The sequence below is a fragment of the Comamonas sp. GW821-FHT11H03 genome (assembly GCF_058807955.1).
In genome coordinates this window covers 397,108-454,778 of record NZ_JBXARF010000003.1, presented here as the reverse complement: position 1 = coordinate 454,778, position 57,671 = coordinate 397,108, and the positions used below count along the sequence as shown (strand labels likewise).

The following is a 57,671-nucleotide window of genomic DNA, read 5'->3' as shown; positions in this document are numbered from 1 at the left end:
CGAATGCTGCTACCAAACCAATCCCACATGCTGGAAGCATTCAAGGCCCGGGCGTTGTGGTTCCAGCGGCTTTGAGGGTAGTCAGTCCGCACCCGCCCGGTTTCTAGGTGATGGCAGACAGGTTAACAGAGCAATCAGGCTGAGCACGAAAACCGAGCAGCTAAGCACGCCAAGGCCAGTGCCGAAGGCCGCGCTGACACCCATTGCTACCAGCGCGGCGCTGCCGATCTGAAAGAACCCCACAAGCCCTGAGGCGGTCGCCGCATACCCGTGCTCGCTGGCAACGGCCCCTGACACGGCTAGCGACAGCGACGAACCATTTGCGAGACTAACCAAACACATGGGCAGAACCACGGAGGCCGTGTTATGTAGCCTCAATGCCATCACTGCAAGGAATGCCACACCGCCAAGCACGAAGCACTTGATGCCGGCCGCAAGGATGCGGTCATAGGGCCAGCGATCAAGCAAGCGCTTGGCCTGCAGGTTGGCACCGATGATACCGACCGTCAGCGGCAGGTACAGCCAGCCGCTTTGCTCCTTACTCAAGCCTAGACGTGCGAACAGAAACGGTGACTGGGTCAAGTAGACAAACCAGGCGCAATAGATTGCGCAGACCACCAAGGTATAGCGGCGAAAAGTTTGGTCACGCAGGACATTACTGAAGCCCGCAAAAGGAGCAATCCTAGTACGGGCAGCAATGGGGAGCGTTTCCGGTAACAGCGTTATCACCGTCAACAGTGCAGCGACACCGAACGCGGCGACGAACAGGAAGTCAGACCGCCAGCCAAAAGCAGCAGCTAGGTGACCGCCTATGGCCGGTGCCAGGGCTGGCGACAGCGACACCAATGGGTAGATCACCGCATAGACCTTGGCAGAAGTGCGCTTGTCGCAGGTGTCGGCGATCAGTGCGCGGCCAACGACCAGGCCCGCAGCTGCGCCGACGGCTTCTAGCATGCGCCAGGCCAGGAACCCGTTGTAGCTGGCCGAGATTGCACAACCCACCGAGCCGACTATGTAGAGGGCGATGCCAGCCCGTAGTAGGGGCTTACGGCCATTGCGATCTGACAGTGGCCCGTAGGCCAACTGGGCAATTGCCAGTGCCAACAGGTAGAACGAGATGGTTTGAGGCATTTGCCAGTCGGCCACGCCAAACTCCGTGGCCATGCTTGGCATAGCGGGAAGATAGACGTCTGACGCAATCAGGCCGAAGGCACTAAGCATGGCGACAGTAAGAATGAAGGATAAGCGAGGCATGACTGCTCCCGGCAGCCGGGCGGACCGGTTGCGCATCAAAGGTTCAAAAGGGATGAGCCCATGCTACGCATTTGCCATCCATGTGAAAATGCACAAAAGAGCAGCCTATTGCTGCATATTTGCAGCATGAGCATTGAGGTGGTGATGAATTGGGACGATGTTCGGATATTTCTGGCAATTCAGCGCGCCAGCACCTTGCGCGGGGCGGCGCAGCAACTGCTTATTGACCAGACGACGGTGAGCCGGCGTCTGACCGGATTGGAGCGAGCGCTGGGCAGTCGGCTGTTCCTGCGCACCACAGGCGGCTTGGTACTGACCGACACCGGCCAGGAAGTGCTGCGTATGGCTGAGGACATGGAACGCATGGCAGTCTCCTTCGAGCGCCGCGGCGAAGGTGCCGATGCGCGCGTGGCAGGTGAGGTGCGCGTGACCACCACCGACGCGCTGGCGGTGGACTTCGTGCTTCCTGCTATTGAACACCTGCGCGCCAGCCATCCCGAAGTGCGGGTGATCCTGAGTACTACGACGCGGTTGCTCGATTTGGCGAGGCGGGAGGCCGACATTGCTGTACGTACCCTGCGGCCAGAGCAACCTGACTTGATTGTTCGCCAGCTCGGCTGCTGGGAAGTCGGCCTTTACGCCACCGGAGACTATCTGGCAAAACATGGTAAACCGCGCCCCGGGCAAGGCCTTGCGAATCACGATATTGCGCTTTACCAGCAAGGTGTGACTGGCCGGCAAGACGACACTCTGGCGGGTGAATCCAGGTCTCAGGCTCGCGTGGTTGCCGAACTAGACTCGAGTTTGATGCTCGCCACATTTGTGCGTGCCGGCCTGGCCATAGGCGAGTTACCTGAGTATCTGGCTAGGCGCGATCCTGCGCTAGTGCGGTTGTGGCCGCAGCGCCGTAGGTCCATGCCTTACGAAGCATGGCTGGTGCTGCACCAAGACTTGGCGCGGACATCCAGAGTCCGTGTCGTCGTGGAAGCAATTACATCGGCTTTTGCTGATTAAACGTCAGGCATGCGCAAACCACGTAATTTGTAGAAGTTCAGACTTGATCTGACAGTGGGCCTTGCCAATAGGTGAGGTTTCCCGTTTTGATAAGGGTACGAATCTTTATCAATCCGGGCGCGCGAGCGCCCAACGGAGAAACCTCATGAACAGTTTCAACCAAACCATCATTCGGCACAAGGTCGGCCTACTCAATCTGGCCAGTGAGCTGGGCAACATCTCCAAGGCATGCAAAGTCATGGGCGTGTCCCGTGACACCTTTTATCGCTATCAGCATGCCCACGAAGAAGGTGGCGTTGAAGCCCTGATCCAGACCTCTCGGCGAAAGCCCAATCCCAAGAACCGGGTTGATGAAGCCATTGAAGCGGTTGTCCTCGCCTATGCCCTTGAGCAGCCAGCGCATGGACAGTTGCGTGCCAGCAATGAATTACGCCAGCGGGGCATCTTTGTGTCGCCATCCGGTGTGCGCTCCATCTGGATGCGCCATCAACTGGCCAGCTTCAAACAGCGTCTGTCAAACCTGGAGGCCGAGGTCGCCAAAACTGGCGCTGTGCTCACCGAAGCCCAGGTGACAGCCTTGGAGAAAAAGCGTGAAGATGAGCTGGCCTGCGGAGAAATCGAAACCGCCCATCCCGGTTATCTGGGTAGCCAGGACACCTTCTATGTGGGCTCGATCAAGGGAGTCGGGCGCATCTACCAGCAGACCTTTGTGGACACCTATTCCAAATGGGCCGCTGCCAAGCTCTACACCACAAAAACACCGATCACGGGTGCTGATCTGCTCAATGACCGGGTGCTGCCGTTCCTGGCCGAGCAAGGCATGGGGCTGTTGCGAATCTTGACCGACAGGGGCACGGAGTATTGCGGTAAGGCCGAAACGCACGACTACCAGCTGTACCTAGCCGTCAATGACATTGAACACACCAAGACGAAGGTGCGTCACCCGCAGACCAATGGCATCTGCGAGCGATTCCACAAGACCATCCTGCAGGAGTTCTACCAGGTGGCGTTCAGGCGCAAGATCTACCGATCAATTGACGAGCTGCAAACGGATCTGGACGACTGGATCAATTACTACAACGGGCAGCGAACACATCAAGGCAAGATGTGCTGTGGCCGGACGCCGCTGCAAACGCTGATGGATGCAAAGGAGGTGTGGGACGACAAGGTAAAAGAGCTGAATTAATCTGACAGCCGTACCGTCCGAAACGGGAGCATCTGTCAGATCAGATCGGAACTTCTACACGTAATTATTATTGGGGGTGAGGGCCGAGAAGCTATGACGTCGAGCAACTTTTCGTCTTCGTTTATTGAGCCAACGGCTCCTGCACAGCTCAGGCCATTAACGCATATGCCCTCAGCGGATGTATTCATCTTCAGTGCTTGGTTCGGGCGCTAGTGGTTGGCCGTAGCCTGCTTTTATGAGGTGAGCGCGTGCCACACCATCACCGTGTGCCACTCCAGTTCGCCTTACAGCAGTTAAGGCAGCGACCGCTTCGATAGGAGGAGCAGTCGGTAGGGGCTTGTGGATTCAACCGATCGATGCAACGCACTCGTTAAACATCTCAGCCGGGGTTCTGTACCCTAAGGTCTTCCTGGGCCACTCATTCAATTTTCTCGCAATCGCATCCAGTTCATCGTGCGAGTAGCCTGCGATATCAATTCCCTTTTGGAAGATACTGCCTCAATAGGCCATTGGTGTTTTCGTTTGTTCCGCGCTGCCATGGGTTTTGCGGATCGCAGAAGTGCACCTGGATGTCTGTGGCCACGGTGAAGCGTTTGTGGCCCGCCGTTTCCGATCCCCGATCCCAGGTCAAGGAACGGTAGAGCTCTTGTGGCAAGGTCGTTGCATGCTTGGCCAGCGCCGCAGCAACGGTGCAGGAGTCTTTGTCCACCAACTTGATCAGCATCACGTAGAGCGTCTGACGCTCCACCAGCGTCGCAATCTGGCTGTAGGCATTGCCAAACAACAGCTCGTCCTTCCAGTGCCCTGGCACTGCCCGATCCTCGATGCAGGCTGGCCGCTCGCTGATGGGCACGGCATCGGCGATCCGTCCATGGATGGGGGTCTTCTGGGTGTAGTGGCGCGAGCGACGCATCCCCTGGTGCGCCGCAAGTGCTCCAGTAGTTCTTTCTTGAACGCCCTGCGGGTTTGGACGAATAGCGTGCGGTAGATGGCTTCGTGAGACACCTGCAAATCCTTGTCGTCCAAGTAAGTTCGTTTGAGCCACCCCGCTATTTACTCGGGCGACCACTGGCTCTGCAATTTAACCGCCACGATTTGAGCCAGCGCTGGGTTGCTGGCCAGCTTGCACGTCTTTGGGCGGCATGCCCTCTCCCAGGCAGTCTCGTCGGCTTTCGCTGCCCGGTAGCGCGTTTTGCTGCCATTGCGCAGGAGTTCACGGCTGATGGTGGACGCTGCGCGTTTCAACCGCCTAGCTACACAGCGGATGGATTCACCGGCGGCCAGGCTGCGCGATATTTCCTCGCGCTCGGCCAAAGACAGCGCCAAGCGCGCTCGGTGTCTTGCAGCAGGCCGGATGCCACCCGTTACGCTCAGGATGGTGTGAATGGAGGTGTGCGGCCGGTCAAACAGCTTGCCGATCCCGTGCAAGGTATCGCCAGCTTTCCAGCGATCCCACATCAGTGCCTTCTGGGCTTCGGTGTAGTAAATCCGCGGTCTTTGCTTCATGCCAACACTACTTCCGCCAGAGGCGGTCATTGTGTTGCAACGACCGGTTGAACCCGCCGTCGATTGCTGTCGGTGGTCAGTACCAGCAGGCCGGCCATCTCTTCGCTGAATGCTGGTCATTGAGAACCAGCGCCTGTACCCAGCTCCAGCGAGATTTCCGCTGCCTTGCGCGGAATGGCAATGGCCCGTTGTGGTCGCTTCGCATTAACGGTTGCAAACCGTAATCCTGGCGGAAAGCAGCTGGAGTCGAACCAACCCGGGAGCGGCTGACGCCCCCCACCGGGTTTGAAGCCCGGCCGCGCCACCGGGCACGATTGCCTTCCTTTGAGTCAAGCGTGGCAACTGCCACTCTTGTAGAAGATAGGACAGTGATTGTAGCCAGCAATCCGGTACCCGATGACAAAAGCACGTCAAGACCGCATATCCCGCTCTACTCTGATTTGATAGCTTGTTGCGCAAGCGGGATAAGGAACCTGGAATGATTTCTATCTGTTTTCCTTGCAGGCTCAGCGTGGCGTGCTATTCCAATGTACGTCAGGGCGCAGCAGATGGACGTCGCGCACGCGGCGCGTGTAGCCGGTGCGGTCGAAGAATTCGAGAATCTGGATGGCGCGCTTGCGGCCCAGACCAGTTGCGTCGCGGAAGGCGCTAGCTTCCACTTCCCCTCTGGCGTGCCGGCTGGCGATGTCGGCAACCAGGGCGGCGAGCTCATCCATGCGCGCCGGTGTATAGAACAAATCCTTGACGACCTGGAACAGCTGGCCCTGGCGCGAAAGCTTTTTGAGCAGCTGGCGCACGAGCTCTTCGCCCGCCGCATGGTCGCGCGCCAGATCACGCACCCAGGGCGGGTCATAGCGGCCTGCAGTGATGGCGGGCAGCAGCTTTTCGGCCAGCGTCTGCTCGGCACCGCTCAGCTGCACGCTGTGTTGCGGCAAATGCAGCCAGGCACCGGTGCTGGCTAGCAGCTGGCTGCTGAGCAGGGCATCGACCAGGCCTTGATAGAGCGCGTCGTAGCTGCCTTGCTGCAGGCCGGGCAAGGCCATGCGCCTCAGTCTGGCCGCGTTGACGCCGGGCTCGTCGGGCGATTTTTCGTGAAAGCGCGCCAGGCTGTCGATGACCTGGGTCTGCAGCTGCTGCCAGCGCTGCAGGCCCAGCACCAGGGCATCGCCGCCGGCAATGGGTAACTGGATGGTGTCGGCAAGGCTGGACTCGGGGAAGGCATGGCCGCTCAGCCGCACCAGCTGCGAACGCTCAATGCCGTGTGGGGCCTGTGCAATCAGTGGCCCGAAGTCGCTGCGGGCTATGAGCTGCTCCATGGCGTCGAGGTAGGCCATGCGCTCTGCGCTGCGGCGCTTGCGGCTCGGGGCATAGGGGTCGAGCACCATGCCGCCGGCGATGGTGCGGCTGGCCTGGGCGTTGCGCAGAATCAGGCGGTCGCCGGGCAGGGCGAAGACCGGCGTATCCAGCACCAGCTGCACGCGGGCCTCGGTACCGGGCTCTATGCCTTGGTCCTGCAGCAGTGCCACATGGCCTGTGGTGCGCTTGGTGCCCAGGTGCACATGGACAGGCGTCCACTGGGCCAGCAAGGGCGCTTCGCTAAGCAGGTGCAGATGAATATCGAGGCGGTCCGTGGCCTGTAGCAGGCGCGGGTCCATGATCCAGTCGCCGCGTTCGATCTCGTCCTTGCCTATGCCTGCCAGGTTCAGTGCGCAGCGCTGGCCGGCGACGCCGCTGTCGCTGCTCTGGTTCTGCGCATGAATGCTGCGCACGCGCACGGCCTGCCCGCTGGCCGAGTGCGCCAGCGTGTCGCCCACCCGCACCTGGCCATTGAAGACCGTGCCCGTGACCACCGTGCCCTGGCCCGGCAGCGTGAAGACGCGGTCCACGGCGAGCCGGAACAGGCCGTCCCGGGGGCGTGCCTGCATCATCTGGGCCTGCACCTGCAGATGTTCGCGCAAAGCCTGTACGCCGGCGTTGCCGGGTTCTGCGGCATTGGTCTCGAAGATGGGGCTGCCCGCCAGCGCAGTGACGCCGAGAATGGCGTTGATTTCGCGGTGCACGTCGGCAATGCGCTGCGGCAGCACGCGATCGACCTTTGTCAGCGCCACGCTGCCACGCCTGACACCCAGCAGCTGCAGAATTTCCAGATGCTCTATGGTCTGGGGCATCACGCCGTCGTCGGCAGCCACGACCAGCAGGGCGTGATCAATGCCCACAGCACCGGCAGCCATGGTGTGGACGAATTTCTCGTGGCCCGGCACGTCGATGATGCCCAGCACATCGCCGTTGGGCAGCGGGCTGTAGGCATAACCGAGTTCTATGGAAATGCCGCGGGCTTTCTCTTCCTTGAGGCGATCGGTTTCCACCCCCGTGAGCGCACGCACCAGCGTGGTTTTGCCGTGGTCGATATGGCCTGCGGTTCCGATGATCATGGTGTGCTTATAGTCTTGATAGCTGCTGGCGCTTGTGTCTCAAGCGATGCAAGGTGTTTTTATAAAATTCCAGGGGCCGGGGCCATGGTGCTGGCTCAGGCCAGCAGCGGCAGTTGCGCGGCAAACAGGGCCTGGGCCGGGTTTTCCAGGCAGCGCAGATCCAGCCACAGAGCGTCGTCATGCAGGCGCCCGATCACCGGCCGGGGCAGGCCACGAAAGCGCGCTTCGAGCCGGGTTAGTTGGCGACCCGCCTGCTTGCCGCTGGCCGGATAAATCCTGAGGCCGAAGCTGGGCAGATTTTCCACGGGCAGGGCGCCGCTGCCGATCTGGCTGTTCATGGCAGTGGTCTCCACCACATAGTCCTGGCCCAGTGCCTGCTGAAGCAGAGGCTGCAGCTGCTCGGCCTGGGCCTGCATGTCGGCGGCCTTGCGCGTAAACAGACGCAGCGTGGTCAGCTCCTGGGCGAGCTTTTCGGGGTTCAGATACAGGCGCAGCGTGGGCTCCAGCGCTGCCAGCGTGATCTTGCCCACGCGCAGCGCGCGCTTGAGCGGGTTCTTCTTGATTTGGGCAATCAGCTCCCGCTTGCCGACGATGATGCCGGCCTGCGGGCCGCCCAGGAGCTTGTCGCCGCTGAAGGTGACGATGTCGGCGCCGGACTCGACCGTCTCGCGCACCGTGACTTCATAGGGCAGTCCCCAGTCGCGCATGTCGATCAGTGTGCCGCTGCCCAGGTCGACGATCATGGGCAGATTGCTGTCATGTGCAATGCGGGCGACATCGGCGTCGCTTACCGCCTTGGTAAAGCCGGTGATGGCGTAGTTGCTGCAATGCACCTTCATGAGCGCCGCCGTATTCATGCCTATGGCCGCTGCATAGTCTTTCTCGTGGGTGCGGTTGGTGGTGCCGATTTCGACCAGCCGGGCACCGGCGCGGGTCATGACGTCGGGGATGCGGAAGGCTCCGCCGATTTCCACCAGCTCGCCGCGCGAGACCACCACTTCACGGCCCATAGCCATGGTGGACAGCACCAGCAGCACGGCAGCGGCGTTGTTGTTGACAACGGTCGCGGCTTCGGCGCCGGTCAGCTCGCAGATCAGCGACTCGACCAGGTCGTCGCGATCGCCGCGGCTGCCGTCATCAAGGTCATATTCCAGATTGGCCGGGGAGCTCATGGCCTGGACCACGGCATCGATCGCGGCCTGCGGCAGCAATGCGCGGCCCAGATTGGTGTGCAGCACCGTGCCGGTGAGGTTGAAGACGGCTTGCAGGCGTGGCGCAAACCGGGCCTGAAGCTGGCGTTGTGCCGCTTGCACAATGCTGCCGATGTCGGCCTGCACGCTCTGGCCGGGCTGATCGGCAAAACCCAGGAGCTGCTGGCGCAGCCCCGTCAGCACATCGCGTACTGCCTTGGTGCAGGCGTCCAGGCCATAGGACTCGCGCAGCACCTGCATCTCGGTCGCGAGCAAGACCTTGTCCACGGCGGGAAGCTGAGATGGGTGCGAAATTTCAGGGGCGGTCGCTGCGGTATTGCTCATGGCCAGGGTGTGTCGGGTCGTCGGAAAAATGAAAAAGGCGGCAGGAGTTCCTGCCGCCTTCATTATGGTGGCGGTTGGAGCCGGCAGGTTTACGCCGCAGGGTCCACCAGCTCGTGGTCGGCCTCGCCTTGCTGCTCTTCGGCCACGGCCACAAACAACAGAGGGTTGGCGCTGGCGCGCTGGAACTGGGTCTCGCTCATCAGCAGATCCAGCATCAGGGTGGCCAGATCGTCCACGAGGGGTTCGACCATGGGGTTCTTTTCCTGATTCACGATCTTGCGGTAGCTGCCGCACTCGTCGCAGGTCTCGGCCAGAACTTCTTCGCCCGCACCGTCAATGCCCTGGTAGTGGATGCCCTTGGTCGATTCGCAGTGCGTGCACTTGACGCGAACCATATGCCATTCGCAGGCACAGGTGCCGCAATGCGCGTAACGGTGACCAGCCACTTTGCCGCCAATGCGGATGACGCTGGCCACAGGCTCGCTGGCGCAGACGGGGCAGATGTTGGTGGGGTCTGTGTAGGGAACGTCTCTGGGGCTGAGTTTGGACGAGCGCTTGGCGAAAGCCACCTGCAATGCTGCCATGATGAAAGGGGCCAGACCCACATGGCGTGCGGCTACTTCTTTTTGCAGCAGCTTTTTGGCGATGTCTTCTCGGATTTCGGGCTCAAGTGCGCGTAGTTCCTTGAGCAGGGGCTGCAGGGGCTCGGGTAGGCCTTCGCTGCTTTGCAGCGTGTCGAGCATATTGTCCAGCACTGTCTGCCAGATGGGATCGATGTTGTCCACAGCGGGCAGCAGGGGCATGGAATGCTCCTGGGCACGTGCCATCAGGGTGGCATCGGCGGGTTCGACTTCCACAGCGCTCACGGCTTTGTGCTGTGCGTCCATGATCTGGGCCACAAACAGCAGATAGTCTGCAATGGGATTGCCATTGGCCAGCTGGCGCAGGCGTGCAGCGCGTTCGGCGAACAGACTGCTTACCTGGGGCAGCAAGATGCGGGGAAAGCTGGTGTGATCCAGTGCTTCGATTTCACCGGGTTGAAGAATGCGTTGCATTGACAGGGTTTCCAAATGAGTCAGCCGCCGAGCGCCGATAAACGCTTGGCGGCTGGGTTGTTAGGGGAGAGGACTAAAAACCTTAGTCGTTGTCACCCGTCATCTTGCGGTACCAGCCGCGGTGGTGTTGCTTGGCCCAGGCTCGCGTTACTGTGCCATAAAGCATGGCGCGAATGGTGCCCCGGGTCCAGATGGCGGCATACACGTGCATGATGATCAGACCGATCATCCACACGGCAGCGATGGCGTGAACCACCGAAGCCGCTCGCACCACGTTGACCGGCAATGTCCACCAAGCGCGCCACATCAGAAAGCCGGTGATCACGATCAGCAGCATGCCGATCACCAGGCCCCAGAACAACAGCTTCTGACCACCGTTGTACTTGCCTTGTTCAGGCATGTCGTGGTCGTCGCCATCGATCATCTTGTTGACGTTCTTGAGCCATTCGATGTCGCGCGGCTCAACGATGTTGAGCTTGGCGAAACGGCAGGCCATGATGACGAAGAATGCGCCCATGACAACCCCGATGTAGGGGTGCAGGATGCGGGTCCAGGGGCCGCCACCGAACAGATTGGTCAACCAGAAGAAGGCCGGGTGAAAGAACGCCAGACCGGACAGGGCCAGCAAGATGAAGCAAATGCCTACCACCCAGTGGTTGGCGCGCTCCGATGCGTTGTAGCGCACGAGGTCGCGAGGATTGCGTTTCATTTGCCGTTCTCCTTGTTCAGCGCTTCGGCGTCCTTGCGTTCCATTTCATCTTCAAGGTCCTTGGACACGTCGTTGGGTCCCTTGGTGATGTAGTGGAACAGGCTGCCGATTGCGGCTGCACCCAGTGCGGCCATGGCCAGAGGCTTGGCTACACCCTTCCACAGCGACACCATGGGGCTGATGGACGGATCGTCCGGCAGGCCCTTGTACAGCGAAGGCTTGTCAGCGTGATGCAGAACGTACATCACGTGCGTGCCACCCACGCCTTGCGGGTCGTAGAGACCTGCCTTTTCGTAGCCGCGTTCCTTGAGGTCCACGACACGGCGGGACGCTTGCTCCTGCATGGCTTCCTTGGTGCCAAACTGGATAGCGCCGGTGGGGCAGGTCTTGACGCAGGCGGGCTCCTGGCCAACAGCCACGCGATCCGAACACAAGGTGCACTTGTACGCCTTGTTGTCCTTCTTGGAGATGCGCGGAATGTTGAACGGGCAGCCCGTGACGCAGTAGCCGCAGCCCACGCACTGGTCTTGCTGGAAGTCCACGATGCCGTTGGCATATTGGACGATGGCGCCAGGCGAGGGGCAGGCCTTCAGGCAGCCTGGGTCTTCGCAGTGCATGCAGCCGTCCTTGCGGATCAGCCATTCCAGGTTGCCTGTGGCTTCGTTTTCGTACTCGGCAAAGCGCATCACGGTCCACGACTCCGACGTCAGATCCGTCGGGTTGTCGTAGACGCCTGCGGCAACCGTGCCGATTTCGTCGCGAAGGTCGTTCCACTCCATGCAGGCAGTCTGGCAAGCCTTGCAGCCAATGCATTTGGAGACGTCGATCAGCTTGGCGACTTCCCCCGCGTGCGCACCGCGTGCGCTGGGTGCGGGGGTCGTCGTGGCAGAACGGCGTTTGATATCGAGAGACATGGTTGAGGACATCAGCGTGGCTCCTTAGATCTTTTCCACCTTCACGAGGAAGGTCTTGGATTCAGGGGTCAAGCTGTTACCGTCACCCACGGAGGCTGTCAGGTTGTTCGCCAGATAGCCCTTGCGTCCCGTCGTGGAGAAGCCCCAGTGAATAGGCACACCCACGTGATGGATGGTCTTGCCATCGATCTTCATGGGCTTGATGCGCTTGGTCACCACGGCCACGGCCTTCACGAAACCGCGCTTGGACGAAACCTTGACCTTCTGGCCGGTCTCTATGCCCAGTTCCTTGCCCAGTGCCTCGCCGATTTCCACGAACTGCTCGGGCTGAACGATGTTGTTCAGCTGAACGTGCTTGGTCCAGTAGTGGAAGTGCTCGGTCAGGCGGTAGGTCGTGCCCACGTGCGGGTAGTCCTTGGGATCGCCCTGGGTGCCCTTGGCGGTTTCCAGGATGCGTATCACGGGGCTGATGACGGCCAGCTTGTTGTTGGGGTACATGGGGTTGTAGCCCAGCGGGTTGTCAAACGCCTCGTAATGCGTGGGAAACGGACCTTCTGCCATACCCTTGCGGGCGAACAGGCGTGCCACCCCTTCGGGGTTCATGATGAAGGGGTTGATCACCTCAGGATCCAGGCCCACGGCCACGTCCGGCACATCCGCACCGCCCCATTGCTTGCCGTTCCACTTGATCAGCACGCGTTCGGGGTTGAAGGGCTTGCCCTGGCGGTCGCAGGATGCGCGGTTGTACAGCACACGGCGGTTGGCTGGCCAGGCCCAGGCCCAGTTCAGCGTGTTGCCTATGCCTGTCGGGTCGCTGTTGTCGCGGCGCGCCATCTGGTTGCCGGACGAGGTCCAGCTGCCAGCCCAGATCCAGCAGCCGCCCAGGGTGGTGCCGTCATCGCGCATTTCGCCGAAGCCCGCCAGCTGCTCGCCGGCCTTGCGGATGAGCTTGGTGGGGTCCTTGGGGTCGAACAGATCCACCAGCGCACGACCGTTGTATTCCTTGGCCACTTCCTCGGAGGAGGGGTGATCGGCTTCGGCATAAGGCCAGTACAGATTGGTGATGGGCTCGGAGAACTTGCCACCGTCCTTCTGGTAGAGAGCCTTCAGGCGCAGGTGCAGGCCGGACATGATGGCAATGTCGGTCTTGGCCTCTCCCGGGGGCTCGGCAGCCTTCCAGTGCCACTGCAGCACGCGCGAGGAACTGACCACGGCACCGTCCTCTTCAGCGAAGCAGGTGGTAGGCAGGCGGAACACCTCGGTTTGAATCGAAGCCGAGTCCACGTCGTTGAATTCGCCGTGGTTCTTCCAGAATTCCGAAGTTTCTGTGACCAGCGGATCCATGATGACCAGGAACTTCAGCTTCTTGAGACCTTCGCGCACGCTGTTGCTGTTGGCCAGAGCCGCCAAGGGGTTGAAGCCTTGAGCGATGTAGCCGTTGACCTTGCCCTGCGTCATCATCTCGAAGATCTGCAGCATGTCGTACTGCTTGTCCAACTTGGGCAGGTAGTCGAACGCCCAGTTGTTTTCAGCAGTCGCGGCCGCTCCCCACCACGCCTTCATCAGGCTGACATGGAACTTGGGCGTGTTCGACCAGTAGTTCATCTGACCAGGGCGCAGCAGCTTGGGTGTGCGGGTGGCGATGTACTGGTTGTAGTCCTGTTCGGCTTCGTTCGGCAGCGTCAGGTACCCGGGAAGCGAAGCAGACAGAATGCCCAGGTCCGTCAGGCCCTGGATGTTGGAGTGGCCGCGCAGCGCGTTCATGCCGCCGCCAGCGATACCGATATTGCCCAGCAGCAGCTGGATCATGGCACCGGTACGCAGAATCTGCGCACCCGTGGTGTGCTGAGTCCAGCCCAGAGCGTACAAGATGGTGGCAACACGGCCGGCTTCAGCGGTCGACGCAAGCTTCTCGCACACGTGCAGGAATTTTTCCTTGGGTGTGCCGCAGATGGATTCCACCTTCTCGGGCGTATAGCCGGCGTAGTGCTTCTTGAGCCATTGATAGACGCAGCGAGGGTGTTCCAGCGTGGGATCGACCTTCACGAAGCCATCGTCACCGAGCTCATAGTCCCAGGAGGCCTTGTCGTACGTGCGCTTTTCGGGGTTGTAGCCGGAGAAAATCCCTTCGTCGAACGCAAAGTCCTCGCGCACGATGAATGAGAAGTCCGTGTAGTTCTTCACATACTCGTGGTGAATCCTGTCGTTTGTCAGCAGGTAATTGATCACGCCACCGAGGAAGACGATGTCCGAGCCGGAACGGATCGGTGCATAGAAGTCAGCCACGGATGCCGAGCGGTTGAAGCGCGGATCGACCACCATGAAGTGAGCCTTGTTGTGCTCCTTCGCTTCGGTCACCCACTTGAAGCCGCAGGGGTGTGCTTCGGCGGCATTGCCGCCCATGATCAAAATAACGTCCGCGTTCTTGATGTCGACCCAATGGTTCGTCATCGCTCCACGGCCAAACGTCGGGGCAAGACCTGCCACCGTCGGGCCGTGTCAGACACGTGCTTGGTTGTCGAGTGCAAGAAGGCCCCAGGAGCGGGCCACTTTGTGCGTGATGTAGCCAGCTTCATTGCTGGAGGCCGAAGCGGCCAGCATGCCGGTGGTCAGCCAGCGGTTGACCTTCTGGCCCTTTTCGTTGGTTTCAACGAAATTGGCGTCGCGGTCTTCCTTGAGCAGCTTGGCGATGCGATTCAGTGCCTCGTCCCATGACATACGCTTCCACTCGGACGAGCCGGGAGCGCGGTATTCGGGGTACTTGAGGCGGCTGGGGCTGTGGACAAAGTCCAGCAGCGATGCACCCTTGGGACACAGCGTGCCGCGATTGACCGGATGATCCGGGTCGCCTTCCACGTGCATCACGGACAGACGGGAGTTTTTCCCGCCGTCGCCCAGGGAATACATAAGGATGCCGCAACCTACGGAGCAGTAGGTGCAGGTTTGACGGGTTACGGTGGTGGCTGACAGTTTGTACTGTCGCACCTCAGCAAGGGCGGCTGTGGGTGAGAAACCCATCAGCGCCAAGCTCGAACCCGCCAGAGTCGAACCAGTCACTTTCATGAACTGGCGTCTGGAGAATTGGTCCATTGTGGGGTACCTTTTCGTATGAACGCTTATGTGAAAGCAAATTTTACGACCCCCCTCATTTTTGATAGCAGTTACAAACCCTTAATTCTTGAGTAACGTTGAGCGACTTTGAGTTTTATGTTTCGCTTTTGTTTTTCTTAATCGCAGCGATAGCTTTCAACCTACGCCTCTCAACCTATCAACTTTCAGCTCGAAAAGCCATCGGTCAGCAGGCTGAATTGAACAGAAAATTCCTAATCTGTGTCGCTTTTCCGTGTTTCGGCAGGAGGAGGGGCGATGGTGGGGGCGAGGCCTTCTGCAGGCTGCTGCGGATCGGTCGTTGTGCGTTTTTGCGCGATTTCCCGATTCAGCAGCTTCTCCTCCTGCTCTTGCATGGTGGTAAACAACTCCCATGCCGCCATGAACAAGGCGGCAATGGCCGGACCGAGCACAAAGCCCGAAAGACCGAACAAGGCCATGCCCCCCAGGGTGGAGATCAGCACCACATAGTCAGGCATCTTGGTGTCCTTGCCGACCAGCAGGGGGCGCAGCACGTTATCCACCAGGCCGATGACCAGCACGCCATAGGTCGCCAGGATCAAGCCCTTGGTGAGGGCGCCTGTGGCCAGGAAGTAGATCGCAACCGGCCCCCAGACCAGGCCCGCCCCCACTGCGGGCAGCAAGGACAGAAAAGCCATCACCACGGCCCAGAGCACAGCGCCCTGAATGCCCAGAATCCAGAAAATCAGGCCCCCCAGCGCACCCTGAGCCGCAGCGACGGCCAGATTGCCCTTGACCGTGGCCCGGATGACGGTGATGAACTTGGTGGCCAGCTCGCGCTTGTGCTCGGGGGCGAGCGGTGTGGCAGCCCAGATGCGTGCGACCAGTTCCTTGCCGTCGCGCAGCAGAAAGAAGATGAGATAGAGCATGACGCCGAATCCCACGACAAAGCCCAGGGTGTTCTGTCCCAGTCCCACGGCCTTGGTGGCCGCGAGCTTGCTGGCCTGCAGCGCGATGTTGGAGAGCTTGGTCTGGATTTCGTCCAGAGTGCCCAGGTGCAGCTTTTCCATCCACGGCGTCAGCCAGGAGGGAAGTGCATTGAAGACCTGCTCCACATAGCTGCCGGCCGAGAGGTTGCCGCTGCTGACCTGGTCATAGATGGCCGAGGTCTCCTTGATGAGCGACAGTCCTATCAGAGACAGCGGCAAAATGACCATTACCAGACTAATTAGCAAGGTTGCCAGTGCAGCCAGGGTCGGCCTGTTGGGCATGCGCATCAGCAGCTTGCGGTGCAGGGGAGCGAAGACGATGGCAAACACCACGCCCCAGAAGATGGCAACGGCATATTCTTCAAGAACCAAGCCGAATCCGGCGGTTACTGCTATCAAAAGAAGAATGAATGCACGTTTGTGAAGCGGCAAAAGCGGCATGCGAATCCTTGTTTATGGAGTTCCCGCAATGTAAGCGACTCCCCGGGGTGTAAACATCTTGTCTTTTATAAGACCAAGACTTTGAACAGTGGCACAATGGCTGCCGCAACTCCAGGCCCTTCCCCAGCCACAGTCGCATCCGCCAATCGGTACAGCCGTGTCGCGGGAGGTTCTACAAACCAGCTAATGCTTTCCGAAGGAAAGCGGAGGTCAGCGAGATATGAGCGATCAGTCAACGATCTATCAAGCCTATCAAGGCAACACCTATCTGTTCGGCGGCAATGCGCCCTATGTCGAAGAGATGTACGAGAACTACCTGGCCAACCCCGGCAGCGTTCCCGATTCCTGGCGTGAATACTTCGATGCCCTGCAGCATGTGCCTGCAGTGGATGGCACCGACAACAAGGACGTTCCCCACCTGCCCGTGATCAATGCTTTCGCAGAGCGCGCAAAGCAAGGTGGCACCAAGGTGGTGGTGGCTTCCGGCGCTGACTCCGAACTGGGTCGCAAGCGCACGGCCGTGCAGCAGCTGATTGCAGCCTATCGCAATGTGGGTCAGCGCTGGGCCGATCTGGATCCTCTGAAGCGCACCGAGCGCCCCGAAATTCCCGAGCTGGAGCCTGCCTTCTACGGCTTCACCGACGCCGACCAGGAAGTGGTGTTCAACACCAGCAACACCTTCTTCGGCAAGGAAAGCATGACTTTGCGCGAGCTGATGAATGCTCTGCGTGAAACCTACTGCGGCACCCTGGGCGCCGAGTACATGTATGCCACCAATCAGAATCAAAAGCGCTGGTGGCAGCAACGCCTGGAATCGATCCGCTCCAAGCCCGTCTTCAATGCCGACGAGAAAAAGCGCATCCTGGACCGCCTGACCGCTGCCGAAGGCCTGGAGCGCTATCTGCACACCAAGTATGTGGGCCAGAAGCGCTTCTCGCTGGAAGGTGGCGAGTCCTTCATTGCCGCCATGGACGAGCTGATCAACTCCGCCAGCGCCAAGGGCGTGCAGGAAGTCGTGATCGGCATGGCTCACCGTGGCCGTCTGAACGTGCTGGTCAATACCCTGGGCAAGGCGCCCAAGGATCTGTTTGCCGAGTTCGACCACACCGCTCCCGAAGACCTGCCTGCCGGTGACGTGAAGTATCACCAGGGCTTCAGCTCCGACGTGTCTGCCAAGGGCGGCCCCGTTCACCTGTCGCTGGCCTTCAACCCCTCGCACCTGGAAATCGTCAACCCCGTGGTGGAAGGTTCGGTGCGCTCGCGCATGGACCGTCGCGACGACCCCATGGGCAAGCAAGTGCTGCCCGTGCTGGTGCACGGTGACGCAGCCTTCGCCGGCCAGGGCGTGAACCAGGAAACCCTGGCACTGTCCGAAACCCGTGGCTACACCACCGGCGGTACGGTTCACATCATCATCAACAACCAGATCGGTTTCACCACCTCTGATCCCCGCGACCTGCGCTCCACGCTGTATTGCACCGACATCGTCAAGATGATCGAGTCGCCCGTGCTGCACGTGAATGGCGATGATCCCGAAGCCGTGTGCCTGGCCATGCAGCTGGCGCTGGAATTCCGTATGGAGTTCTCCAAGGACGTGGTGGTCGATATCATCTGCTTCCGCAAGCTCGGTCACAACGAGCAGGACACTCCTGCACTGACACAGCCTCTGATGTACAAGAAGATCGCTGCCCACCCCGGCACGCGCAAGCTGTACGCAGACAAGCTGGCCACTCAAGGCCTGGGCGACACGCTGGGCGACGATATGGTCAAGGCCTATCGCGCCGCCATGGACGAAGGTCGCCACACCCAGGACGTGGTGCTGACCAACTTCAAGAGCAAGTACGCCGTGGACTGGAGCCCCTTCGTGGGCAAGACCTGGACCGACGCCGGCGACACTGCTATTCCCTTGACCGAGTGGAAGCGCCTGGCCGAGAAGATCACGACTCTGCCTGCCAGCGTGAACCCTCATGCTCTGGTCAAGAAGGTGTATGACGATCGCGCAGCCATGGGCCGCGGTGACGTGAACGTGGACTGGGGCATGGGTGAAACCATGGCCTTCGGCTCCCTGGTCGCTTCGGGCTATCCCGTGCGTCTGTCGGGTGAAGACTCGGGTCGCGGCACCTTCACGCACCGTCACGCCGTGGTTCATGACCAGAAGCGTGAAAAGTGGGACGAGGGCACTTATATTCCTCTGCAGAACGCTGCCGAGAATCAGGCTCCGTTTGTCGTCATCGACTCCATCCTGTCCGAAGAGGCCGTGCTGGGCTTCGAATACGGTTATGCATCGAACGATCCCAACACCCTGGTGGTCTGGGAAGCCCAGTTCGGCGACTTCGCCAACGGCGCCCAGGTGGTGATCGACCAGTTCATCGCATCGGGTGAAGTGAAGTGGGGCCGTGTCAACGGCCTGACACTGATGCTGCCTCACGGCTATGAAGGCCAGGGCCCCGAGCACAGCTCGGCGCGTCTGGAGCGCTTCATGCAGCTGGCTGCCGACACCAATATGCAGATCGTGCAGCCCACAACGGCCAGCCAGATCTTCCACGTGCTGCGTCGCCAGATGGTTCGTGGCCTGCGCAAGCCGCTGGTCATCATGACTCCCAAGTCGCTGCTGCGTAACAAGGACGCCACGTCGCCCCTGTCCGAATTCACCTCTGGTGGTTTCCAGACCGTGATTCCCGAGCAGGACGAAACCATCGTCAAGAACGCTGCCAAGGTCAAGCGCATCATCGCCTGCTCGGGCAAGGTGTACTACGATCTGGTCAAGAAGCGTGCCGAGAAGGAATCCAAGGACGTCGCCATCATTCGCGTCGAGCAGCTGTATCCCTTCCCCCACAAGGCGTTCGCCGCCGAAGTGAAGAAGTACGCCAACGCTACTGACATCGTGTGGTGCCAGGATGAGCCTCAGAACCAGGGTGCCTGGTTCTTCATCCAGCACAACATCCACGAGAACATGCGTGAAGGCCAGAAGCTGGGCTACTCCGGTCGCGCTGCGTCCGCTTCGCCCGCCGTTGGCTACGCACATCTGCACCAAGAGCAACAAAAGGCACTGGTGGAAGGCGCATTCGCCAAGCTCAAGGGCTTTGTCCTGACCAAGTAATACAGGCGACACCCCCTGTCCGAGGACAGGGGGCACAAGAAACATCTTTGGAAAGAATTCAAAATGGCAATCGTTGAAGTTAAAGTCCCCCAGCTGTCCGAATCCATCACGGAAGCCACCATGCTGACCTGGAAGAAAAAGGTCGGTGAGGCAGTGGCCATCGATGAAATCCTCATCGAAATCGAAACCGACAAGGTCGTGCTGGAAGTGCCCGCTCCTTCGGCTGGCGTGATCACCGAGATCCTGCAAGGCGACGGCGCAACCGTGGCTGCCGAGCAAGTGATCGCCAAGATCGACTCCGAAGCCGTCGCCGGTGCCGCTGCTCCTGCTGCCGCCCCCGCTGCTGCAACTCCTGCGGCTGCCCCCGTGGCCGCCGCTCCTGCCGGCGCCGACAAGAGCGGTGTGGCCATGCCTGCTGCTGCCAAGATCCTGGCCGACAACAACCTGTCCGCTGCCAACGTGGCTGGCACAGGCAAGGACGGCCGCGTGACCAAGGGTGACGCTCTGGGTGCCATCAAGGCCGGCGCAGCCATCCCCACCGGCGCTCCCAAGGCGGCTTTGCCTCAGGTTGCGGCTCCCGTGGCCAAGGAAAGCCTGGGCGACCGTCCCGAGCAGCGCGTGCCCATGACACGTCTGCGTGCCCGTATTGCCGAGCGTCTGCTGCAATCCCAGGCGACCAACGCCATCCTGACCACGTTCAACGAAGTGAACATGGCCCCCGTGATGGAACTGCGCAAGAAGTTCCAGGACCAGTTCACCAAGGAACATGGCGTGAAGCTGGGCTTCATGTCCTTCTTCGTCAAGGCTGCAGTGCATGCCCTGAAGAAGTTCCCCGCAGTGAACGCCTCCATTGACGGCAACGACATCGTCTACCACGGCTACTTCGACATCGGTATCGCTGTGAGCTCGCCTCGCGGCCTGGTGGTGCCCATCCTGCGCAATGCAGACCAGATGAGCTTCGCCGACATCGAAAAGAAGATTGTCGAATTCGGTCAGAAGGCCAAGGAAGGCAAGCTGGGCATTGAAGAGATGACCGGCGGTACCTTCTCCATCTCCAATGGCGGCACCTTCGGCTCGATGATGTCCACCCCCATCATCAACCCCCCTCAGTCCGCCATCCTGGGCGTGCACGCCACCAAGGATCGCGCCGTGGTCGAGAACGGTCAGATCGTGATCCGTCCCATGAACTATCTGGCCATGTCCTATGACCACCGCATCATCGACGGCCGCGAAGCCGTGCTGAGCCTGGTGGCCATGAAGGACGCGCTGGAAGATCCTTCTCGCCTCCTGTTTGATCTGTAATTCAGCAGATCGAGCTTCTACAAAGCCCACCACCAAAAGCGGTGGGCTTTTTTCGAGTTAAACAGAGAAAAGATTCAAATCATGAGCAAGCAATTTGACGTCGTCGTGATCGGCGCAGGCCCCGGCGGCTACATCGCTGCCATCCGCGCTGCACAACTGGGTTTCAACGTCGCCTGTATCGACGAGTGGAAGAACGCATCTGGCGGCGCTGCTCCCGGCGGCACCTGCACCAACGTGGGCTGCATTCCCTCCAAGGCACTGCTGCAGTCCTCCGAGCATTTCGAGCATGCCAAGCTGCACTTCGCCGACCATGGCATCTCCACCGGCAAGGTCGAGATGGACGTGGCGCAGATGATCGCCCGCAAGGACGCCATCGTGAAGCAGAACAACGACGGCATCCTGTACCTGTTCAAGAAGAACAAGGTCACCTTCTTCCACGGCCGCGGCTCTTTCGTGAAGGCTGCCGAAGGCGGCTATGAAATCAAGGTTGCCGGCAAGGACGAAGAAATCATCACCGGCAAGCAGATCGTGGTGGCCACCGGCTCCAACGCTCGCGCGCTGCCTGGCGTGGCCTTCGACGAAGAGAACATCCTGTCCAACGACGGCGCTCTGCGTCTGGGCAAGACTCCCAAGAAGCTGGGCCTGATCGGTGCCGGCGTGATCGGCCTGGAAATGGGCTCGGTCTGGCGCCGTCTGGGCACGGAAGTGACCGTGCTCGAAGGCATGGACAAGTTCCTGCCCGTGGTGGATGAGCAGATCTCCAAGGAAGCCAAGAAGGCGTTCGACAAGCAAGGTCTGAAGATCGAGCTGGGCGTGAAGATCGGTGAAGTCAAGTCCGGCAAGAAGGGCGTGACCGTGGCCTACACCAATGCCAAGGGCGAAGCCCAGAGCCTGGAAGTGGACAAGCTGATCGTTTCGATCGGCCGCACCGCCAACACCAATGGTCTGAACGCCGAAGCCGTGGGTCTGGCTCTGGATGAGCGCGGCGCCATCGTGGTGGACGATCTGTGCAAGACCAATCTGCCTGGCGTGTGGGCGGTGGGCGACGTGGTGCGCGGCCCCATGCTGGCGCACAAGGCCGAGGAAGAAGCCGTGGCTGTGGCCGAGCGCATTGCCGGCCAGCACGGTCATGTGAATTTCGCCACCATCCCCTGGGTGATCTACACCAGCCCTGAAATCGCATGGGTGGGTCGCACCGAGCAGCAGCTCAAGGCCGACGGCGTCAAGTACAAGGCAGGCTCCTTCCCCTTCCTGGCCAACGGCCGCGCGCGCGCACTGGGCGACACGACCGGCATGGTCAAGTTCCTGGCCGATGCCGAGACAGACGAGATCCTGGGCGTGCACATGGTGGGTCCCATGGTGTCCGAACTGATTTCCGAAGCCGTGGTGGCCATGGAGTTCAAGGCATCGAGCGAAGACATCGCCCGTATCTGCCACGCTCACCCCTCGCTGTCCGAATCCACCAAGGAAGCGGCTCTGGCTGTGGACAAGCGCACCCTGAACTTCTAAGTTTTTTTTCAGTCTTGCGCGCAGGTTTTGACATGGCTGTGAAGTGCCCGTGCGCAGGCTGAGTTTCTTTTGGAATTCAGAACAAAATGGCTGCTAACGCTTAGTGCATAAGCGGTAGCGGCTATTGTTTTTTGAGCATCTGGAGACAAGACGGTGAATGTAAGACAAGCCTACGAGGCGGAACTGGCCGCCAAGGGTTTTAAAAGTGATCCCGCGCAGTTGCGTGCAGTCGATGCGTTGCAGCGTTGTGCCGACGAGTGGGCCGCGTACAAGGGCAAGCGCTCCAATGCTCTCAAGAAACTGATCAATCACCCCGATCTGCCCAGGGGTGTCTATATGTACGGCGGGGTGGGGCGCGGCAAGAGCTTTCTGATGGAATGCTTCTTCAACGCCGTGCCCCTCAAGCGCAAGGTGCGCCTGCACTTTCACGAATTCATGCGCGAAGTGCACCGCGAGATGCATCTGATGCAAGGCACGCAGAATCCGCTCGATGCCCTCGGCGCCAAGATCGCCAAGAAGTACAAGCTGATCTGTTTTGACGAGTTTCATGTCGCCGACATCACCGATGCCATGATTCTCTACAGGCTGCTCGAGTCGCTGTTTGCCAACGGCGTGGGCTTTGTGACAACCTCCAACTTCGAGCCTGACGGTCTCTATCCCGGTGGCTTGCATCGCGACCGGATCCTGCCTGCGATTGCCCTGCTCAAGGAGCGCATGGAAGTGGTGAATGTGGACAACGGCACCGACTATCGCCGCCGCACTCTCGAGGATGCCAAGCTCTATCATTGTCCGTTGGGCCCGCAAGCCGATGCGGCGATGCAGCAGACCTTCGATCGCCTGGCCGAAGCCCATGACGAAGAGCCTGTGATGCAGATCGAGACTCGCAAGATTGCGGCCAAGCGCCGCGCCGGCGGCGTCGTGTGGTTTGACTTCCGCGAACTCTGTGGCGGCCCGCGCTCGCAGAACGACTATCTCGAAATCGCCACGCAGTTTCACACCATCTTGCTGTCCGACGTGCCCGAGCTGCATGTGAACATGGCTTCGGCCGCGCGGCGCTTCACGCTGCTGGTGGACGTGCTCTACGATCGCCATGTCAAGCTCATTGTGTCGGCTGCCGTGCCACCCGAGAAGATCTATACCGAAGGTCCTCTGTCCCACGAGTTCCCGCGCACCGTCTCGCGCCTCAACGAGATGCGCTCCAAGGAATATCTGGCGCTTGAGCGCCGCGTGGTCGACACCAGCTTGACCTGATCGTCTGCAGGCAGCTGCCTGCGGCCTTAAGATGCCAGCCTGTACTTCGAGTTTCCGAGTTGATGACGATGTCCACTATCCTTGCCCAGCTGATCCGCCGCCGCATTGCAGGCTTTGCATTGGCGCCCCTGGCCGCCGTCTGGCTGGCTTGCGCGCCGGCCATGGCTCAGGTAAAGGCGGATTCGGCACAGCAGGCTGACAAGCAGGCGCAGAAGGAGATTGCCGAAAAGGCGCGCCAGCATCTGCACCAGCAGCGCGAAGCCGAGCGCGACGAGCTTCTGAGCAAGCGCGCCGTCATCGAGCAGCAGCGCGTGGCTGATGAAAAGCTCTGCTACCAGAAGTTTGCCGTGGAGGGCTGTCTGGCCGATGCCCGCAAGGTGGCGCGGGAGAAAGACGCGCCGCTGCGTGCGCGCGAGCTGGAAATCAACGATGCGCAGCGCAAGGAAAAGGCGGCGGCCAAGCTGCAGGCCATCGAAGAGAAAAAAGCCGAAAACGCTGCCGTGCCCATGAAGTCGCAGCAACGCGAGAAGAACGGCAAGAGCTCGCCACAGCCCACTGGCTCGGGTGCCAAACCTGCCGTTGACGAGCAGGCGGCGCGGGCCCAGCGCCAGACCGAGGCTCAGCAGCGTGCCAGCAAGCAGGCCGACTATGTGCGCCGCCACGAGAAAAACCGTGCCCAAGCCGATCAGGGGCGAGCCGAGCGTGAAGCCAAGGCCCGGGCAGATCATGAGGCCAAGCTAAAGGCTGCAGCCGAGCACAAAGCCAGAGCCTTGCAGCAGGCCAAGGAGCGCGGTCAGACAGTAGCGCCGCTGCCAGCACCTGCTCCCTGATGCATTCCAGCATCGGCGGTGCCCAACAGCAGGGTGCTGCCGATAGCATTGCGGCAGGCGCGCGTTTCCAAGGCGTTTAAAGATGTCTTGTCCGGACTGATAACGCTTCAAGCGCTTGCTGCTGCGGCTGAGGTATCCAGCTTGAGTATTGCCAGCGAGAGGTTGTCACCACCCCCAGCCGCGCGCCGCCTGGCTTTTTCAATCAAAAATTGAGAGGCTTCGCGTGGCGAGAGTCCGTCAAGCACAGTGCCCAGCTCCTGTGCGGTGAAGTAATGCCACAGGCCGTCCGAGCAGGCCATCAGGCTGTCGCCAGGCAGCAGTTTCTCAATCATGTGGTGGCGCATGGGCGGAGGCGGCTCGGCTCCCAGGCAGCCCAGCAAGATATTGGACTGTGGGTGGTACTGAGCCTGGGCTTCAGTGAGCTCGCCGCGCTCGACCAGTGCCTGTACATAGGAGTGATCGAGCGAACGGTGCACCAGCGCGGCACCGCGAAAATGGTAGAGCCGTGAATCGCCGGAGTGCATGAAGTGGCAGCGATTGTCGGGCAGCACTATGAAGGCCGCGATGGTGCTGTGGGGCTCCTGCTCCGCTGCTATGGCGGTGAGGCGAATGACGGTGTGGGCATCTTGCACAATGGTGCGCAGCATGCGTATGCAGTCTTCCTTGGCGGGCTCAAAGCGCTCGAAAAGCTGGCGAGCCGTCAGCATGACCTGATCGGATGCCTTTCTCCCGCCGCTGCGCCCGCCCATGCCATCGGCTACCACGCCGAGAATGCAGCCCTTGGCATAGGGGTGCGCCATGAGCAGAACCTGGTCCTGCTGGTATTCTCGGTCACCGCGATGAATGCCGGTGGCCGCCTGAATGCGGTAGCTGGATGACATGAGTGTGTGCGGGTGCGCTTGCAGAGCGAAATTTAACGTTGCGTTACATTTTATCGGCCGGAGGCTGGGCTTCGGCGAATATTTGCGATCTTATGTGAGCTTGAGCTGACTTGGCTTGTTGGAAGGTGAAACGGTTTTGACTCATTTGCAGGAGGCGGTCGCGCAGGTGTTTGCGCAGCAAGGTGCGCTCTCGCTGGCCGAGCCCGCATTCACGCCGCGCTCAGGCCAGACCCGCATGGCGCTGGCTGTGGTTCAGGCCATAGAGGAGGGCGGGGTGCTGGTGGTGGAGGCAGGCACGGGTGTTGGCAAGACCTACGCTTATCTGGTGCCGGCCTTGCTCAGCGGCCAGCGCGTGCTGGTGTCCACGGCCACCAAGGCGCTGCAGGACCAGTTGTTTGCCCGTGATCTTCCGCGCCTGGTTCATGGCCTGGGCCTGCCTTTGCGCATGGCCAGGCTCAAGGGGCGTTCTTCCTATCTATGCACGGAGCGGCTGGAGCGTGTGCGCCAGGGCCGCACGGCTCCCCAGGATCCACAGGTGCTGCGCGCCGTGGCGGATGTGGAGCGCTGGGCCAGGGTCACGCGTACCGGTGATCTGGCCGAACTGACGGCGCTGGATGAGCGCTCCCCTGTGATGCCCTTGGTGAGCTCCACCAAGGACAATTGCATGGGCTCTGACTGCCCGCACTGGCAGGACTGCCATGTCAACCAGGCGCGTCAGCAAGCGTTGGAGGCCGACGTGGTGGTGGTCAACCATCACCTGCTGTTTGCCGATCTCGATGTGCGCGACAGCGGCATGGCTCGTCTTTTGCCCAACACCGGCGTGGTGGTGATCGATGAAGCCCATCAGCTCAACGACATCGGCGTGCAGTTTGCCGGCGAGGCTGTGTCCAGTCAGCAGTTGGTGGGGTACGCACGTGATGCCCTTCGGCTGACGCAGGAGCATGCCCGCGGCATGTCCGACTGGCTGGTGCTCTGCGCCACGCTGGAGCAGGCCATGCGTGAGCTGCGCCTGCAGGCAGGCAAGCCTCCGGTCGGAGGGCGGCTTGCGTGGCAAGCGGTGACCCCGCAGGGACTGGATGCGGCGAAATGGCGTGCGGCGCTGGTGCGGCTGGGGCAGAGCCTGCGTGCCCTGTTGATTCCACTCTCAAGCCTGGAGGGTGCAGGGGTCGAGTTGCAGCGTCTGTATGAGCGCGGCGCAGAGTTGCTCGCGCGACTGGCACGCTTTGCTGCACCTGCAGATGATGAATGCGTGCGCTGGCTGGAGATAGGTGCGCAGTATCTGCGCATGCTGGAGTCTCCGCTGTCGATTGCCCGCATCATGCAGCAGCGGCTGCTTCAGCGCTCGCTGGAGGATGCCGGCACGGACCAGGGCGATGAGCCCGATCCTTCAAGGAAAAAGGCCTGGATTTTCACCTCTGCCACTTTGGGCAATGACGCTCAGCTGAGCTGGTTTGTCGAGTCCTGCGGCCTGCGCGGCGCTCAGGTACTACAGGTGGAAAGCCCCTTTGACTACCATCGGCAAGCCGGTGTCTATGTGCCCCAGCCCTTTGCTGCGGCCGGCAGCGCACAGCACAGCCAGCAGGTCGCCCAACTGGTGCTGGATGCAGCGCAGCGCATAGGCGGGCGCACCCTGGTGCTGACCACCACAATCAAGGCCCTGCATGCGATCAGCGCCTCGCTTCGCACCAGTCTGGGCCTGTTTGCAGATCTGGATGTGCTGGTTCAGGGCGAGGCACCCAAGCTGGCCTTGATTGAGCGCTTTATGGCCGCCGGGGCAGTCGCGGGGCGTGGAGCTGTTCTGGTGGCTTCCGCCACTTTCTGGGAGGGGGTGGACCTGCCCGGCGACATGCTGCAATTGGTGGTGATCGACAAGCTTCCGTTTCCGCCACCTGACGACCCCCTGGTCGAAGCCCGTTCGCGACTGCTGGAGAGCGTGGGGCGAGGGGCGTTTCATGATTACATGCTGCCCGAGGCGGCACTGGCCCTCAAGCAAGGGGCTGGACGCCTGATCCGTAGTGAGGCCGATCGTGGCGTGCTGGTCATCTGCGACAGTCGCTTGATGACTATGGGCTATGGCGCGGAGTTGATGTCGGCGTTGCCTCCCATGCGCGTGCTGGGCAGTCAGCCGGAATTCGAGGCGGCGCTGCAGCAGTTGACGGTGCAACGCGCCAGGCGTGACGGTGAGCAGACGCCGGTGCAGGATTCAGAGGCGTAGCAATGAAAAAAGGATGCGATTGACGCATCCTTTTGTCCTTTGGGCGGCAAACGTTGCTTACCAGAGCTTCCACCAGGATTCTTTTTTCTTCTCTACGTTTTGTTCGGTGTTGGCGCCATAGCTGCTCTCCAGCACGCGCTGGGCGTCGTCACGCAGCTGAGTCATGCCCAGGGCGTCATAGGACTTGACGAGGATCACCATGGCTTCGCGCACTGCGGGCACGTTCTGGTAGTCCCTGATGGCAGCCTGCGCACGGGCAATGGCCGCCACATAGGCGCCTCGGCTGAAGTAGTACTTGGCGACATGGACTTCGTACTGGGCCAGCGAGTTCACGATGTACTGCATGCGCTGGCGGGCATCGTCGGAGTACTTGGAATCTGGAAAGCGGGTCACCAGTTCGCGGAAGGACTCGAACGAATCCTTGGCGGCTTTCTGGTCGCGTTCGGACAGATCCTGGCGGGTCAGCCAGCCGAACATGCCCAGGTTGTCATTGAAGTTGACTAGACCCTTGAGGTAGAGGGCGTAGTCCATGGCGGGGCTGGCAGGATGCAGCTTGGTGAAGCGGTCCAGCGTGGCCAGAGCCTGCACTTTTTCGCCGGCCTTGTACTGGGCATACGCTTTTTCCAGCTGGGCCTGCTGGGCCAGCGGCGTGCCGGCAGCACGGCCTTCGAGCTTCTCGAACAGCGGCACGGCCTTGTCATAGGCGCCGGAGGAAGATTCATCGCGCGCTTCGGTATAGATGCGCTCGGGTGTCCACTTGGCCGTCGGGTCGTCCTTGGTGCTGGAGCATCCCGCCAGCGTGGCGGCGATTAACACGGCAGGGACTAGAGTCAGTGAAATACGCGGCATGGTGGACAGTTTTCTGACGATCATTAGCGGTAATAGGAGGCAGGCCCGTCGCATCTGGCGGCAAGGCGCAAAACCTACACCATACACCACCAGGGCCGGACCTTCCTGAAAAAGGATCGACGCATTGTAATGGGCCGCCGGATCGCGCCGGCGAGTTGCTGGCGTCTTTACGCCAGGGCTCAGCGAATCTAGAGGCATTGAGTCCGCAGGGACGACGCGCTCTTCCTACAATAGCGGCCATGTTTGTCCATCTGCGCCTGCACACCGAATTCTCCGTCGTCGACGGAACCACCCGCGTCAATGCCATGATCAAGGCCGCTGCCGAAGACGGGCAGGTGGCGATGGCCATTACCGACTTCAACAATCTGTTTGGCGGCATCAAGTTCTACCGCGAAGGTCGCGGCAAGGGCGTCAAGCCTCTGCTGGGCGCCGAGATCGTGCTCGAAGGGCTGGGCGACGCGCCCCCTTCGCGGATCATCGTTCTCGTGCAGAGCAAGCAGGGCTATCACAATATTGCCGAGCTGCTGGCCCGCGGCTGGACGCGCAATGTGGTGCGTGATCAGGCGCAGCACAAGTGGGAATGGCTGCAGGAGCTGGGCGAGGGGCTGATCGTGCTGTCCGGTGCGCATGCCGGCCCCGTGGGCATAGCCCTGACGCGTGGTGATGAGAAAGGTGCGGCCGAGATTGCCCAGCGCCTGGCCACCATGTTCCCGCACCGCTTCTATATCGAGCTGCAGCGCGCGGGCCGTCCCGATGACGAGTCGCATGTGCTGGCGGCCGTGAAGCTGGCCAGCCGTCTGAATCTCCCGGTGGTGGCGACACACCCGATTCAGTATGCCAAGCCCGATGATTACGAGGCACACGAGGCCCGTGTCTGCATCGCTGAAGGCGAGATCCTGGGCAATGCCAAGCGGGTGCGCAAGTTCACCCGCGACCAGTATTTCAAAACCGCTGCCGAAATGGAGCAGCTGTTTGCCGACATTCCGAGCGCGATCGAGAACACGGTGGAAATTGCCCGCCGCTGCAGCCTGACGCTGGAGCTGGGCAACCCGCAACTGCCCAACTTCCCCGTGCCTGATGGCATGACCATGGACGAGTTCTTCCGCCATGAGTCCTACCAGGGGCTGGAAGAGCGTCTGGTCCACCTCTATCCCGATGCGGCCAAGCGCGACGCCCAGCGTTCGCGCTATGTGGAGCGGCTGGAGTTCGAGCTGGGCACCATCATGAAGATGGGCTTTCCGGGCTACTTCCTCATCGTGTCGGACTTTATCAAGTGGGCCAAGGCCAATGGCTGCCCAGTGGGACCGGGTCGCGGCTCGGGTGCCGGCTCGCTGGTGGCCTATGTGCTCAAGGTGACCGATCTCGACCCGCTGGAATACAACTTGCTGTTCGAGCGTTTCCTGAACCCGGAGCGCGTGTCCATGCCCGACTTTGACGTGGACTTCTGCCAGCAGAACCGCGACCGCGTGATCGACTATGTCAAGGATCGCTACGGCCGCGACGCCGTCAGCCAGATCGCCACCTTCGGCACCATGGCTGCGCGTGCGGCCATCCGCGACGTGGGGCGCGTGCTGGACATGAGCTACACCTTCTGCGACGGCATCTCCAAGCTGATCCCGAACAAGCCCGGCCTGCATGTCACGCTCAAGTACCCGCCCAATCCGCCCAAGGAAGGCGACAAATACACCTACGCCATCAAGGAGGAGCCGATTCTGGCCGAGCGCATCGAGCGCGAGGAGGACGTCAAGACCCTGATCGAGATGGCGCAGAGCCTGGAGGGCATGACGCGAAACATCGGCATGCATGCCGGTGGTGTGGTGATTGCGCCGGGCCGCCTGGCCGATTTCTGCCCGCTGTACCAGCAGCCCGGCAGTACCTCGGCCGTGGCCATGTACGACAAGGACGACGTGGAAGCCGTGGGCCTGGTGAAGTTCGACTTCTTGGGTCTGGCCACGCTGACGATCCTGGAGATTGCGCGCGAATTCATCATGAAGCGCCACAAGGGCCAGGAGAACTTCCAGTTCGAGAACATTCCGCTGGACGACTACCCGACCTACAAGCTGTTCTCCGACGGCAAGACCGAAGCTGTCTTCCAGTTTGAATCGCGCGGCATGCAGCAGATGCTCAAGGAGGCCAAGCCCTCGCGGCTGGAAGACCTGATCGCCCTGAACGCCCTCTACCGTCCAGGCCCCATGGACCTGATTCCCACCTTCATTGCCCGCAAGCACGGGCAGGAAGTCGTGGAGTACCCGCATCCGCTGGTCGAGTCGGTGCTGGCCGAAACCTACGGCATCATGGTCTACCAGGAGCAGGTGATGCAGACCGCCCAGGTGCTGGGCGGCTACTCGCTGGGTGGCGCCGACTTGCTGCGCCGTGCCATGGGCAAGAAGAAGGTCGAGGAGATGGTCAAGCACCGGGCCATCTTCCGCGAAGGCGCAGCCAAGAACGGACTGAGCGAGGAAAAGGCCGACGAGGTCTTTGACTTGATGGAGAAGTTCGCGGGCTACGGCTTCAACAAGTCGCACGCGGCAGCCTACTCCCTGCTGGCCTATCACACGGGCTGGCTCAAGGTGCACTACACGGCCGAGTTCTACTGCGGCAATATGACCGTGGAAATGGACAACACCGACAAGCTCAAGGTGTTGTACGAGGACGCGCTCAAGATGGGCATCACTTTCGAGATGCCCGATGTGAACCGCGGCGTGCATCGCTTCGAGCCGGTGACCGACAAGGTCATACGCTATGGCCTTGGAGCCATCAAGGGAACAGGGCAGGCGGCTATCGAAGCCATCGTGGCCGCGCGCAATGGCGAGGGCACAGGCCCCAACGGCCACGAGAAGGGACCGTTCAAGAGCCTGTTCGACTTCTGCCTGCGCGTGGATCGCAGCCGCATCAACAAGCGGACGGTGGAAGCCTTGATCAAGGGCGGCGCCTTTGATTCGATAGACATGAACCGCGCCTCGCTGATGGCGACGCTGGACACGGCCTTCGGCTTTGCTGCCACGTCGATTGCCAACGCCGACCAGGGCGGTCTGTTCGACATGATGGGCGATGACGCGCTGGGCTCGAGCACGGCGGAGCCGCCCATGGCCGATGTGCTGCCCTGGGGCGTGAAGGAAAAGCTGACGCTGGAAAAAACGGCCATCGGCTTTTATCTGACGGGCCATCTGTTCGACGAGGTCGAGGCCGAAGTGCGCCGTTTCGTGCGCACCCCGATCGGCGAGATGCAGGGCAGCCGCGAGCCGCAGACCATGGCCGGCATCATCGGCGGTCTGCGCACCATCAACGGCCAGCGCGGCAAGCTCAGCATCTTCACGCTGGACGACAAATCGGCAGTGATCGAAGCTTCCGTCGACGAAAAAACCATGGCTGCCTGCGCCGATGTGCTCAAGGAGGACGAGTTTGTCGTGGTTTCGGGGCGTCTGCAGCCCGACCGCTTCAGCGGCGGCCTGCGCATGAAGGTGCAGCAGATGTGGAGTCTGGCCGATGCACGCTGCCGTTTTGCACGCTATCTGCAGGTCAGCGTCGGGGAGAAAATGCCCGATGTGCCAGCGCTGCTGCGTCAGTTCCCGGCCAAGGTCGAGGAAACCGAGAGCGGCAATATCAACCATGGCGTGAAGGTCCGTCTGGACCTGATCTGCCGGGACGGGCGCGGCTCGGCCAGTTGCGAGCTGGCGCTGGGCGAGAGCAGCCGCTTCTATCCGTCGGATGCCGCACTGGCCGCCTGGTATGGCTCGGCTGCTGCCGGTCAGGTCAAAGTGGTTTATGAATAAAAAGCATGGGCTGCCTTTTCGAGCTGCTTGCACTCGAATGTCGGATAGGAGCCCTTTTTTTTGATAGCGCAGAGCGCTTGCTGGGTAAGGGATCTCCATGGATTTCCCTTGGTTTTGCCAATTTTGCTTTCAGCCGCCTTGAAATCCCTAACAATGCTATGCATATGCCAGCGCAAAAACATTGCAACGGCTCGCTAGAATGGATTTCATGGCTACCCAACTCCCATCAATTCCCCCGGTCTCGCCAGCGATCAGAACGCCTGACGATGGAGATTCCTTGGTGCTTGAACGGCGCCGCCAGCGGCTGCAGCCGCCACGCATGTATCAGGTGGTGATGCTCAACGACGACTTCACGCCCATGGAGTTCGTGATTGCCGTGCTGCAGGAGCTGTTCGGCAAGGACCGCGAATCGGCCACGCAGATCATGCTCAAGATTCATTTGGACGGCCGTGGTGTCTGCGGCGTCTACAGCCAGGATGTGGCGGCGACAAAAGTCGAGCAGGTATTGCAGGCGGCCCAGAAAGCGGGCCATCCGTTGCAGGCCACATTCGAGCCTGTTGAATAAGCGCAGTCCGCCCTCAGATTAGTTAGCACAGAGTCAACCAAGCAAGCCGAAAGGAGTCGCACATGATCGCTCAAGAACTGGAAGTCAGCTTGCACATGGCGTTTGTCGAGGCCCGTCAGCAGCGCCACGAGTTCATCACCGTGGAGCATCTGCTGCTCGCCCTGCTGGACAACCCCAGTGCAGCTGAAGTGCTGCGCGCATGCGCGGCCAACATAGACGACCTGCGTTCATCGCTGTCCAACTTCATCAAGGACAACACACCGCAGGTGGACGGCACCGAAGAGGTGGATACGCAGCCCACGCTGGGATTCCAGCGTGTGATTCAGCGCGCCATCATGCATGTGCAGTCCACAGGCAATGGCAAGAAGGAGGTGACGGGTGCCAATGTGCTCGTGGCCATCTTCGGCGAAAAGGACTCCCATGCCGTGTACTACCTGCACCAGCAGGGCGTGACGCGCCTGGACGTGGTCAACTTCATTGCTCATGGCATCAAGAAGGGCGAGCCGCCCGAGCCAGCCAAGGCCGAATCTCCCTCGGAGAGCGAAGAAGGCGCCGCTGGCGAGCGCAATGAAAAGGCCTCGCCGCTGGAGCAGTTCACGCTCAACCTGAATGTGGCGGCCAAGGAAGGCAAGATCGATCCGCTGATCGGGCGCGAGTACGAGGTCGAGCGCACCATCCAGATCCTGTGCCGCCGCCGCAAGAACAACCCGCTGCTGGTGGGCGAGGCCGGTGTGGGCAAGACGGCCATTGCCGAGGGTCTGGCCTGGCGCATCACCGAAGGCACGGTGCCCGAGGTGCTCAAGGATGGCGTGGTCTACTCGCTGGATATGGGCGCGCTGCTGGCCGGCACCAAGTACCGCGGCGATTTCGAGCAGCGCCTCAAGGGCGTGCTCAAGTCGCTCAAGGACAAGCCGCATGCCATCCTGTTCATCGACGAGATCCACACGCTGATCGGCGCCGGTGCGGCATCGGGCGGCACGCTGGATGCGTCCAATCTGCTCAAGCCCGCGCTGTCCAGCGGTCAGCTGCGCTGCATCGGTGCGACCACGTTCACGGAATACCGTGGCATCTTCGAAAAAGACGCGGCCCTGTCGCGCCGTTTCCAGAAGGTGGATGTGGTCGAGCCAACCGTGGCCGAGACCGTGGACATCCTCAAGGGCCTGAAGTCGCGCTTCGAGGAGCACCACAGCATCACCTACGAGCAGGACGCCCTGCAGGCGGCGGCCGAGCTGTCGGCCAAGTACATCAATGACCGTCACCTGCCCGACAAGGCCATCGACGTGATCGACGAGGCGGGCGCTGCCCAGCGCATTGCCCCCGAAGCTCAGCGCAAGCAGACCATCGGCAAGGCCGAGATCGAAGCCATCGTGGCCAAGATCGCCCGCATTCCGCCCGCCAACGTCAGCAACGACGACCGCAGCAAGCTGCAGACGCTGGAGCGTGACTTGAAGAGCGTGGTCTTCGGCCAGGACAAGGCGCTGGAGGTGCTGGCGTCCGCCGTCAAGATGGCGCGCTCGGGTCTGGGCAAGCCGGACAAGCCGATCGGCTCCTTCCTGTTCTCCGGCCCCACGGGCGTCGGCAAGACGGAAGCTGCCAAGCAGCTGGCCTACATCCTGGGCGTGGACCTGATCCGCTTCGACATGTCCGAGTACATGGAGCGTCATGCCGTCAGCCGACTGATCGGCGCGCCTCCCGGCTATGTGGGCTTTGACCAGGGCGGTCTGCTGACCGAGGCCGTGACCAAGAAGCCGCATTCGGTGCTGCTGCTCGACGAAATCGAGAAAGCGCATCCGGACATCTTCAACGTGCTGCTGCAGGTCATGGATCACGGCACGCTGACCGACAACAACGGGCGCAAGGCCGACTTCCGCAACGTGATCATCATCATGACCACGAATGCGGGTGCCGAGACCATGAACAAGGCCACCATCGGTTTCACGAATCCGCGTGAGGCCGGTGATGAAATGGGCGATATCAAGCGCCTGTTCACGCCTGAGTTCCGCAACCGTCTGGATGCCATCGTCAGCTTCAAGCCGCTGGACGAGCAGATCATCTTGCGCGTGGTCGACAAGTTCCTGCTGCAACTGGAGCAGCAACTGGCCGAGAAGAAGGTGGACGTCACCTTCAGCGACGAGCTGCGCAAGCACCTGGCCAAGAAGGGCTTCGATCCGCTCATGGGGGCACGCCCCATGCAGCGCCTGATCCAGGACACCATCCGCCGCTCGCTGGCCGATGAGCTGCTGTTCGGTCGTCTGACCAACGGCGGGCGCCTGGAAGTGGATTGGGACGAAGCGGGCAACGAAGGCAAGGGTGATGTCAAGCTCACCATTACCGAGTTGCCCAAGGACGCCTCCAAGGCCGAGCCCGAGCAGGTAGTGGCCGATTAAGGCAAGCCATGAAGGCTTTTTCCGGCGTCCGTGAGGGGCGCTGAGACCAGAAACCGGCAGTGGAGACACTGCCGGTTTTTTGTTGCCTGTCTGGCCTGTGTTTGCTCTCTTTATAGGAGCTTCTGTCACATTTTCAGCATGAAACTCAGGTGCTTTTGTATCTGAGTTCCCCTAAAGGAGAGCGAAGCCAGCTATGAATGCTGATTCAGCGGTCGGGGCCGATGAGTGGGCGCTGGCGGATGCCGCAGCCGCCACGGCTTTTTTCGGCGTGGGCGGTCTGAGCGGAGGCAGGCTTTGGCGCAGATGTTCTGTGCTGCGGCGCACGATAGCGCCGCAGGTCGATGCCCAGGCGCAGCAGCCTGGTCAATCACGCAGGTACAGAAGCAGCATGAAGATCGGTGTGCCGGCCAGAACGCCGATGATGGAGAACAAGGGGCCGTAAACAAGCAGGCTTATCTCCAGGGCACGCACGCATCCCGAGATGCCCTCATTCAGGCAGCTGACCCCGTCGGGCGGCAGCAAGATACTGTGAAACGGCAGAAAAAGCGCCGCCACGGCCACGCCGGCAAGCAGTGCCAGCAAGGCGGAGAAAACAAGTCGGCCCAGGGTTTTCATGATGTGCATGTCCGGCGCAACTATAGCTGGCTGCGCTGTGAATGCCGGGCTGGCGCGGGAATATGGCGCTGGAGCCTGTCTAGTGCTTTTCTAGGGCTTGTCTAGGGCTTGTCTACCATGCCGCGTGCCGCCTGGCTGATGAAGTTGAGAGCGGCGACGATGATGCCTTTGCTGAGCGGCAGCAAGGCGAAAAACAGGAAAAAGAGGTGATTGACCTGCCACATCGGCATGGTGCGCAGATGTGCGAGCCAGCTTTGAACATGGCCGCCGGCCACGGCAGTCGCGATGGCGGCGGCAAGCAGGGCCACAAGCGTCACGGCCAGGGCCTTGGCGCGCTTGGATGCGCGCTCGAAGGCGAGCGTGGCAGGGCGGATCAGGCAGCAGCCAAAGACCAGGGCGCAGAGAAAAGGCACCAGGTCCACGGCTTCGCCGCGCACCAGCCAGGGCAGGGCTATTGCATAGGACAGAGCCAGCAGGCCGAGGCCGGTGGCTCCTATGAGTCGGGGTTGCCGCTGTGGCTGCTGCTTCATGAGCGCCTGCCTGTGCGCTGGGGCGAGGCGATGAAACCAATGAAAAAAGGAGCTGCTATCGCTTGCTGCATAACGATTTCAGATACTTTTACATTTGAAAGTCAATACTGATAAGCGGTATCAGCTATCAACATTGATGATTGAGTCTGACGCCGGTCACTTGACCTGGCGTTTTTCCAGCTTGCGCGCCAGGGTGCGCCGGTGCATGCCCAGGCGGCGTGCGGCCTCGGAGATATTGAAGCCGGACTCGGCCAGGGTCTCGTGAATATGCTCCCATTCCAGCGTCTTGATGGAGGTGGTCTGGCTGCTGACCTCTACGTCGGTACGCCCCTCGACCCGCCCGAAGGCGGCTTCGATATCGTCGGTATTCGAGGGCTTGGCCAGGTAGTGGCAGGCACCGAGCTTGACGGCTTCCACGGCCGTGGCAATGCTGGCATAGCCGGTGAGAACGACAATGAGCGCATCGGGGTTGTGCAGATGCAGCATCTGCACGCAGTTCAGGCCCGATGCATTGCCGGCCAGCTTCAGGTCCATCACCGCATATTGCGGCCGGTGCTGGGTCAGCATCTGCTGCACTTCCTCGCCGCTGGTGGCATGCAGCACGCGGTAGCCCCGGCGCTCGAACGAGCGCTTGAGCGTGCGTGCAAATGCCGCGTCATCTTCAACCAGCAGCAGTAAACGGTCTTCTACCATGCAAACCACAATGTCTTAAATCGCGAGAGCGGACTGGGGCAGGCTGACCTCCACCAGAGCGCCACCGCCTTGCTGAGCCGGCAGATTGCCGGCATGAACGCGGCCGCCCAGGGCGCGGGCCACATTGGTCACCAGAAACAGGCCCAGGCCGCGACCGGGGCGCTCCTGCTTGGTGGAGACATGGCACTGGCCCAGTTGCTGCAGCACGGTGGCATCGAAGCCCGGGCCGTGGTCGCGCACCTGGATGCGTATCTGGTCTTGGTCGCTGCTCAGGGTCAGCTCCACCCAGCCGGGCGAGGCTTCGAGGGCATTGTCCAGCAAATTGCAAATCATTTGCTGCAATGCAGTATCCGAGAGCATGGCGAAGTCCTTCACGCCCTGCTGGTGCAGGGCAAAGTGCTGCAGGCTGTTATGCGCCTGCCAGTGGCTGACCACGCCTTGCACAAAGCTGGCGAAGGTGGTGCTTTCCGTGCCTTCGGCCCGGGTCTCGCCGGCAGACAGCAGCACGCCCGAGACGATGGACTTGCAGCGCAGCAGCTGGCGCTGCATTTCCTGCAGGTCCTCGCGCAGGTCCTCGTCCTGCATGAGGGCCGGCATATGCTGCCAGTCGCCCAGGATCACGGACATGGTGGCCATGGGGGTGCCCAGCTCGTGGGCCGCGCCGGTGGCCAGCAGGCCCAGGCGCACGATATGTTCCTCCTCGCTGGCGCGCTGGCGCATATTGGAGATGCGCTTGTCGCGGCGGCGCGTGTTCTCGACGATGCGGGTCAGAAAGACGATGGTCAGGATGCTGGTCAACGCAAAGCTGATGAGCACGCCCACGACGTAGAGGCTGGGCAAGCCTTCCTGAGTGGCGAACTGCACATGCAGCGGCTGGTGAAACAGGGTCAGGCCCAGGACGCCGACAAAGGAGGCCGCGACCACGCACCAGGTGTAATGAGCGGGCAGCAGCACGGCACTCAGAATGCCCTGCAGCAGATACAGATAGATGAAGGGGTTGCTGGCACCGCCGCTCAGGTACAGCTGAATGGTCAGGGCCAGCACATCGGCCAGCAGCGCATAGAAGACGCTGCGCGAGGTCACGGGGCGGTGCAGGCCCTGGCTCCAGTAGATGTAGGCCAGGTTGGTGGCGACCAGGGCCACCAGCACCAGCGCCATGGGCAGCAGGGGCAGTGCAATCTGAAAGCCGTAGTGCACCAGCGAGATGGTGACGACCTGGCCGACCACGGCAATCCAGCGCAGCTGAATCAGCAGCTGCATGTTCTGCCGCTCGGTCAGGCGCTGTACGCGAAACAGGGAATCGGAAATTTGGCTCACCGCGCAATTGTCACCGAGCAGGCCTGCCTCGGACGCCTCTGGGGCTATGCATTCGTGATGTAGGAGCAGTCCGCAGGGGCCGAAAAAAAGCGCTCCGGGGAGCGCTTTCAGGGGGAGGCATCAGTTTGCGGCAACCGCCTTGTCGTGCCGGCGCACCAGCCAGGCCGCTCCCAGCACCATGGCTGCCAGCCCATACCAGGTAAGTGCATAGACCAGATGACTGTTCGGGAACCGGATGACTGTCATGCCGGGGCGCAGGACTTCGGTGTCGGCCTCTGCCCGGACATAGGCCGGGTTGCTGGCGGGCACGCCCTGGTCTATGAAGTAGGGGGCGGGCCTGCTCAGGCCCTGGGCCTGGGCAATGGCGGCGACATCGCGCGAGTACCACTGGGCGTTGGCGGGATCGTTCTTGCGCAGAAAGCCGCCGCCGGGCTCGCTCATGCGCATCAGTCCGATGACGGTGACGGTCTCGGCCGATGGCCCGGCTTCGGCAATCTGCTTGAGCCACTGGCTGCGCAGTTTCTCGGGCGTGAAGCCGCGGTTGACCAGAACCTGCGTGCCATCGCTCAGTTGCAGCGGCGTCATGAGCCAGAAGCCCGCACCGGCTTCGGTCAATGCCTTGGCCAGCACGCTTTGCCTGTCCAGCCATCGGCCTTGCGCCTTGACGGGCAGGTACTCGTGGCTGGCCGCATTGATCTGCGGCCATTGACCAGGCTCGGGCAAGGCCACGGGGGCGCTGTGCACGCGCTGCTCCACGCGCTCGATGAGATCGAGCTTCCAGGCGCGGCGCTGCACCTGCCAGGTGCCCAGAGCCATGAACCCTAAAAACAAGGCGATGCCCACAAACGCGAGCATCGCCTTGGCGAAGGGAGAGCGCTGCCGTGCAGCGCTCTGGTTCTTCATGAGGTCAGTCAAGGTGTGACAGCAGCGGGAGCCGTGTGACCTTCGTGATCTGCATTGCCTGCGGCCTGGTGCATTTCATGACCGGGCATCATGTTGGTGTTCATGTGGAACATGACCCAAAGCGTGCCGGAGATCGCAATCGCCAGGAAGATCACCGTGAAGATGGTGGACAGCATGGTCCAGCCGCCCTGGATCTTGCCGTTCATGTGCAGGAAGTACACCATGTGCACGAGCACCTGGATCACCGCGAACAGACCCAGCACGGCCACAGCCGTGGAGCGGTCGGTGATGATGTTGTTCATGACCAGGTAGAAGGGGATGGCAGTCAGGATGACGGCCAGGATGAAACCCTTCACATAGTCGCCCATGGTGACGTGCAGGTCGTCGTGATCGTGGTGATCGTCATGACCGGCGTGGATATCGTGTGCGCTCATTTACAGCACCCCCATCAGATACACAAAGGTGAACACACCAATCCAGACCACGTCCAAGAAGTGCCAGAACATGGACAGGCAGTTGATACGGCGCACGTTCTCGTTGATCAGGCCGTGCTTCTTGATCTGGATCATCAGGGTGATCAGCCAGACCAGACCGAAGGTCACGTGGATACCGTGGGTGCCCACCAGCGTGAAGAAGGACGACAGGAAGGCGCTGCTCTGAGGCGTTGCACCTTGATGGATTAGGTGGTGGAACTCATAGAGTTCCACGGCCAGGAAGGCTGCGCCCAGCAGACCGGTGACGGCCAGCCACAGCAGCGTGCCGTTCACGTTCTTCTTTTGCTTTTGCAGCATGGCAAAGCCGAAGGTGATGGACGACATCAGCAGGAAGGCCGTGTTGACCGCGACCAGCGACAGATCGAACAGGTCCTTGCCCGAGGGGCCGCCTGCATAGCTGCGGCCCAGCACGCCATAGGTGGCGAACAGTGCGGCAAAGATCAGGCAGTCGCTCATCAGGTAGAGCCAGAAGCCCAGCGAGGTGCCGTTTTCCGGATGGGGCTCGTGCGCGAGGTGGTACTCGCGAGTAGCCAGGGCGGCTGCGCCGCCAGCGTTGATATGTGTATTAGACATGGGCTGCTGCAAGCTGCTTGGTACGTGCTTCTTCCGATGTGGCCACTTCGGCCGCAGGGATGTAGTAGTCACGCTTGTAGTTGAAGGTATGAATGATCGAGGCCAGGATGGTCGCGGCGAACGAGGCGATCGCCAGAGGCCACATGTGCCAGATCAGAGCAAAGCCCAGAACGGTGGACAGGCCGGCAATCACCACGCCAGCGCCGGTATTGGCGGGCATGTGGATGGGCTCGAAGCCGCTCAGCGGACGCTGATAGCCGTGCTTCTTCATGTCGGTCCAGGCGTCGATGTCGTGCACCACGGGGGTGAAGGCGAAGTTGTACTGGGGAGGGGGCGAGGAAGTGGCCCATTCCAGGGTGCGGCCTTCCCATGGATCGCCGGTCACGTCACGCAGTTCGTCGCGCTTCCAGATGGACACGGCCAGCTGGATGAAGAAGCAGCCGATACCGGCAGCGATCAGGGCAGCACCGCAGGCAGCGATGATGAACCAGATCTGCAGCGAGGGATCGTCGAAGTGGTTGGCGCGGCGAGTCACGCCCATCAGACCCAGGATGTACAGGGGAGTGAAGGCAACCCAGAAGCCGACCAGCCAGAACCAGAACGAAGCCTTGCCCCAGAACTCGTTGAGTCGGAAGCCGAAAGCCTTGGGGAACCAGTAGTTGATGCCGGCAAACACGGCAAACACCACGCCGCCGATGATCACGTTGTGGAAGTGGGCGATCAGGAACAGCGAGTTGTGCAGCACGAAGTCTGCGGGAGGCACGGCCAGCAGCACGCCGGTCATGCCGCCAATGGCGAAGGTGACCATGAAGCCCACCGTCCACAGCATGGGCACCGAGAAGCGGATGCGACCGCGGTACATGGTGAACAGCCAGTTGAAGATCTTCGCGCCCGTGGGGATGGAGATGATCATCGTGGTGATACCGAAGAAGGTATTCACGCTGGCACCCGAGCCCATGGTGAAGAAGTGGTGCAGCCACACCAGGTAGGACAGGATGGTGATACACACGGTGGCGTAGACCATCGAGGTGTAGCCGAACAGGCGCTTGCGGCTGAACGTTGCCACGATTTCGGAGAACACGCCGAAGCAGGGCAGGATCAGGATGTAGACCTCGGGGTGGCCCCAGATCCAGATCAGGTTCACGTACAGCATGGGGTTGCCGCCCAGCTCGTTCGTGAAGAAGTTGGTGCCGACGTAGCGGTCCAGCGACATCAGCACCAGGGCTGCGGTCAGCACTGGGAAGGAAGCCACGATCAGGGCGTTGGTGCACAGGGCAGTCCAGGTGAAGACGGGCATCTTCATCAGGTTCATGCCGGGAGCGCGCATCTTGATGATGGTCACGATCAGGTTGATACCTGACAAGGTCGTGCCCACACCGGCGACCTGCAGGCCCCAGATGTAGTAGTCAAGACCCGTGCTGCCGCTCTGGTGCCCCAGATTGGACAGAGCCAGCCAGCCGGAGGTGGAGAACTCGCCCAGGAACAGGGAGATCATGACCAGCACGGCGCCGCCGGTGGTCATCCAGAAGCTGAAGTTGTTCAGGAACGGGAAGGACACGTCACGTGCGCCGATCTGCAGAGGAACCAGGTAGTTCATCAGGCCGGTCACGAAGGGCATCGCCACGAAGAAGATCATGATCACGCCATGTGCCGTGAAGATCTGGTCGTAGTGGTGAGGAGGCAGGTAGCCCATGTTGTCGCCGAAGGCCATGGACTGCTGCAGACGCATCATCACGGCATCGGCAAAGCCGCGCAGGAACATGACCAGACCGAGGATCATGTACATGATGCCGATCTTCTTGTGGTCGATGGAGGTGATCCAGTCGTTCCACAGCGGAGCCCAGAGGCGGAACTTGGTGATGCCGCCGACCACGACGAGGCCGCCAAGCACCACGGCAATAAAGGTCAAGAGCACGATGGGCTCATGCGTCATGGGAATCTGGTCCCATGTGATACGGCCCAACAGCCAGTGGGAGGCCGGGGTTGTTGTTTCAGACATGTTGAGTCTCTTTTGTCGTATTGGAGCGGCTGAGCGGTGAGCGCATCCGCACCGTGAACTACTTATTGCTGTGCGACAGCTCCGGAGGCGGCGACTTCGTCGAGCAGGGCGACAACGCGCTCAGCGTCTTGGGAAGTGCAGACATCCAGGGGCAGGGTCACGCTGGAGGTCTTGCTGTGATGTGCAGGTGGCCTGCCGCCGGCGGCGTCGATGGCCATCATCTCGTTCATGCACATCTTGCCGTCTTCCACGCAGCGGTTGAGGACCTTCTGGTACAGGCCTTCGTCCACGCTGGCGAAGCGTTCAACGGGGTTGCGCTCGCTGGGCTTGGACAGATCGATATAGGCATCGCGTGTCAGGGCCTTGCCTTCGGTCTTGGCCTTGGCAATCCACTGATCAAACTGCTCGTTTTCCAGGCCGTGGAACTTGAAGGTCATGCCCGCAAAACCAGCGCCGCTGTAGTGAGAGGACTTGCCGCCATAGACACCGGGCTTGTTGATCACGGCGTTCAGCTCGGTCTGCATGCCGGGCATGGTGTAGATCATGCCGGCCAGATCAGGAACGTAGAACGCGTTCATGGTGTGGGTGGAGGTCAGCTTGAAGTGAATGGGGCGATCCACCGGGGCAGCCACTTCGTTGACGGTGGCAATGCCTTGCTCGGGATAGAAGAACAGCCATTTCCAGTCCAGAGACACGACCTGGATCTCCAGGGGCTTGACGTTGGGGTCCAGAGCCTTGGTGGAGGAGATGCGGTCCAGAGGACGATAGGGGTCGAGCTTGTGGGTGCTGATCCAGGTAATGGCGCCCAAAGCGATGATGATGAGCAGGGGAACCGTCCAGATCACCAGCTCCAGCGCAGTGGAGTGGTGCCATTCGGGGTCGTATTTGGCTTCGGTGTTGGACTGGCGGTATTTCCAGGCAAACAGCAGCGTCAAAAAGATGACGGGGACGATGATGAGCAACATCAGCAAAGTGGCCGTAATGACCAGGTCGCCTTGCTGCTTGGCGACATCGCCAGCTGGGTTGAGGACGACGGCCTTGCTGCAACCTGCGAGGGTTGCAGTCAAAGCGGCCGCTGAGAGCCACGCGGGCCCACGGATTTCCTTGATTTTTAACATGCTTTGGGCGTGACAAAGTCGCGCTTAGGTGTAAACGCGGATTACTGGATCTCGGCAAATGTAATACCAAACGGTGGCTTGTCCATTGGACATTTTGTCCAAGGTCAACTTCTCGGGATTGGAAATGCGCTATGTGACAAGGGTTTAGCAGCTTTGGCGTGTGGACAAACTTTGATCTGACAGGGCTTGAAATTGTCAAATCAGCCCTCAGAAACGGGGGCTGCGCGGGGCTGGTCCGACAGTGCTCAGAGCAAAAACTCTATTGCGGCTGCACATGCTTGGGCGTAGAACTGAAAGCGTCCCCGGGACTGAAAAGTAAGACAAGGAGTTGTACCTTTATGACAAGCATGAACCCGTCCATTGGTCTTACTCAGCAAGACTATGAGAACTCGGAAACCTTGGCCTATGCAGATACCGACGAGGATGTGACCCCTGGCGAGATTGCCGTGGGGGTGATCATCGGGCGCTCTTCCGAGTACTTTGACTTCTTCGTGTTCGGCATCGCCTGCGTGCTGGTGTTTCCCTCGCTGCTGTTTCCCTACATGTCCAAGCTTGATGGCACGCTGGCTGCGTTTGCCATATTTTCGCTGGCCTTTGTGGCCCGCCCCGTGGGCACGGCGCTGTCCATGGCCGTGCAGCGCCGCTGGGGCCGTGCCACCAAGCTGACCCTGGCGCTGCTATTGCTGGGCGTGTGCACGGTGGGCATGACCTTTTTGCCCAGCTTTGAAGCCGCAGGCATGAAGGCCGTCTGGGCGCTTGTGATTTTGCGCATAGGTCAGGGTCTGGCACTGGGTGGTTCCTGGGACGGACTGCCCTCGCTGCTGGCCATGTCGGCCCCGCAGAACAAGCGCGGCTGGTACTCGATGATTGGTCAGCTCGGGGCGCCGCTGGGCTTCATCATTGCGGCAGCGCTGTTTGCCTTTCTGTACTCCAGCCTGACGGCCGACGAGTTCATGAGCTATGGCTGGCGCTACCCTTTCTGCGTGGCCTTCGCCATCAACGTGGTGGCGCTGTTTGCTCGCCTGCGTCTGGTTGTGGGCCAGTCCTATACCCAGCTTCTGCAGGAGCGTGAGCTGGAGCCCATCAGCGTGACCAGTCTCATGACCAACGAAGGCCGCAATGTGATGATCGGGGCTTTTGCCGCGCTGGCCAGCTTCGCGCTGTTTCATCTGGTGACCGTGTTCCCGCTGTCGTGGATTTCCATGTATTCCAACCAGTCCGTGACGGAGGTGCTGGTGGTGCAGATCATCGGGGCGCTGCTGGCCGGCGCGGCCATGATCCTCTCGGGCTGGCTGGCGGATCGTGTGGGTCGCCGCAACACCCTGGGCACCATGGCCTGCCTGATCGGCATCTTCAGCTTTCTGGCACCCTGGCTGCTGGGCAGCGGCAGCACCGGCAACAATGTGTTCATCCTGGTGGGCTTTGTGCTGCTGGGTCTGTCCTACGGCCAGGCCTCGGGCACGGTGACTTCCAACTTCTCGTCACGCTACCGTTACACCGGTGCGGCCCTGTCCACGGACATGGCCTGGCTCATCGGTGCGGCGTTTGCGCCTCTGGTGGCCCTGGGTGTCTCGGCCAAGTTCGGGCTGGTGGCTCTGGGCATCTATCTGCTGTCGGGCGCCTTGTGCACGCTGGCTGCCTTGGGCATCAACCGTGCCATCGAGGCCCGCGATCAGTAAGAAGGTTGCGCGCTTCTCTGCAAAACGCCCGGTGTGGTGCATCGGGCGTTTTTACTGATCGCAGCGCATGAAAAAGCCGCCTTCAAGAGGCGGCTTCTTTGCGGATGGGCGGGCTGGATCAGTCCAGAGCCAGACCGGCCTTCTTGATCACCTCGCCAAAGCGCTTGCTCTCGGAAGCCATGAAGGCCTTGAATTCTGCGGGCGTGGGGTTGAAGGACTCGTAGCCGAAGGCGGCGAACTTCTCCTTCACGTCCTGGCCGGTCAGCGCCTGACGGACGTCGGTGCGGATCTTCTCGACCACGGCGGCAGGGGTGCCGGGGCGCACGGCCAGGGCGTTCCAGCCGATGGCTGCGAAATCCTTGGGGCCGCCCGATTCGGACACCGTGGGCACGTTCTCGAAGCCGGCAATGCGGCTGGGAGCAGCCACCGCCAGGAAGCGCAGCTTGCCGCCACGCACCAGAGGACCTGCCGTGCCCAGAGAGCCCAGGGCGAAGGTCAGCTCGCCATTGGCAACGCCCTGGTACAGCTGGCTGGTTTCCTTGTAGATCACGTGCTCCATCTTGGTGCCGGTCTGGTTTTCCAGCAGCGCCGAGCCCAGGTGCACGGGGTTGCCCACGGACCAGGAGCCGTAGTTCAGCTTGCCGGGATGCGCCTTGGCATCGGCGATCAGATCGCCGATGGTCTTGTAGGGGCTGTTGACGGGCACGCAGACAAAGAAGTAGTTGCGGAACAAGGGCATCAGGATGTCGAAGTCCTTGTTCAGGTCGTAGGGCAGCTTCTTGAACAGGTGGGGGTAGGCCGCGATGTGGACATTGTCCAGCTGGATCATGTCCGTGCCGTCGGTCGCGCCACGCTTGAATTCGTTGATGGCGATGAAGCCGTTGCCGCCGGGACGGTTTTCCACCACCACGGGCTGGCCCCAGGCGCGGCCCAGCTTGTCGGCCACCAGGCGCGAGATGCCATCGGGGCCGCCGCCTACGGGGAAGGGGTTGATGATGCGCGAGGACTTGGTGGGCCACTTGTCGCTCTGGGCGAAAGAGGGGGCTGCCACGGCTGCGGCAATCGCGCCGAGTGCGAATGCAGCTTGGCGACGGCTCATGTTGAGCTGATGGGTCATTTTGTCTCCCTGGAAGGATGTCGATGATGAATTGCGTGTGGACCACGCATTGTTGATATCGTCGGCTGTTATTTTTAGATATTCAGGCCCAGTTAATTACATTGTGTCACTTGGGCCATAAACACCTAGGTCTAGCTGAGGCTAGCAGCTATAGCAAAATAGCATAGCTTGTTTTGAAAGGTGTGAGCATGAATCTGCAGCAGATAGAGACCTTTGTTCGGGTGGCCGAAGTGGGGAGCTTCAGCAAGGCTGCGGTACTGCTGGACACGGCCCAGCCGGCGCTCAGCCGTCAGGTGCGGGCCCTTGAAACCGAGTTGCGCGAGACCTTGCTGATCCGTACCGGGCGTGGCGTGACGCTGACCGATGCGGGGCGCCGCCTGCTCGAGCATGGTCACGCCATCATGCAGCGCGTGGCCATGGCCAAGGAAGATCTGGGCAGTCAGCGCGACGAGCCCGTGGGGCGCATCACCGTGGGTCTGCCGCCGAGTCTGGCGCGGCGCCTGACCCTGCCCCTGATCGACGGCTTCAGCCGCGAGATGCCCAAGGCCAGGCTGGCGGTGGTCGAAGGTTTTTCCATGAATATCTCGGAGTGGCTGACTTCGGGACGCATGGATCTGGGGCTGGTCTACACGCCCGAGCCCCATCCGCAGATCGAGGTCTCGCCCGTGCTCGAGGAGCGCCTGTGCCTGATCGGCCCGGCCAGCACGCTGGCAGGGCGCACCAGCATCCCGTTCGAGCATCTGGCCGAGTTCCCGTTGATCATGCCCCAGCACGGGCAGATTTTCCGCAAGCTGATGGAGGCCCAGGCCACGCTGTCCCAGGTCAAGCTCAATGTGGTCTGGGAGGTTTCCAGCGTGCCGGCCATTCTGGATCTGGTGCGCGGCGGCTATGGCTATGCGGCGCTGACCGACAGCGCCATGCACAGTCATGCCACGGACGCTGCGCTGGTGGAGGTGCCCATCAAGTCGCCGCATATCGTCAGCACCTTGTGCCTGGTGCAGCCCGCCAAAAAGAAGTCCACACCACTGATGCGCCGCACGGCCGAGCTGCTGCGCCGCCTCAGCATGCAGGTCTGCTCGGTGGAGAGCGGCCATATCTGAACGCCGCGCCTGCACCGGGGCATGGCCGCTGATGAAGCATGCTCCTGTTAGGAGAGCTTGTTACACTTGTTGAATAACGATTTCAGATACATATCTACCTGAAATCTATATAAGGCAGGCGCTATAAGCTTCTGAAATGATAGCGTCAAAGCTGGGGGCGCAAGGTTCTGGCCGCTTCCTGCAGCAGCGGCAGTATTTCCTGCTGCATGGTGTGCGGGCTCATGCGTTTGGCCGATGTCACCACATTCAGCGCTGCCACGGTGCGCCCGAGCATATTGCGCAGCGGCACGGCCACGGCCTGAATGGCCAGTTCATGCTCTTCAAGCGCCATGCAGTAGTCGAGACGGCGCACCTCGTCGAGCAAGCCCTTCAGCGCCGCGCCATCGGAGACCGTGTGCGCCGTCAGCTTGGGCAGGTCATAGGTGGCCAGCCAGTCGTCGAGCTCCGAGCCCGAGAGCGAGGCCAGCAGCACCCGGCCGGTGGACGTGGCGTGCGCCGGCAGACGCGTGCCCAGGTGCAGTCCGTGGGCCATCAGCCGTTCGCCTTTTTCATGAACGGCGCTGCGCGCGACGATGACGACTTCACGACCCTCGCGCACCACGCAGGAGTAGGACAGGCCGGTCTGCGCGGCCAGTCTGTGCAGCACGGGTTGCACGATGCGCGGCAGCCGGGCCGAGGCCAGATAGCTGCCCGACAGGCGCAGCACCTTGGGGGCCAGCCAGAAATAGCTGCCATCGGACTCCAGATAGCCGAGATAGGCCAGCGTGAGCAGATGGCGCCTGGCTGCGGCGCGCGTGATGCCCGCGCGTTCGGCCGCCATGGTGGCGTTCAGGCGCTGGCGTTCGGTGTCGAAGCTCTCTAGTACGGCCAGGCCCTTGGCCAGGCCTGCAATGAAGTCTGCCGGGGCGATGGAGGGGGAGCCGGGGTCACTCATGGAGGGCCCCGCCGCTCTTGTTTTGCGCGATCATCGTTCTCATTGTGCGATTATCGCGCAAACATCGGTTCTCTCCTTTGTCTTGATGCAGCACAAAACTTAGTCTTGCTGCACAGCGCAATCGGCGTCGTCACGCGCGCCGATCGACAGGTTTTTGAGCCATAACAAGGAGTCACAATCATGCGTACACAAGTCGCCATCATCGGTGCCGGTCCCTCAGGTCTGCTGCTGGGGCAGCTGCTCTACAAGGCGGGCATCGACAACATCATCATCGAGCAGCGCAGCGCCGACTATGTGCTGGGCCGCATCCGCGCCGGCGTGCTGGAGCAGGTGACGGTGGATCTGCTCAAGCAGGCGGGTGCCGACAAGCGCATGAACGAGGAAGGACTTCCCCACGACGGTATCGAGCTGCTGTTCAAGGGCAAGCGTCACCGCATCGACCTGAACGGCCTGACTGGCGGCAAGCGCGTGATGGTCTACGGCCAGACCGAGGTGACCCGCGATCTGATGGAGGTGCGGGCCCAGGAAGGCCTGACCACGGTCTACGAAGCCAGCCATGTGCAGCCTGTGGACTTCGAGAGCGACAAGCCCAAGGTGCGTTACGAAAAAGACGGTCAGGTGCACGAGATCGAGTGCGACTTCATCGCCGGTTGCGACGGCTTTCACGGCATCTGCCGCGCCAGCGCTCCCCAGGACAAGATCAAGACCTTCGAGAAGGTCTACCCCTTCGGCTGGCTGGGCCTGCTCTCCGATACGCCGCCCGTATCGCATGAGTTGATCTACGCCAACACCGAGCGCGGCTTTGCGCTGTGCAGCCAGCGCAGCGCCACGCGCAGCCGCTACTATCTGCAGGTGCCGCTGACCGACAAGGTGGAGGACTGGAGCGACGAGGCGTTCTGGGAAGAGCTCAAGAAGCGCCTGGACCCCGAAGCCCGCGCCAATCTGGTGACCGGTCCTTCGCTGGAAAAAAGCATTGCGCCGCTGCGCAGCTTTGTGACCGAGCCCATGCGCTTCGGCCGCATGTTCCTGGCAGGCGATGCTGCACATATCGTGCCTCCCACCGGTGCCAAGGGCCTGAACCTGGCGGCTTCCGACGTGGGCTATCTGTCGCAGGCCTTTGTCGAGTACTACAAGGAGCAGTCCGAAGCCGGTATCGACCGCTACTCCGAGCAGTGCCTGCGCCGCGTCTGGAAGGCCGAGCGCTTCTCCTGGTGGATGACTTCCATGCTGCACAATTTCCCTGGCGAGGGCGAGTTCAATACCAAGGTGCAGGAAGCGGAGCTGGACTACATCGTCCACTCCGAGGCCGGCTCGACTTCGCTGGCCGAGAACTATGTGGGACTGCCCCTGGTTTAAGCCCTGTACTTAAGCCCTGGCCCGCTGCCCGATCGCGGTGCCTTGCGCTGTGCCTGCATTGCTGTGTGCGATGCAGGCATTTTTTTCATCCATGCAATTTGGTTGATGCTGCCTTGCGTAAATTTTGATGCCGAGCCGCAAGCCGGCAGGGCCTGCGAGGAGTAAGCTTGCCGACCTTATGGCGCAAATCATGTTTTCCCCTCCCTACATTGCCGCTGCCGAGGCAGCTCAGTCCTTGCGCACGCGCGGCTACGCCGTGCTGCAGCCCGAGGACTTTGCCCAGTGGATGGGCCTTGGCGTGAGCGATCTGCATGCCATGGATGCGGACTGGCAGGGCTTGCCGCCCGATGCCTTCCTCAAGGATGGCGGCCGCTATCGCCGTCGCCGCCATTCCTGCTTTGTCAGCGAAGGCGATCAGGTGCAGCAGGTGCCCCACCGCGCCCACTGGCAGCCCGTGGAATACAACGCGCTGCACGGGGGCATGCAGCGCATGTTCGAGCCCATGCTGGAGAGCACGACGACGAGCGCGGCATGGCTGGAGATGATCAATGCGCTGGCTCAGCTGGCCGACCAGGTGTTCTGCACCGACGAGCGGCATGAGCGCTGGTTTGTCGAGGCGCACCAGTTTCGCATCGACACCACGGACGGCATCGGACGGCCTACGCCCGAAGGCGCGCACCGCGACGGCGTCGATCTGGTCGCCGTGCTGCTGGTGGGGCGCAAGGGCGTCAAAGGGGGCGAGACCCGCGTGTTCGAAGCGACCGGCCCCAATGGCCAGCGCTTCACGTTGACCGAGCCCTGGTCCGTGATGCTGCTCGACGATGCGCGCATGATTCATGAGACCACGCCGATCCAGCCTGCCGAGCACGGTGGCGTGCGCGACACGCTGGTGCTGACCTATCGCCGCGGCAACTTCCAGGGGGCCGAGCTCTAGGAGTCGCAGGGCCAGGCCGCTTGAGCTGGATTGAGACGGACGGCTTGGTTCGAAAAATTTGGGCAAAACTGTAACGTGCTCAATGCATCAAAGTGACGCCCTCGACACTGCATGATGCAGGCTTGTTGCGGCGAAGCTTTCGCCTCCTCGCCTTTTCGAGTCTTCCTGGCATCCAACAAGCCACAACCGCTGGCCGACACCACGCCCCTGCCGGGCGTGTTTTTTTATATGAATCGCTTTTACGCCCTCAGTATTTCAGTGCTGACCGCTCTTGTCACCGTAGCGGCCTGCAAGCCTTCGCAAGACCGTCCGGCGCAGGCGGCCGACACCAAGGAGCCCACGATCTACTTTCGCAATGGCCTTGAGATTACCCTCGGCGATGCCTCGGTGCCGATTCGCGGCGTGGAGGAATGCCCTTATGGTCTGGCCGCGCCGGCCGGTGCCGTGGTCGAGCTCAATGATGCCAAGTGCATCCGGCTGTCGCACGATACCGAGCAGATCGTCGTGATGCTGGATATGCCGGGCGGCATCGTCCAGGAGGAATGGACCGTGCGCCGCGATGCGCCCAGCAAACCCCATGAGCCAGCCTTCAAGAATGTCTCGCTGTTGCGCCCGGACGGCACTCGCATCACGATTACCGACAAGTCCGACACTTTGCTGGACAAATGCTACGAATACCAGGCGGCCCATGTCTGCATCTGAGCCCGACCTCGGCCAGTGTGAATTTCAGGGTTGATTCATGTCAACACGCTGAGGCATGATGAAGGCAGACTCAACGCTATCTCAAGAGCGGCATCTGCCCCGGGCCTTTGGCTTGAGGTCCGTGTCGCCTGCAACCTGAAAGGAGAAACATATGTCCATGTTCAATCACATCCTGGTTCCGGTCGACGGCTCCAAGCCCTCCATGCTGGCTGCACGCAAGGCCGCTGAGCTCTCCAAGGTTTTCGGCAGCGCCGTGACGGCGGTGTATGTGGTCGATCCCTATCCTTTCACCGGCGTGGGCGCCGACTTTGCCTATGGCCAGTCGCAGTATCTGAGCGCGGCCACCGCCGAAGCCAACACCGCCCTGGATGCGGTCAAGGCCATCATGGATGAGGCGGGTGTGCCCGTGAAGACCCTGGTGGGTGAGGGTCATGCAGTGCATGAAGGCATTGTGCGCACCATGGAAAGCGTGGGCGCAGACCTTGTCGTCATGGGCTCGCAGGGGCGACGCGGCCTTGAGAAGCTGATGCTGGGCAGCGTCACCCAACGCGTGCTGGGCGCAGTCAAAATCCCGGTTCTTGTTGTGCGCGAGTAAGCGTAAGGCGGCTGCACACGAAGCAACGGCTCCTCAGGGAGCCGTTTTTCTTGTGGGTCAGAGTGCTCAGCGATTGAGCAGCCGGGCCAGCCAGCCCTTTTTCTTGCGCTGCAGTTCCAGCTCCTGAAGCACTTCGGCCTTGAGTTGTTCCTTCTGTGCAGCGTGTCCGCTCTCTTTGGTCATCATGCGCAGATAGACCTTGGCCGAGTCCACATAGCCATGGTCTTCGTTGCGGATGTGGTTGAACAGCCAGCGCGAGAGCATGCCGTGCAGCTCGGCGGCCACATCCTCGCCCGCATCGAAGCGGGTCTGCATCTCGATGACGCGACGCGTGAACAGCTCGTGCACTTTTTTGTGCGGGCCGGCGAACATATAGCCGGCGCTCTCGATCAGGCTTTCCTCGAAGACGAAGTGCGAGACGGTGTAGTCGATCATCTCGCCGATGACATCGCCCAGCCCTGCGCGATCTGGCGAGCTGCGCAACTCGTAGAGTCTGTTGATGTAATCGACGATGCGGCGGTGCTGCCTGTCAATCTCCGCAATCCCGGTGTCCAGCTCGGGGACCCAGACCAGCAATGCCATGATGTTCTCCAGAAATTCAGGGGTTTCCGAAGAAGTATTCACGAGCCTGTCATAGGCCGCATTGATGCAGATCAGGCCTATTCGCGCCTGGCAGGGCGGCGCCAATCCTGCGCGCCGCGTCGGGATGTCACTCGATCTTGGCGCCCGAGGACTCGACGACCTGCTTGGACTGCTTGAAGTCGGCCTGGAACATCTTGTCGAAGTTGGCCACGCTCATGGACTGGGGCTCGGCACCCTGGGTCAGAATGGCGTCGCGCACCTCGGGCGTGGCCAGCAGCTTGTTCACTTCGAGATTGACCTTGGTCACGATGGCTGCGGGTGTGCCCTTGGGCATGAACAGGCCGTACCAGGTGCTCACATCAAAGCCCTTGAGACCGGACTCGGCCAGTGTCGGAGTGTCCGGCAGCGAGGACGAGCGCTTTGCCGAGGTCACGGCGATGGCGCGCAGCTTGCCGGCCTTGATCTGGGCAATGGCCGAGGGCACGGAGGACACCAGCAGATCCACATTGCCGGCCAGTGCATCCATCATCGCGGGGTTGGAGCCCTTGTAGGGCACGTGAGTCAGATGAATGCCCGAGGCCTTTTCCAGCATCACGCCGGCCAGGTGGATGCTGGTGCCGTTGCCGGGCGAGCCGTAGGTGATCTTGGACGGGTTCTTCTTGGCTGCAGCCACCACGTCGGCCAGCGTCTTGTAGGGCGAGTTGGCGGCCGTGGCGATCACGATGGGGGTGTAGGCTACATGAGCCACGGGGGTCAGATCCTTGCTGGGGTTCCAGGGCAGGTTCTTGTAGAGGTAGGGGCCAAGGACCACATTGTCCTTCTGGCCCATCACCATGTCATAGCCCGTGGGCGCCGCTTTTACCGCTTCGGTGATGCCGATGGTGCCGCCCGCACCCGCACGGTTGTCGGGCACCACGGTCCATTTGCTGACTTCGGTGAGCTTGTTGGCAATCACGCGCGAGAGGATGTCAGTGCCGCCACCAGGCGGGAACGGCACGATCATGCGCACGGGCTTGTTGGGGTAGTCGGCAGCGGGGTCTTGTGCAGCGGCTGAAAAGCTCAGGCCCGCGCTTGCGAGCACGGCTGTGCTGATGAGAATTTGGCGAATCATGAAAAAGAAGCTCCAGAGACGAACGGGGGAGCGCTGGCCCGCAAACAAGGGCGGCGCAGTCGCGGCTGGTATCTGAGCCTTGAGCTCGGAAGCCAGAGTCACGGAAGGTGGGCTTTTCGATGATCGGGGACGGTGGTTCCGCCATCAATGGGTATTTGTCTTTACCGGGGAGCGCGAGCCATGCTGTACGGACATGACCGCCATCCGCACACGCTGCACGACAGGGTTGCTGCCGTTGCTAGCACGGGGGCAGCGTACCGATCGGGTGTCGCTGCCGATGTGGCCCACGGGTGCGGATTGTGGTTCTGCGCACAGCTTCAGAGGCTGCTGCAGACCAGTGGAAACATTCTGCCACGCATGAAAGACTTGCCAGGGCTTGGTTCGAGAATAGGCAGGGCCTGCTCCCAGATTTTTTGCGTGGTCCAGTCATTCACGGCAACAAGAGCTGCAGGCGTCCTTAGCCCTTGGTTTGGATAAGGCGGCTGCAGCCGTGTTTTGGAGCACCACTGCCCTGAGTGCGATCTCAGGGCTGGCGTACGTCTGCAATCACCTGGTCGCCGAAGTCCGGTCGCGCCAGCCAGGCCAGCACGCGGGCTGCGGCGTCATCGGCCGAGGTCAGCTGCCCGTTGCTGTGCAGACCTGCAAAACGGCCCACGTCAGGGAAGTCGCTTGACGCTGCGCTGCGCAGTTGCACCTGCATATCGGTGTCGATGACGCCGGGTGCCAGAGACACAATGCGTGCGCCGTTGGGCTTGGCCGCCTCTTCCAGCGCCACGCAGCTGCTGAACTGGTCCATGCCGGCCTTGACCGTGCAGTAGCTGGCTTGCGAGGCCATGGCGCGGCGGCCCAGGCCCGAGGAGATATTGAGCACCTTGCGGGCAATCCTCCAGCTCTCGGTTGCTCCGAGAAAGGCTCCGGTCAGGGCCATGGGCGCTTCAAGACCCACGCGCAGGGCATTGATCATATCGGCGGCAGGCACCTGGGACAGCGGCGCAATCTGCGGCATGACGCCCGCATTGTTGATCAGGGTGATGCTGGTCCATTCACGGGGATCTATCGTGCCCAGCCAGGTCGCCAGGCGCTGCGCAGCAGCAGCGCTTTGTGCCAGGTCCTGCTCCCATTGCAGTAGCTGCGCAGGCTTGCTGGCGCTGGCGCTGGAGGTGAGGGCGGTGCTGGTCTTGCGGGCAATACTCAGCAGCTGATGGCCTTGTTGCAGCAGTTGCTGCCCCATGGACAGGCCCATGCCGCGAGAGCTACCGGTCAGAATCGTCAAATGCTTTGTCATGCCGGGCATCTTACGGGCGATTGAAGACAGAAAAGAGCAAGCCCCGCAAGACTGGCGTCCGGCGGGGCCTGGCGATGACCTCAGATGAGCTCAGTGAGCCTTCAATGCCCCAGGTATGCCTTGCGCACCTCGTCGTTGCTCAGCAGGTTGACACCGCTGTCCTCCAGCACCACCTTGCCGGTTTCCAGCACATAGCCTCGGTCGGCAATCTGCAGGGCGCGGTTGGCGTTCTGCTCGACCAGGAACACCGTCACACCCGCTGCGCGGATGGTCTGGATGATCTCGAAGATCTGCGCAATGATGAGCGGTGCCAGGCCCAGTGTGGGCTCGTCCAGCAGCAGCAGGCGCGGCTTGCTCATCAGCGCGCGGCCTATGGCCAGCATCTGCTGCTCGCCGCCGGACATGGTGCCCGAGCGTTGCGCTGCACGCTCTTTCAAGCGAGGAAAGAGCTTGAACACATGCTCGACGCCGTCGGCGATCTCGGCCTTGTTCAGGAAAAAACCGCCCATCTGCAGGTTCTCGGTCACCGTCAGGTCCTTGAAGACACGACGGCCTTCGGGCGAGATGGCAATGCCGCGGCGCATGATGTGATGAGTGGACATCTGGGTGATGTCCTCGCCCTCGAACAGAATGCGCCCGCTGCTGGCACGAGGGTTGCCGCAGACCGTCATCAAGAGCGATGTCTTGCCTGCACCATTGCTGCCGATCAGGGTGACGATTTCGCCCTGATCGACATGCAGGCTGACATGATTGACCGCGCAGATCGCGCCGTAGTGGGTGGAGACCTGCTCCAGTTGCAACATATGCTGGCTCATCAGGCCTCTCCCAGATAGGCCTTGATGACCCGTTCATCATTGCGAATCGCCTCGGGCAGGCCCATGGCGATGGGCTTGCCGTATTCCATGACCAGAATGCGCTCGGACACTCCCATGACCAGGCCCATATCGTGCTCGATCAGCAGCACGGCCACGCCGTACTGTTTGCGCAGATCGTCGATCAGATGCTGCAGGTCTTTCTTCTCCTGCGGGTTCAGGCCGGCGGCGGGCTCGTCCAGCATCAGCACGCGAGGCTTGGTGATCATGCAGCGCGCAATCTCCAGCCGGCGCTGGTGACCATAGGCCAGATTGCCGGCCTCGCGGTTGGCAAACTGGCGCAGGCCCATCACGTCCAGCCATTGCAGCGCGTTGTCGATCTTTTCCTGTTCGGCACGGCGATAGCCTGGCGTGTTGAACAGGCCGCCAAGCAGCGTGGCGCGCGACTGGCGGTGCTGTGCGACCAGCAGGTTTTCCAGTGCCGTCATGCTCTTGAACAGGCGCACGTTCTGGAAGGTGCGCACCACGCCGTGGTTGGCGACCTGGTGGCTGCTGTGGCCTGCAATGCTCTGGCCGTCCAGAACGACCGAGCCGCCTGAAGGCTGGTAGAACCCGCTGATGCAGTTGAATACCGTGGTCTTGCCCGCGCCGTTGGGGCCGATGATGGCAAACACTTCCTGAGGGCGTACGTTAAAGCCCACGTTGTCCACGGCCAGCAGGCCGCCGAAGCGCATGCACAGGTCTTTGACTTCTAGCAAATACTCGCTCATGCGCTTGCCCTGCCTGTGGTTGTAGTTATTGAAATAATAGCGTTCAGGTGCAGCTTCATGACTTCACCTCCACTTGGTGTCGCTTCATGGGCAGCAGGCCCTGGGGGCGCCAGACCATCATCAAAATCATGACCAGACCGAAGATCAGCATGCGGTATTCGGAGAACTCGCGTGCCAGCTCGGGCAGCACGGTCAGGATGATGGCAGCCACGATCACGCCTAACTGAGAACCCATGCCGCCCAGCACCACAATGGCCAAAATCAGGGCCGACTCGATGAAGGTGAAGGACTCGGGATTGACGATGCCCTGGCGAGCGGCGAAGAAGGCGCCGCCGAAACCCGCGAACATTGCGCCCAGCGTGAAGGCCGAGAGCTTGATCTTCATGGGGTTCAGGCCCAGCGAACGGCAGGCGATTTCATCCTCGCGCAGCGCTTCCCAGGCGCGGCCTATGGGCATGCGGATCAGTCGGTTGCTGATGAACAGCGTCACCATGGCCAGCAGCAGGGCCATTAGATAGACGAAGATCACCATGTGCATGGAGTTGAACTCCAGACCGAAGAACTGATGAAAGGTCGTGCCGTCCTCGGTCAGGGGCGAGCGGGTCATGGGCAGGCCCAGCACCGTAGGCTTGGGAATGCTGGAGATGCCGTCGGGGCCGCCGGTGAAGCTGGTCAGATTGGTCAGAAGCAGTCGGATGATTTCACCGAAGCCCAGCGTCACGATGGCCAGATAGTCGCCGCGCAGGCGCAGCACGGGAAAGCCCAGCACGAAGCCGAACAGGGCCGAGGCAGCGCCGGCCAGCGGCAGCGCTTCCCAGAACGTCCAGCCAGCCCAGTGGAACAGCAGCGCATAGGTGTAGGCACCCACGGCATAGAAGCCCACAAAGCCCAGGTCCAGCAGGCCGGCAAAGCCGACCACCACGTTCAGACCAAGGCCCAGCATGACGTAAATCATGGCCAGAGTCGCGATGTCGACGGCATTGCGGCCAGCGAAGAATGGCCAGGAGGCGGCCATCATCAGCACCACGAAGATGACGACGTTGCGTGTGCCCGACTTCATCTGCGGCACGGCCGGCAGATTGACCTTGGGCAGCTTGCCCGCGAGCAGGGGCTTGAGCATTTGCACGACAAAGATGGCAAGGCAAGCCCAGCCGGTCATGCTCCAGTCGGGGCTGATGATGGTGCGCACGCCGGCGCGCTCCAGATGCAGGCTGAAGATGGGGGTGACGACGATGGCCGTCATCACGGTGGCGATCAGCGCATCGCGCAAAGCGGCAGAAAAGCTGTACTTCATCAGACTTTCTCCACTTCAGGTTTGCCCAGCAGGCCCGAGGGGCGGAACATCAATATGGTTACCAGCAGGCCGAAAGCCACGATGTCCTTGTATTCCGACGAGATGTAGGCGGCAGCAAAGGTCTCGGCTACGCCCAGAATCACACCGCCGAGCATGGCGCCGGGGATGGAGCCTATGCCACCCAGCACGGCGGCCGTGAAGGCCTTGATGCCGGCGAGGAAGCCAATGAAGGGGTTGAGCTTGCCCACGGCCAGCGCAATCAGAACGCCGCCCACGGCGGCCAGCACGGCGCCCAGCACAAAGGTGAAGGAGATGACCTTGTTGGTATCTATGCCCAGCAGATTGGCCATGTGCATATCCTGAGCGCAGGCTCGCGAGGCACGGCCCATGCG

45 protein-coding genes, 1 tRNA gene and 1 pseudogene (1 of these 47 running past the window's edge) are annotated in these 57,671 nt (G+C 61.3%); 17 read left to right on the top strand and 30 right to left on the bottom strand.

The window, feature by feature from the left end:
• Window positions 1-81: 81 nt before the first annotated feature.
• Window positions 82-1,254, bottom strand: a complete 1,173-nt coding sequence (locus AC1RTQ_RS10335) for a multidrug effflux MFS transporter (protein ID WP_492875439.1) — start codon at window positions 1,252-1,254, stop codon at window positions 82-84.
• 144 nt (window positions 1,255-1,398) lie between these two features.
• Here AC1RTQ_RS10335 and AC1RTQ_RS10330 point away from each other — a divergent pair, with 144 nt between their 5' ends.
• Both AC1RTQ_RS10330 and AC1RTQ_RS10325 read left to right on the top strand, forming a co-directional pair.
• The gene (locus tag AC1RTQ_RS10330; RefSeq protein ID WP_492875479.1) at window positions 1,399-2,268 is read left to right on the top strand and encodes a LysR family transcriptional regulator; all 870 of its coding nucleotides are present in this window, start codon (window positions 1,399-1,401) and stop codon (window positions 2,266-2,268) included.
• Window positions 2,269-2,413: 145 nt separating this feature from the next.
• Complete coding sequence (locus AC1RTQ_RS10325; protein ID WP_302090104.1) at window positions 2,414-3,454, top strand: IS481 family transposase; 1,041 nt, start codon at window positions 2,414-2,416, stop codon at window positions 3,452-3,454.
• Window positions 3,455-3,799: 345 nt separating this feature from the next.
• Here AC1RTQ_RS10325 and AC1RTQ_RS10320 read toward each other — a convergent pair.
• The 9 genes and pseudogenes from AC1RTQ_RS10320 to AC1RTQ_RS10280 form a co-directional block, all read right to left on the bottom strand.
• Window positions 3,800-4,960: pseudogene (locus AC1RTQ_RS10320) on the bottom strand (IS30 family transposase).
• Window positions 4,961-5,187: 227 nt separating this feature from the next.
• Window positions 5,188-5,283, bottom strand: a tRNA-Sec gene (locus tag AC1RTQ_RS10315).
• A gap of 183 nt (window positions 5,284-5,466) precedes the next feature.
• Window positions 5,467-7,392 (bottom strand): selenocysteine-specific translation elongation factor, encoded by a 1,926-nt coding sequence (gene selB / locus AC1RTQ_RS10310; RefSeq protein WP_492875437.1) that lies wholly within the window; start codon window positions 7,390-7,392, stop codon window positions 5,467-5,469.
• Window positions 7,393-7,487: 95 nt separating this feature from the next.
• Window positions 7,488-8,927: an L-seryl-tRNA(Sec) selenium transferase gene (gene selA / locus AC1RTQ_RS10305; RefSeq protein ID WP_492875435.1), complete on the bottom strand. Its 1,440-nt coding sequence runs from the start codon at window positions 8,925-8,927 to the stop codon at window positions 7,488-7,490.
• An 89-nt stretch (window positions 8,928-9,016) separates the two neighbouring features.
• Window positions 9,017-9,982 carry a formate dehydrogenase accessory protein FdhE gene (gene fdhE, locus AC1RTQ_RS10300; protein WP_492875433.1) on the bottom strand — a complete coding sequence of 322 codons (966 nt, stop codon included), beginning with the start codon at window positions 9,980-9,982 and terminating at the stop codon, window positions 9,017-9,019.
• Window positions 9,983-10,064: 82 nt separating this feature from the next.
• Window positions 10,065-10,691 carry a formate dehydrogenase subunit gamma gene (locus tag AC1RTQ_RS10295; protein WP_003066500.1) on the bottom strand — a complete coding sequence of 209 codons (627 nt, stop codon included), beginning with the start codon at window positions 10,689-10,691 and terminating at the stop codon, window positions 10,065-10,067.
• Window positions 10,688-11,617: a formate dehydrogenase subunit beta gene (gene fdxH / locus AC1RTQ_RS10290; protein WP_003079546.1), complete on the bottom strand. Its 930-nt coding sequence runs from the start codon at window positions 11,615-11,617 to the stop codon at window positions 10,688-10,690. The genes AC1RTQ_RS10295 and fdxH overlap by 4 nt, the downstream gene beginning before the upstream one ends.
• A gap of 12 nt (window positions 11,618-11,629) precedes the next feature.
• A complete protein-coding gene (gene fdnG / locus AC1RTQ_RS10285) occupies window positions 11,630-14,695 on the bottom strand; it encodes a formate dehydrogenase-N subunit alpha (RefSeq protein WP_492875430.1) in 3,066 nt (1,021 codons plus the stop codon).
• A 233-nt stretch (window positions 14,696-14,928) separates the two neighbouring features.
• A complete protein-coding gene (locus tag AC1RTQ_RS10280) occupies window positions 14,929-16,104 on the bottom strand; it encodes an AI-2E family transporter (protein WP_492875428.1) in 1,176 nt (391 codons plus the stop codon).
• 220 nt (window positions 16,105-16,324) lie between these two features.
• Here AC1RTQ_RS10280 and AC1RTQ_RS10275 point away from each other — a divergent pair, with 220 nt between their 5' ends.
• From AC1RTQ_RS10275 to AC1RTQ_RS10255, 5 genes are all read left to right on the top strand, one after another.
• On the top strand, window positions 16,325-19,204 hold the full coding sequence (locus AC1RTQ_RS10275) for a 2-oxoglutarate dehydrogenase E1 component (RefSeq protein ID WP_034375832.1): 2,880 nt from the start codon (window positions 16,325-16,327) through the stop codon (window positions 19,202-19,204).
• A gap of 63 nt (window positions 19,205-19,267) precedes the next feature.
• Entirely contained in the window at window positions 19,268-20,506 is a 1,239-nt protein-coding gene (gene odhB / locus AC1RTQ_RS10270) for a 2-oxoglutarate dehydrogenase complex dihydrolipoyllysine-residue succinyltransferase (RefSeq protein ID WP_492875426.1), read from the top strand.
• Window positions 20,507-20,587: 81 nt separating this feature from the next.
• Window positions 20,588-22,015 carry a dihydrolipoyl dehydrogenase gene (lpdA, locus tag AC1RTQ_RS10265; protein WP_492875424.1) on the top strand — a complete coding sequence of 476 codons (1,428 nt, stop codon included), beginning with the start codon at window positions 20,588-20,590 and terminating at the stop codon, window positions 22,013-22,015.
• A 153-nt stretch (window positions 22,016-22,168) separates the two neighbouring features.
• Complete coding sequence (zapE, locus tag AC1RTQ_RS10260) at window positions 22,169-23,266, top strand: cell division protein ZapE (RefSeq protein ID WP_492875422.1); 1,098 nt, start codon at window positions 22,169-22,171, stop codon at window positions 23,264-23,266.
• Window positions 23,267-23,334: 68 nt separating this feature from the next.
• On the top strand, window positions 23,335-24,096 hold the full coding sequence (locus AC1RTQ_RS10255; protein ID WP_492875420.1) for a hypothetical protein: 762 nt from the start codon (window positions 23,335-23,337) through the stop codon (window positions 24,094-24,096).
• Between the two features lie 107 nt (window positions 24,097-24,203).
• On the opposite strand, the gene AC1RTQ_RS10250 is transcribed toward AC1RTQ_RS10255, so the two are convergent.
• Window positions 24,204-24,977, bottom strand: a complete 774-nt coding sequence (locus tag AC1RTQ_RS10250) for a PP2C family protein-serine/threonine phosphatase (RefSeq protein WP_302090984.1) — start codon at window positions 24,975-24,977, stop codon at window positions 24,204-24,206.
• 136 nt (window positions 24,978-25,113) lie between these two features.
• Here AC1RTQ_RS10250 and yoaA point away from each other — a divergent pair, with 136 nt between their 5' ends.
• The gene (yoaA, locus tag AC1RTQ_RS10245; RefSeq protein ID WP_492875418.1) at window positions 25,114-27,192 is read left to right on the top strand and encodes a DNA repair helicase YoaA; all 2,079 of its coding nucleotides are present in this window, start codon (window positions 25,114-25,116) and stop codon (window positions 27,190-27,192) included.
• A gap of 57 nt (window positions 27,193-27,249) precedes the next feature.
• Here yoaA and AC1RTQ_RS10240 read toward each other — a convergent pair whose 3' ends face one another.
• The gene (locus tag AC1RTQ_RS10240) at window positions 27,250-28,041 is read right to left on the bottom strand and encodes an outer membrane protein assembly factor BamD (protein ID WP_302090982.1); all 792 of its coding nucleotides are present in this window, start codon (window positions 28,039-28,041) and stop codon (window positions 27,250-27,252) included.
• A 239-nt stretch (window positions 28,042-28,280) separates the two neighbouring features.
• On the opposite strand from AC1RTQ_RS10240, the gene dnaE reads away from it, so the two are divergent.
• From dnaE to clpA, 3 genes are all read left to right on the top strand, one after another.
• Window positions 28,281-31,814 carry a DNA polymerase III subunit alpha gene (gene dnaE / locus AC1RTQ_RS10235; RefSeq protein WP_492875415.1) on the top strand — a complete coding sequence of 1,178 codons (3,534 nt, stop codon included), beginning with the start codon at window positions 28,281-28,283 and terminating at the stop codon, window positions 31,812-31,814.
• Window positions 31,815-32,013: 199 nt separating this feature from the next.
• Window positions 32,014-32,379 carry an ATP-dependent Clp protease adapter ClpS gene (clpS, locus tag AC1RTQ_RS10230; RefSeq protein ID WP_034349666.1) on the top strand — a complete coding sequence of 122 codons (366 nt, stop codon included), beginning with the start codon at window positions 32,014-32,016 and terminating at the stop codon, window positions 32,377-32,379.
• Window positions 32,380-32,441: 62 nt separating this feature from the next.
• Window positions 32,442-34,766, top strand: a complete 2,325-nt coding sequence (gene clpA, locus AC1RTQ_RS10225; protein WP_302090980.1) for an ATP-dependent Clp protease ATP-binding subunit ClpA — start codon at window positions 32,442-32,444, stop codon at window positions 34,764-34,766.
• 363 nt (window positions 34,767-35,129) lie between these two features.
• Here clpA and AC1RTQ_RS10220 read toward each other — a convergent pair whose 3' ends face one another.
• The 9 genes from AC1RTQ_RS10220 to cyoA form a co-directional block, all read right to left on the bottom strand.
• Window positions 35,130-35,390, bottom strand: coding sequence for a hypothetical protein (locus tag AC1RTQ_RS10220; protein WP_492875413.1), 261 nt, complete (start codon window positions 35,388-35,390; stop codon window positions 35,130-35,132).
• A gap of 92 nt (window positions 35,391-35,482) precedes the next feature.
• Window positions 35,483-35,911, bottom strand: a complete 429-nt coding sequence (locus tag AC1RTQ_RS10215; RefSeq protein WP_492875411.1) for a polymerase — start codon at window positions 35,909-35,911, stop codon at window positions 35,483-35,485.
• 156 nt (window positions 35,912-36,067) lie between these two features.
• Complete coding sequence (locus AC1RTQ_RS10210; protein ID WP_302090977.1) at window positions 36,068-36,604, bottom strand: response regulator transcription factor; 537 nt, start codon at window positions 36,602-36,604, stop codon at window positions 36,068-36,070.
• A 15-nt stretch (window positions 36,605-36,619) separates the two neighbouring features.
• Window positions 36,620-37,921, bottom strand: coding sequence for an ATP-binding protein (locus AC1RTQ_RS10205; protein ID WP_302090976.1), 1,302 nt, complete (start codon window positions 37,919-37,921; stop codon window positions 36,620-36,622).
• A 120-nt stretch (window positions 37,922-38,041) separates the two neighbouring features.
• The gene (locus AC1RTQ_RS10200; RefSeq protein WP_492875409.1) at window positions 38,042-38,824 is read right to left on the bottom strand and encodes an SURF1 family protein; all 783 of its coding nucleotides are present in this window, start codon (window positions 38,822-38,824) and stop codon (window positions 38,042-38,044) included.
• Between the two features lie 8 nt (window positions 38,825-38,832).
• Window positions 38,833-39,258, bottom strand: a complete 426-nt coding sequence (gene cyoD, locus AC1RTQ_RS10195) for a cytochrome o ubiquinol oxidase subunit IV (RefSeq protein WP_492875407.1) — start codon at window positions 39,256-39,258, stop codon at window positions 38,833-38,835.
• Entirely contained in the window at window positions 39,259-39,891 is a 633-nt protein-coding gene (cyoC, locus tag AC1RTQ_RS10190; RefSeq protein WP_003055501.1) for a cytochrome o ubiquinol oxidase subunit III, read from the bottom strand.
• Window positions 39,884-41,890 (bottom strand): cytochrome o ubiquinol oxidase subunit I, encoded by a 2,007-nt coding sequence (gene cyoB / locus AC1RTQ_RS10185; protein WP_304350126.1) that lies wholly within the window; start codon window positions 41,888-41,890, stop codon window positions 39,884-39,886. Before cyoB ends, cyoC begins: the two co-directional genes overlap by 8 nt.
• Window positions 41,891-41,952: 62 nt before the next feature.
• On the bottom strand, window positions 41,953-43,008 hold the full coding sequence (gene cyoA / locus AC1RTQ_RS10180) for a ubiquinol oxidase subunit II (protein WP_302090972.1): 1,056 nt from the start codon (window positions 43,006-43,008) through the stop codon (window positions 41,953-41,955).
• Window positions 43,009-43,346: 338 nt separating this feature from the next.
• Between cyoA and AC1RTQ_RS10175 the strand changes: the two genes are divergently transcribed.
• The gene (locus AC1RTQ_RS10175) at window positions 43,347-44,687 is read left to right on the top strand and encodes an MFS transporter (RefSeq protein WP_492875404.1); all 1,341 of its coding nucleotides are present in this window, start codon (window positions 43,347-43,349) and stop codon (window positions 44,685-44,687) included.
• A 118-nt stretch (window positions 44,688-44,805) separates the two neighbouring features.
• Here AC1RTQ_RS10175 and AC1RTQ_RS10170 read toward each other — a convergent pair whose 3' ends face one another.
• Window positions 44,806-45,804: a Bug family tripartite tricarboxylate transporter substrate binding protein gene (locus AC1RTQ_RS10170; protein WP_302090970.1), complete on the bottom strand. Its 999-nt coding sequence runs from the start codon at window positions 45,802-45,804 to the stop codon at window positions 44,806-44,808.
• A 188-nt stretch (window positions 45,805-45,992) separates the two neighbouring features.
• On the opposite strand from AC1RTQ_RS10170, the gene AC1RTQ_RS10165 reads away from it, so the two are divergent.
• On the top strand, window positions 45,993-46,904 hold the full coding sequence (locus AC1RTQ_RS10165) for a LysR family transcriptional regulator (protein ID WP_034352381.1): 912 nt from the start codon (window positions 45,993-45,995) through the stop codon (window positions 46,902-46,904).
• A gap of 145 nt (window positions 46,905-47,049) precedes the next feature.
• Here the strand turns inward: AC1RTQ_RS10165 and AC1RTQ_RS10160 are convergent, their stop codons facing one another.
• Window positions 47,050-47,838, bottom strand: a complete 789-nt coding sequence (locus tag AC1RTQ_RS10160) for an IclR family transcriptional regulator domain-containing protein (RefSeq protein WP_492875401.1) — start codon at window positions 47,836-47,838, stop codon at window positions 47,050-47,052.
• Window positions 47,839-48,018: 180 nt separating this feature from the next.
• Between AC1RTQ_RS10160 and pobA the strand changes: the two genes are divergently transcribed.
• From pobA to AC1RTQ_RS10140, 4 genes are all read left to right on the top strand, one after another.
• Complete coding sequence (gene pobA / locus AC1RTQ_RS10155; RefSeq protein WP_034395228.1) at window positions 48,019-49,194, top strand: 4-hydroxybenzoate 3-monooxygenase; 1,176 nt, start codon at window positions 48,019-48,021, stop codon at window positions 49,192-49,194.
• Between the two features lie 178 nt (window positions 49,195-49,372).
• The gene (locus AC1RTQ_RS10150; protein WP_492875399.1) at window positions 49,373-50,128 is read left to right on the top strand and encodes a 2OG-Fe dioxygenase family protein; all 756 of its coding nucleotides are present in this window, start codon (window positions 49,373-49,375) and stop codon (window positions 50,126-50,128) included.
• 111 nt (window positions 50,129-50,239) lie between these two features.
• Complete coding sequence (locus AC1RTQ_RS10145; RefSeq protein WP_492875397.1) at window positions 50,240-50,830, top strand: hypothetical protein; 591 nt, start codon at window positions 50,240-50,242, stop codon at window positions 50,828-50,830.
• Between the two features lie 157 nt (window positions 50,831-50,987).
• A complete protein-coding gene (locus AC1RTQ_RS10140) occupies window positions 50,988-51,425 on the top strand; it encodes a universal stress protein (protein ID WP_003079494.1) in 438 nt (145 codons plus the stop codon).
• A gap of 66 nt (window positions 51,426-51,491) precedes the next feature.
• On the opposite strand, the gene AC1RTQ_RS10135 is transcribed toward AC1RTQ_RS10140, so the two are convergent.
• The 7 genes from AC1RTQ_RS10135 to livH all read right to left on the bottom strand — a co-directional run.
• On the bottom strand, window positions 51,492-52,049 hold the full coding sequence (locus AC1RTQ_RS10135; protein WP_492875395.1) for a bacteriohemerythrin: 558 nt from the start codon (window positions 52,047-52,049) through the stop codon (window positions 51,492-51,494).
• An 85-nt stretch (window positions 52,050-52,134) separates the two neighbouring features.
• Window positions 52,135-53,118: a Bug family tripartite tricarboxylate transporter substrate binding protein gene (locus AC1RTQ_RS10130; RefSeq protein ID WP_302090964.1), complete on the bottom strand. Its 984-nt coding sequence runs from the start codon at window positions 53,116-53,118 to the stop codon at window positions 52,135-52,137.
• A 523-nt stretch (window positions 53,119-53,641) separates the two neighbouring features.
• A complete protein-coding gene (locus tag AC1RTQ_RS10125) occupies window positions 53,642-54,412 on the bottom strand; it encodes an SDR family NAD(P)-dependent oxidoreductase (RefSeq protein ID WP_492875393.1) in 771 nt (256 codons plus the stop codon).
• Between the two features lie 92 nt (window positions 54,413-54,504).
• Window positions 54,505-55,218 (bottom strand): ABC transporter ATP-binding protein, encoded by a 714-nt coding sequence (locus AC1RTQ_RS10120; RefSeq protein WP_080995877.1) that lies wholly within the window; start codon window positions 55,216-55,218, stop codon window positions 54,505-54,507.
• Complete coding sequence (gene livG / locus AC1RTQ_RS10115) at window positions 55,218-55,985, bottom strand: high-affinity branched-chain amino acid ABC transporter ATP-binding protein LivG (protein WP_003079486.1); 768 nt, start codon at window positions 55,983-55,985, stop codon at window positions 55,218-55,220. Before livG ends, AC1RTQ_RS10120 begins: the two co-directional genes overlap by 1 nt.
• Window positions 55,986-56,040: 55 nt before the next feature.
• Window positions 56,041-57,279 (bottom strand): high-affinity branched-chain amino acid ABC transporter permease LivM, encoded by a 1,239-nt coding sequence (locus AC1RTQ_RS10110; RefSeq protein ID WP_304349870.1) that lies wholly within the window; start codon window positions 57,277-57,279, stop codon window positions 56,041-56,043.
• A protein-coding gene (livH, locus tag AC1RTQ_RS10105; protein WP_492875390.1) for a high-affinity branched-chain amino acid ABC transporter permease LivH crosses the window boundary here: on the bottom strand, window positions 57,279-57,671 show its end. The gene runs 531 nt beyond the window's last position; the window shows 393 of its 924 coding nt (coding positions 532-924); the start codon falls outside the window, past its right edge — the gene reads right to left on this strand; its stop codon occupies window positions 57,279-57,281. Before livH ends, AC1RTQ_RS10110 begins: the two co-directional genes overlap by 1 nt.

Coding starts and splice junctions, on each gene's coding strand:
- AC1RTQ_RS10335 (WP_492875439.1), bottom strand. CDS start 1,254: ATGCCTCGCTTATCCTTCATTCTTACTGTCGCCATGCTTAGTGCCTTC.
- AC1RTQ_RS10330 (WP_492875479.1), top strand. CDS start 1,399: ATGAATTGGGACGATGTTCGGATATTTCTGGCAATTCAGCGCGCCAGC.
- AC1RTQ_RS10325 (WP_302090104.1), top strand. CDS start 2,414: ATGAACAGTTTCAACCAAACCATCATTCGGCACAAGGTCGGCCTACTC.
- selB (WP_492875437.1), bottom strand. CDS start 7,392: ATGATCATCGGAACCGCAGGCCATATCGACCACGGCAAAACCACGCTG.
- selA (WP_492875435.1), bottom strand. CDS start 8,927: ATGAGCAATACCGCAGCGACCGCCCCTGAAATTTCGCACCCATCTCAG.
- fdhE (WP_492875433.1), bottom strand. CDS start 9,982: ATGCAACGCATTCTTCAACCCGGTGAAATCGAAGCACTGGATCACACC.
- AC1RTQ_RS10295 (WP_003066500.1), bottom strand. CDS start 10,691: ATGAAACGCAATCCTCGCGACCTCGTGCGCTACAACGCATCGGAGCGC.
- fdxH (WP_003079546.1), bottom strand. CDS start 11,617: ATGTCCTCAACCATGTCTCTCGATATCAAACGCCGTTCTGCCACGACG.
- AC1RTQ_RS10280 (WP_492875428.1), bottom strand. CDS start 16,104: ATGCCGCTTTTGCCGCTTCACAAACGTGCATTCATTCTTCTTTTGATA.
- AC1RTQ_RS10275 (WP_034375832.1), top strand. CDS start 16,325: ATGAGCGATCAGTCAACGATCTATCAAGCCTATCAAGGCAACACCTAT.
- odhB (WP_492875426.1), top strand. CDS start 19,268: ATGGCAATCGTTGAAGTTAAAGTCCCCCAGCTGTCCGAATCCATCACG.
- lpdA (WP_492875424.1), top strand. CDS start 20,588: ATGAGCAAGCAATTTGACGTCGTCGTGATCGGCGCAGGCCCCGGCGGC.
- AC1RTQ_RS10255 (WP_492875420.1), top strand. CDS start 23,335: ATGTCCACTATCCTTGCCCAGCTGATCCGCCGCCGCATTGCAGGCTTT.
- AC1RTQ_RS10250 (WP_302090984.1), bottom strand. CDS start 24,977: ATGTCATCCAGCTACCGCATTCAGGCGGCCACCGGCATTCATCGCGGT.
- AC1RTQ_RS10240 (WP_302090982.1), bottom strand. CDS start 28,041: ATGCCGCGTATTTCACTGACTCTAGTCCCTGCCGTGTTAATCGCCGCC.
- dnaE (WP_492875415.1), top strand. CDS start 28,281: ATGTTTGTCCATCTGCGCCTGCACACCGAATTCTCCGTCGTCGACGGA.
- clpS (WP_034349666.1), top strand. CDS start 32,014: ATGGATTTCATGGCTACCCAACTCCCATCAATTCCCCCGGTCTCGCCA.
- clpA (WP_302090980.1), top strand. CDS start 32,442: ATGATCGCTCAAGAACTGGAAGTCAGCTTGCACATGGCGTTTGTCGAG.
- AC1RTQ_RS10220 (WP_492875413.1), bottom strand. CDS start 35,390: ATGCACATCATGAAAACCCTGGGCCGACTTGTTTTCTCCGCCTTGCTG.
- AC1RTQ_RS10215 (WP_492875411.1), bottom strand. CDS start 35,911: ATGAAGCAGCAGCCACAGCGGCAACCCCGACTCATAGGAGCCACCGGC.
- AC1RTQ_RS10210 (WP_302090977.1), bottom strand. CDS start 36,604: ATGGTAGAAGACCGTTTACTGCTGCTGGTTGAAGATGACGCGGCATTT.
- AC1RTQ_RS10200 (WP_492875409.1), bottom strand. CDS start 38,824: ATGAAGAACCAGAGCGCTGCACGGCAGCGCTCTCCCTTCGCCAAGGCG.
- cyoD (WP_492875407.1), bottom strand. CDS start 39,258: ATGAGCGCACACGATATCCACGCCGGTCATGACGATCACCACGATCAC.
- cyoC (WP_003055501.1), bottom strand. CDS start 39,891: ATGTCTAATACACATATCAACGCTGGCGGCGCAGCCGCCCTGGCTACT.
- cyoB (WP_304350126.1), bottom strand. CDS start 41,890: ATGTCTGAAACAACAACCCCGGCCTCCCACTGGCTGTTGGGCCGTATC.
- cyoA (WP_302090972.1), bottom strand. CDS start 43,008: ATGTTAAAAATCAAGGAAATCCGTGGGCCCGCGTGGCTCTCAGCGGCC.
- AC1RTQ_RS10175 (WP_492875404.1), top strand. CDS start 43,347: ATGACAAGCATGAACCCGTCCATTGGTCTTACTCAGCAAGACTATGAG.
- AC1RTQ_RS10170 (WP_302090970.1), bottom strand. CDS start 45,804: ATGACCCATCAGCTCAACATGAGCCGTCGCCAAGCTGCATTCGCACTC.
- AC1RTQ_RS10165 (WP_034352381.1), top strand. CDS start 45,993: ATGAATCTGCAGCAGATAGAGACCTTTGTTCGGGTGGCCGAAGTGGGG.
- AC1RTQ_RS10160 (WP_492875401.1), bottom strand. CDS start 47,838: ATGAGTGACCCCGGCTCCCCCTCCATCGCCCCGGCAGACTTCATTGCA.
- pobA (WP_034395228.1), top strand. CDS start 48,019: ATGCGTACACAAGTCGCCATCATCGGTGCCGGTCCCTCAGGTCTGCTG.
- AC1RTQ_RS10150 (WP_492875399.1), top strand. CDS start 49,373: ATGGCGCAAATCATGTTTTCCCCTCCCTACATTGCCGCTGCCGAGGCA.
- AC1RTQ_RS10145 (WP_492875397.1), top strand. CDS start 50,240: ATGATGCAGGCTTGTTGCGGCGAAGCTTTCGCCTCCTCGCCTTTTCGA.
- AC1RTQ_RS10140 (WP_003079494.1), top strand. CDS start 50,988: ATGTTCAATCACATCCTGGTTCCGGTCGACGGCTCCAAGCCCTCCATG.
- AC1RTQ_RS10130 (WP_302090964.1), bottom strand. CDS start 53,118: ATGATTCGCCAAATTCTCATCAGCACAGCCGTGCTCGCAAGCGCGGGC.
- AC1RTQ_RS10125 (WP_492875393.1), bottom strand. CDS start 54,412: ATGCCCGGCATGACAAAGCATTTGACGATTCTGACCGGTAGCTCTCGC.
- AC1RTQ_RS10120 (WP_080995877.1), bottom strand. CDS start 55,218: ATGAGCCAGCATATGTTGCAACTGGAGCAGGTCTCCACCCACTACGGC.
- livG (WP_003079486.1), bottom strand. CDS start 55,985: ATGAGCGAGTATTTGCTAGAAGTCAAAGACCTGTGCATGCGCTTCGGC.
- AC1RTQ_RS10110 (WP_304349870.1), bottom strand. CDS start 57,279: ATGAAGTACAGCTTTTCTGCCGCTTTGCGCGATGCGCTGATCGCCACC.